Source organism: Mesorhizobium sp. WSM4829 (assembly GCF_055811475.1).
Genome location: NZ_JBVVQJ010000004.1, coordinates 160580 through 218017, shown reverse-complemented (window position 1 = coordinate 218017; position 57438 = coordinate 160580). Strand labels below are relative to the sequence as shown.

50 protein-coding genes, 1 tRNA gene and 1 pseudogene (1 of these 52 running past the window's edge) are annotated in these 57438 nt (G+C 63.1%); 30 read left to right on the top strand and 22 right to left on the bottom strand.

Annotation, left to right across the window (positions count from 1 at the left end):
- From AC0L17_RS06195 to AC0L17_RS06185, 3 genes are all read right to left on the bottom strand, one after another.
- A protein-coding gene (locus tag AC0L17_RS06195; RefSeq protein ID WP_473515167.1) for a TRAP transporter large permease crosses the window boundary here: on the bottom strand, positions 1-1548 show its 5' portion. It extends 225 nt beyond the left edge of the window; only the first 1548 of its 1773 coding nucleotides appear in the window; its start codon is at positions 1546-1548; its stop codon lies off the left edge, out of view.
- A complete protein-coding gene (locus AC0L17_RS06190; RefSeq protein ID WP_473515166.1) occupies positions 1545-2129 on the bottom strand; it encodes a TRAP transporter small permease subunit in 585 nt (194 codons plus the stop codon). Before AC0L17_RS06190 ends, AC0L17_RS06195 begins: the two co-directional genes overlap by 4 nt.
- A gap of 274 nt (positions 2130-2403) precedes the next feature.
- Positions 2404-3309: a branched-chain amino acid ABC transporter permease gene (locus tag AC0L17_RS06185; protein ID WP_023796805.1), complete on the bottom strand. Its 906-nt coding sequence runs from the start codon at positions 3307-3309 to the stop codon at positions 2404-2406.
- Between the two features lie 100 nt (positions 3310-3409).
- Between AC0L17_RS06185 and AC0L17_RS06180 the strand changes: the two genes are divergently transcribed.
- The 10 genes from AC0L17_RS06180 (at position 3410) to AC0L17_RS06135 (ending at position 15515) form a co-directional block, all read left to right on the top strand.
- The gene (locus AC0L17_RS06180) at positions 3410-4018 is read left to right on the top strand and encodes a CGNR zinc finger domain-containing protein (RefSeq protein WP_473515165.1); all 609 of its coding nucleotides are present in this window, start codon (positions 3410-3412) and stop codon (positions 4016-4018) included.
- Positions 4011-4550: a hypothetical protein gene (locus AC0L17_RS06175; RefSeq protein ID WP_473515164.1), complete on the top strand. Its 540-nt coding sequence runs from the start codon at positions 4011-4013 to the stop codon at positions 4548-4550. The genes AC0L17_RS06180 and AC0L17_RS06175 overlap by 8 nt, the downstream gene beginning before the upstream one ends.
- Before the next feature lie 220 nt (positions 4551-4770).
- The gene (locus tag AC0L17_RS06170) at positions 4771-8250 is read left to right on the top strand and encodes an indolepyruvate ferredoxin oxidoreductase family protein (protein ID WP_473515163.1); all 3480 of its coding nucleotides are present in this window, start codon (positions 4771-4773) and stop codon (positions 8248-8250) included.
- 135 nt (positions 8251-8385) lie between these two features.
- The gene (locus AC0L17_RS06165) at positions 8386-10698 is read left to right on the top strand and encodes a putative bifunctional diguanylate cyclase/phosphodiesterase (protein ID WP_473515162.1); all 2313 of its coding nucleotides are present in this window, start codon (positions 8386-8388) and stop codon (positions 10696-10698) included.
- 147 nt (positions 10699-10845) lie between these two features.
- On the top strand, positions 10846-11625 hold the full coding sequence (locus AC0L17_RS06160) for an N-acyl amino acid synthase FeeM domain-containing protein (RefSeq protein ID WP_473515161.1): 780 nt from the start codon (positions 10846-10848) through the stop codon (positions 11623-11625).
- 128 nt (positions 11626-11753) lie between these two features.
- The gene (locus tag AC0L17_RS06155) at positions 11754-11903 is read left to right on the top strand and encodes a DUF3096 domain-containing protein (RefSeq protein ID WP_023796799.1); all 150 of its coding nucleotides are present in this window, start codon (positions 11754-11756) and stop codon (positions 11901-11903) included.
- 200 nt (positions 11904-12103) lie between these two features.
- Entirely contained in the window at positions 12104-12328 is a 225-nt protein-coding gene (locus tag AC0L17_RS06150; RefSeq protein ID WP_023796798.1) for an aa3-type cytochrome c oxidase subunit IV, read from the top strand.
- Between the two features lie 86 nt (positions 12329-12414).
- Positions 12415-13686: a Re/Si-specific NAD(P)(+) transhydrogenase subunit alpha gene (locus AC0L17_RS06145; RefSeq protein WP_473515160.1), complete on the top strand. Its 1272-nt coding sequence runs from the start codon at positions 12415-12417 to the stop codon at positions 13684-13686.
- A complete protein-coding gene (locus AC0L17_RS06140) occupies positions 13686-14111 on the top strand; it encodes an NAD(P) transhydrogenase subunit alpha part 2 (RefSeq protein WP_029347614.1) in 426 nt (141 codons plus the stop codon). The genes AC0L17_RS06145 and AC0L17_RS06140 overlap by 1 nt, the downstream gene beginning before the upstream one ends.
- A gap of 6 nt (positions 14112-14117) precedes the next feature.
- Positions 14118-15515 carry an NAD(P)(+) transhydrogenase (Re/Si-specific) subunit beta gene (locus AC0L17_RS06135; RefSeq protein WP_473515159.1) on the top strand — a complete coding sequence of 466 codons (1398 nt, stop codon included), beginning with the start codon at positions 14118-14120 and terminating at the stop codon, positions 15513-15515.
- 45 nt (positions 15516-15560) lie between these two features.
- On the opposite strand, the gene AC0L17_RS06130 is transcribed toward AC0L17_RS06135, so the two are convergent.
- Positions 15561-15980 carry a DUF1284 domain-containing protein gene (locus tag AC0L17_RS06130; protein ID WP_473515158.1) on the bottom strand — a complete coding sequence of 140 codons (420 nt, stop codon included), beginning with the start codon at positions 15978-15980 and terminating at the stop codon, positions 15561-15563.
- Complete coding sequence (locus tag AC0L17_RS06125; RefSeq protein ID WP_473515157.1) at positions 15977-16555, bottom strand: biotin transporter BioY; 579 nt, start codon at positions 16553-16555, stop codon at positions 15977-15979. The genes AC0L17_RS06130 and AC0L17_RS06125 overlap by 4 nt, the downstream gene beginning before the upstream one ends.
- A 2-nt stretch (positions 16556-16557) precedes the next feature.
- Between AC0L17_RS06125 and AC0L17_RS06120 the strand changes: the two genes are divergently transcribed.
- From AC0L17_RS06120 to AC0L17_RS06110, 3 genes are all read left to right on the top strand, one after another.
- Positions 16558-16914: a hypothetical protein gene (locus AC0L17_RS06120; protein ID WP_473515156.1), complete on the top strand. Its 357-nt coding sequence runs from the start codon at positions 16558-16560 to the stop codon at positions 16912-16914.
- The gene (locus tag AC0L17_RS06115) at positions 16907-18406 is read left to right on the top strand and encodes a hypothetical protein (RefSeq protein WP_473515154.1); all 1500 of its coding nucleotides are present in this window, start codon (positions 16907-16909) and stop codon (positions 18404-18406) included. Before AC0L17_RS06120 ends, AC0L17_RS06115 begins: the two co-directional genes overlap by 8 nt.
- Before the next feature lie 80 nt (positions 18407-18486).
- Entirely contained in the window at positions 18487-20142 is a 1656-nt protein-coding gene (locus AC0L17_RS06110; RefSeq protein ID WP_473515152.1) for a DUF4166 domain-containing protein, read from the top strand.
- A 304-nt stretch (positions 20143-20446) separates the two neighbouring features.
- On the opposite strand, the gene AC0L17_RS06105 is transcribed toward AC0L17_RS06110, so the two are convergent.
- Complete coding sequence (locus tag AC0L17_RS06105; protein ID WP_287329539.1) at positions 20447-21364, bottom strand: hypothetical protein; 918 nt, start codon at positions 21362-21364, stop codon at positions 20447-20449.
- A gap of 245 nt (positions 21365-21609) precedes the next feature.
- Positions 21610-24081: a DNA topoisomerase (ATP-hydrolyzing) subunit B gene (gene gyrB, locus AC0L17_RS06100; RefSeq protein ID WP_473515150.1), complete on the bottom strand. Its 2472-nt coding sequence runs from the start codon at positions 24079-24081 to the stop codon at positions 21610-21612.
- A gap of 346 nt (positions 24082-24427) precedes the next feature.
- On the opposite strand from gyrB, the gene AC0L17_RS06095 reads away from it, so the two are divergent.
- Positions 24428-25798, top strand: a complete 1371-nt coding sequence (locus AC0L17_RS06095) for a cytochrome P450 (protein WP_473515149.1) — start codon at positions 24428-24430, stop codon at positions 25796-25798.
- Between the two features lie 13 nt (positions 25799-25811).
- Here the strand turns inward: AC0L17_RS06095 and AC0L17_RS06090 are convergent, their stop codons facing one another.
- The 7 genes from AC0L17_RS06090 to AC0L17_RS06060 form a co-directional block, all read right to left on the bottom strand.
- The gene (locus AC0L17_RS06090) at positions 25812-26786 is read right to left on the bottom strand and encodes a complex I NDUFA9 subunit family protein (protein WP_473515148.1); all 975 of its coding nucleotides are present in this window, start codon (positions 26784-26786) and stop codon (positions 25812-25814) included.
- 117 nt (positions 26787-26903) lie between these two features.
- Positions 26904-27356, bottom strand: a complete 453-nt coding sequence (locus AC0L17_RS06085; protein ID WP_473515146.1) for a DoxX family protein — start codon at positions 27354-27356, stop codon at positions 26904-26906.
- A 218-nt stretch (positions 27357-27574) separates the two neighbouring features.
- Positions 27575-28576 carry an Ldh family oxidoreductase gene (locus tag AC0L17_RS06080; RefSeq protein WP_473515145.1) on the bottom strand — a complete coding sequence of 334 codons (1002 nt, stop codon included), beginning with the start codon at positions 28574-28576 and terminating at the stop codon, positions 27575-27577.
- Positions 28577-28701: 125 nt separating this feature from the next.
- The gene (locus AC0L17_RS06075; RefSeq protein ID WP_023796783.1) at positions 28702-29511 is read right to left on the bottom strand and encodes an ABC transporter permease; all 810 of its coding nucleotides are present in this window, start codon (positions 29509-29511) and stop codon (positions 28702-28704) included.
- A complete protein-coding gene (locus AC0L17_RS06070; RefSeq protein ID WP_473515143.1) occupies positions 29511-30182 on the bottom strand; it encodes an ABC transporter permease in 672 nt (223 codons plus the stop codon). Before AC0L17_RS06070 ends, AC0L17_RS06075 begins: the two co-directional genes overlap by 1 nt.
- 205 nt (positions 30183-30387) lie before the next feature.
- Positions 30388-31182 (bottom strand): transporter substrate-binding domain-containing protein, encoded by a 795-nt coding sequence (locus AC0L17_RS06065; protein ID WP_473515141.1) that lies wholly within the window; start codon positions 31180-31182, stop codon positions 30388-30390.
- Positions 31183-31231: 49 nt separating this feature from the next.
- The gene (locus tag AC0L17_RS06060) at positions 31232-32044 is read right to left on the bottom strand and encodes an ABC transporter ATP-binding protein (RefSeq protein ID WP_473495454.1); all 813 of its coding nucleotides are present in this window, start codon (positions 32042-32044) and stop codon (positions 31232-31234) included.
- Between the two features lie 218 nt (positions 32045-32262).
- On the opposite strand from AC0L17_RS06060, the gene AC0L17_RS06055 reads away from it, so the two are divergent.
- The 3 genes from AC0L17_RS06055 to AC0L17_RS06045 all read left to right on the top strand — a co-directional run bounded on the left by AC0L17_RS06055 (position 32263) and on the right by AC0L17_RS06045 (position 35561).
- Positions 32263-33111, top strand: a complete 849-nt coding sequence (locus AC0L17_RS06055) for a dimethylarginine dimethylaminohydrolase family protein (RefSeq protein ID WP_473515203.1) — start codon at positions 32263-32265, stop codon at positions 33109-33111.
- Positions 33108-34688: a 5-guanidino-2-oxopentanoate decarboxylase gene (locus AC0L17_RS06050; protein WP_473515140.1), complete on the top strand. Its 1581-nt coding sequence runs from the start codon at positions 33108-33110 to the stop codon at positions 34686-34688. Before AC0L17_RS06055 ends, AC0L17_RS06050 begins: the two co-directional genes overlap by 4 nt.
- A gap of 165 nt (positions 34689-34853) precedes the next feature.
- Positions 34854-35561 (top strand): SDR family NAD(P)-dependent oxidoreductase, encoded by a 708-nt coding sequence (locus AC0L17_RS06045; RefSeq protein ID WP_091592748.1) that lies wholly within the window; start codon positions 34854-34856, stop codon positions 35559-35561.
- Positions 35562-35700: 139 nt separating this feature from the next.
- On the opposite strand, the gene rpsA is transcribed toward AC0L17_RS06045, so the two are convergent.
- The 3 genes from rpsA to aroA all read right to left on the bottom strand — a co-directional run bounded on the left by rpsA (position 35701) and on the right by aroA (position 39901).
- Positions 35701-37398 (bottom strand): 30S ribosomal protein S1, encoded by a 1698-nt coding sequence (rpsA, locus tag AC0L17_RS06040; protein WP_027151507.1) that lies wholly within the window; start codon positions 37396-37398, stop codon positions 35701-35703.
- 203 nt (positions 37399-37601) lie between these two features.
- Positions 37602-38252, bottom strand: a complete 651-nt coding sequence (cmk, locus tag AC0L17_RS06035) for a (d)CMP kinase (RefSeq protein ID WP_473515139.1) — start codon at positions 38250-38252, stop codon at positions 37602-37604.
- Positions 38253-38542: 290 nt separating this feature from the next.
- On the bottom strand, positions 38543-39901 hold the full coding sequence (aroA, locus tag AC0L17_RS06030; protein ID WP_473515138.1) for a 3-phosphoshikimate 1-carboxyvinyltransferase: 1359 nt from the start codon (positions 39899-39901) through the stop codon (positions 38543-38545).
- Positions 39902-40097: 196 nt separating this feature from the next.
- Between aroA and AC0L17_RS06025 the strand changes: the two genes are divergently transcribed.
- The 3 genes from AC0L17_RS06025 (at position 40098) to AC0L17_RS06015 (ending at position 42448) form a co-directional block, all read left to right on the top strand.
- Positions 40098-40484: a TIGR02300 family protein gene (locus tag AC0L17_RS06025; protein WP_027151510.1), complete on the top strand. Its 387-nt coding sequence runs from the start codon at positions 40098-40100 to the stop codon at positions 40482-40484.
- A gap of 169 nt (positions 40485-40653) precedes the next feature.
- A tRNA-Ala gene (locus tag AC0L17_RS06020) sits at positions 40654-40729 on the top strand.
- Positions 40730-41770: 1041 nt separating this feature from the next.
- Entirely contained in the window at positions 41771-42448 is a 678-nt protein-coding gene (locus AC0L17_RS06015; protein WP_473515137.1) for a hypothetical protein, read from the top strand.
- Positions 42449-42597: 149 nt separating this feature from the next.
- On the opposite strand, the gene AC0L17_RS06010 is transcribed toward AC0L17_RS06015, so the two are convergent.
- The 5 genes from AC0L17_RS06010 to AC0L17_RS05990 all read right to left on the bottom strand — a co-directional run bounded on the left by AC0L17_RS06010 (position 42598) and on the right by AC0L17_RS05990 (position 44959).
- The gene (locus AC0L17_RS06010) at positions 42598-42849 is read right to left on the bottom strand and encodes a hypothetical protein (RefSeq protein ID WP_473515136.1); all 252 of its coding nucleotides are present in this window, start codon (positions 42847-42849) and stop codon (positions 42598-42600) included.
- A gap of 158 nt (positions 42850-43007) precedes the next feature.
- Positions 43008-43301, bottom strand: a complete 294-nt coding sequence (locus tag AC0L17_RS06005) for a hypothetical protein (protein WP_473515134.1) — start codon at positions 43299-43301, stop codon at positions 43008-43010.
- Between the two features lie 71 nt (positions 43302-43372).
- Entirely contained in the window at positions 43373-43612 is a 240-nt protein-coding gene (locus AC0L17_RS06000) for a hypothetical protein (protein ID WP_473515132.1), read from the bottom strand.
- 154 nt (positions 43613-43766) lie between these two features.
- Positions 43767-44003: a hypothetical protein gene (locus tag AC0L17_RS05995; RefSeq protein WP_473515131.1), complete on the bottom strand. Its 237-nt coding sequence runs from the start codon at positions 44001-44003 to the stop codon at positions 43767-43769.
- A 770-nt stretch (positions 44004-44773) separates the two neighbouring features.
- Positions 44774-44959 carry a hypothetical protein gene (locus AC0L17_RS05990; RefSeq protein WP_128244494.1) on the bottom strand — a complete coding sequence of 62 codons (186 nt, stop codon included), beginning with the start codon at positions 44957-44959 and terminating at the stop codon, positions 44774-44776.
- Between the two features lie 699 nt (positions 44960-45658).
- Between AC0L17_RS05990 and AC0L17_RS05985 the strand changes: the two genes are divergently transcribed.
- The 10 genes and pseudogenes from AC0L17_RS05985 to AC0L17_RS05940 form a co-directional block, all read left to right on the top strand.
- A complete protein-coding gene (locus AC0L17_RS05985; protein ID WP_023796771.1) occupies positions 45659-46258 on the top strand; it encodes an ANTAR domain-containing response regulator in 600 nt (199 codons plus the stop codon).
- A 2-nt stretch (positions 46259-46260) separates the two neighbouring features.
- The gene (locus AC0L17_RS05980) at positions 46261-47499 is read left to right on the top strand and encodes a CmpA/NrtA family ABC transporter substrate-binding protein (protein ID WP_473515130.1); all 1239 of its coding nucleotides are present in this window, start codon (positions 46261-46263) and stop codon (positions 47497-47499) included.
- A 360-nt stretch (positions 47500-47859) separates the two neighbouring features.
- The gene (locus AC0L17_RS05975) at positions 47860-49176 is read left to right on the top strand and encodes a CmpA/NrtA family ABC transporter substrate-binding protein (RefSeq protein ID WP_287226764.1); all 1317 of its coding nucleotides are present in this window, start codon (positions 47860-47862) and stop codon (positions 49174-49176) included.
- A gap of 56 nt (positions 49177-49232) precedes the next feature.
- A complete protein-coding gene (ntrB, locus tag AC0L17_RS05970) occupies positions 49233-50129 on the top strand; it encodes a nitrate ABC transporter permease (protein ID WP_128172929.1) in 897 nt (298 codons plus the stop codon).
- A gap of 11 nt (positions 50130-50140) precedes the next feature.
- Positions 50141-50938, top strand: coding sequence for an ABC transporter ATP-binding protein (locus AC0L17_RS05965; protein ID WP_023796767.1), 798 nt, complete (start codon positions 50141-50143; stop codon positions 50936-50938).
- Positions 50939-51335: 397 nt separating this feature from the next.
- On the top strand, positions 51336-51527 hold the full coding sequence (locus tag AC0L17_RS05960) for a hypothetical protein (protein WP_236392143.1): 192 nt from the start codon (positions 51336-51338) through the stop codon (positions 51525-51527).
- A gap of 115 nt (positions 51528-51642) precedes the next feature.
- Entirely contained in the window at positions 51643-52884 is a 1242-nt protein-coding gene (locus AC0L17_RS05955; RefSeq protein WP_473515202.1) for an MFS transporter, read from the top strand.
- 19 nt (positions 52885-52903) lie between these two features.
- Positions 52904-55354, top strand: a complete 2451-nt coding sequence (gene nirB, locus AC0L17_RS05950) for a nitrite reductase large subunit NirB (RefSeq protein ID WP_473515129.1) — start codon at positions 52904-52906, stop codon at positions 55352-55354.
- Positions 55354-55689, top strand: a complete 336-nt coding sequence (gene nirD, locus AC0L17_RS05945; RefSeq protein WP_208602492.1) for a nitrite reductase small subunit NirD — start codon at positions 55354-55356, stop codon at positions 55687-55689. Before nirB ends, nirD begins: the two co-directional genes overlap by 1 nt.
- Before the next feature lie 3 nt (positions 55690-55692).
- Positions 55693-57438: pseudogene (locus AC0L17_RS05940) on the top strand (molybdopterin-dependent oxidoreductase); the annotation flags it as partial.

The window sequence follows — 57438 nt, the reverse complement described above, 5'->3', positions numbered from 1 at the left end:
TTGCGGGAAGGCGATGGTCAAGCCGATCATGATCACCTGGATGCAAACGAAGGGCACCGCCCCCCAATAGATCTGGCCGGTGGTTACCGGCGCGATCTTTTTGCCGGTGAGGCGATCGAGATAGGGCACCCGGGCGGCGACCGAACGCAGGTAGAACAGCGCGAAGCCGAATGGCGGGTGCATGAAGCTGGTCTGCATGTTGACGCCGAGCAGCACGCCGAACCAGATCAGGTCGATACCGAGCTTGTCGGCGGCCGGCGCCAAGAGCGGCACGATGATGAAGGCGAGCTCGAAGAAATCGAGGAAGAAGGCGAGCAGGAAGACGAGGATGTTGACGCCGATCAGGAAGCCGATCTCGCCGCCCGGCAGCGATGTCAGGAGGTGTTCGACCCAGATATGGCCGTTGACGCCGTAGAAAGTGAGCGAGAACACGCGCGCGCCGATCAGGATGAACAGCACGAAGGAGGATAGCCGCGTCGTCGACGCCAGCGCCTGCTTGATCACGTCCAGCGACAGCCGCCCCTTCATCGCCGCCATGATCAGCGCGCCGACAGCGCCCATGGCGCCGCCTTCGGTCGGCGTCGCGATGCCGAGGAAGATGGTGCCCAACACCAGGAAGATGAGCGCCAGTGGCGGGATCAGCACGATGATCACCTGCTGCGCCAGCCGCGACATCATGTTGATCTTCAGGCGCTGGTCGGCGATTGCCACGACATAGATGAGGATCACGCCGATGGTGGCGCCGAGGATGTCGGCGTTTTGGCCCTGCGAGGGCGCCAGATAGCGATAGGCCGCGTAGGAAACCACGACTGCCGCCAGCACCGCGACCAGCAGCGACAGGACACCGTGGCCGAGGGTGCGGGCCTCCAGCGGCAGGGCCGGCATCGAGTTCGGCCTGACGATCGACATGATCACGATATACGTCGTGTAAAGGCCGGTCAGAACCATCCCCGGGATCAGCGCACCCGCATACATGTCGCCGACCGAGCGACCGAGCTGGTCGGCCAGAACGATCAGCACCAGCGACGGCGGAATGATCTGGGCGAGCGTGCCCGACGCGGCAATGACGCCGGACGCCACTCGGCGGTCATAGCCGTAGCGCAGCATGATCGGCAGCGAGATCAGGCCCATGGCGATGACGGAGGCGGCCACCACGCCCGTGGTTGCGGCAAGCAGCGCGCCGACGAAGATCACGGCATAGGCGAGGCCACCGCGGATCGGTCCGAACAATTGGCCGATCGTGTCGAGAAGGTCCTCGGCCATGCCCGATCGTTCGAGCACGATGCCCATGAAAGTGAAGAACGGGATGGCCAGCAGCGTGTCGTTCGACATTACCCGGCTGCCGTAGAAATTATCCGGCAGCGCGTGCAGCAGCGGCCAGGCGAGATTGATCGATCCGCCCGAATAGGGCGACAGCACAACACCGATGAAGAAGAACAGCAGGCCGTTGGCGGCGAGTGAGAAGGCGACCGGGTAGCCGATCAGCAGGAAGATGACCAGCGAGGCGAACATGATCGGCGCCATGTTCTGGGCGATGAACTCGATCACGAGCGCACCTCTTCGGCGAGCGCCTTCGCTTCGAGCTCGGCCTGTTCATGCACCGATATGAACGGTGTGGGATCGTCCATGTCGCCGCGCATGATGGCGATCTTCTTGATGATCTCCGAGATGCCCTGCAGCGCGAGCAGGAAAAAGCCGGCCAGCAGGATCGCCTTCGCCGGCCAGATGATCAGCCCGCCGGAATTGTTCGACATTTCGCCGCTGTGAAACGACAGTGACACATAGGGGACGAAATAGATCACCATCAGCGTCACGAACGGCATCAGGAAGAAGACATGGCCGAAAAGGTCGATCCAGTGCTGCACGCGGCGCGAGAACATGCCGTAGACGATGTCAATGCGGATATGGTCGTTCTGCTTAAGCGTGTAGGCAGCGGCCAGCATGAAGGCGGCGCCGAACAAATACCACTGCAATTCCAGCCACGCGTTCGACGACATGTCGAACGTCTTTCGGATGACTGCATTGGCGGCACTGACCAGGATTGCCAGCAGGATCAGCCACGACACCCATTTGCCGATGAACTCGTTCACACGGTCAATCGTTCTGGATAGAGTGAGAAGCCCTGCCATACATTCCTCCCTTTACGCTTCGGCCCGAAAATCGGTGTCGATTTTCGGAAAGCACGATGCGTGACTCAAAGTATTAGCGCCGCGCCGATTCCCGCTTGTTTTCCGCGGCTTCGATGTGGCCCAACGGTATGCCGTGCGTGGACCGGCGGGTCAACACAGGGCAGACCGAGTAAAACAATCTTGTGGCATGGGGAAGGGGCGAAACAGCCGCGGGAGGGATCATGCGCAAAAATCAAAGTGGCGTCTGCGGCCAGCGCTACCCAGGTTGGCGCAGTCAGACGATCTTGCTCTGGTCTCGCCCGGCGCCGATCAGCACCAGCATGGCGACGAGGAACAGATACATCCAGGCGTCGCGCCACTCGACCGGAAAATAGCCGGCCCACAGCGATTCGGCCATGCCGAAAGCGGCAGCGCCAAGTGCTGCCCGCAACGGCGAGAGATAGCCGCCCACCGCCGTCACGAACAGGATTTTCAGCCCGTAGACCAGGCCGGAGCCGAAGCTGATGTTGCCATAGTAGAGGCCGGCGAGGACACCGGCCAGCGCCGCGCAAAGGCCGCCGGCGAGCACCGCGTGCCGAAACACCGCGCGCACGTCGACGCCGCACATGGCGGCGGCTTTGGGGTCGTCGGACACGGCGCGCCAGCGCCGGCCGAAGCTCGAGCGGGCGAACGCCCAGGAGGCGAGCACAATGGTTGCCACGACGATCCCGCAGTCGAGCAATTGGATAAGCGTCAGGGTGGCATTGAAGTTGGCCCCGTTCGCAAAAATGATGGGCTGGGCCAGCATTGGCGGCAGCCACAGATCATGCGTGTCAGCGGCGATGCGGCTTGCCTCCGACAGCAGCAGCAATATGCCCAGCGTCGTCACCACGATCGCATTGGGCGTGCGGTCGGCCAGCGGCTCGAAGATGCTGCGCGACAGGACATGGCTGATCAGCCCCGCATACAGGAACGCCGCGACAATACCGAGCGCGACGGCCGCGAACAGGGTCAGCCACAGGGCCTGATAGCCGAAGGCCGCGGTTAGGATCATCGTCTGTCCGCAAAAGGCGAACAGCGCCCCATAGGCGAGGTTCGTCCGGTGCAGGATGCCGTTGGTCAGCACATAGCCGAAGGCGAGCAGGGCATAGAGCGCGCCGGAATGCAGCCCGTTCAGCACCTGCTGGAAGAAATAGAGCATGCCAATGTCCTTGGATCGCGGAGAACCGCGTCCGTGCGGAGCAGATTTGCATCGGCAATCTAACTTGTCAAATGCAGCTTATCGGTTAGAAATGGCGCCCATGACGGTTTCCTGGACCCCGCACCGCTTCACTGGCGGCCTTCTTGCGCTCGATACGGCGAACACCGTCGTGCTGCGCGGCGATCCCCGGAAAACCTTCGACCGGTTCAAAGATCCGGCGGAGATCGCCCGTTTCGCCGACGCGGCGAGCGTCTTTCGCGCCGCCGAGCTTGGCGGCAGGCGGCTCGAAGCGCCGTTCCCGGACAGGATCGCGCCGGTCGTGCTGGCGATCCGCGAGACGACCGACCGGCTGTTTCGTCGTGCAGTGTCGAGGGGCGCGGTCACCACAGGCGATCTGCCTGGCTTCCTGAAGGCCTGCGCCGAAGGCCTCGCAGACAGCCGCACCGAGATCGGTGCGCCGGGACGGCCGTTCGGCGATCCGGCGACGCCCATCGCCTTCGAGGCGGCACTGGCGGTTTCCGCACTGTCGCTGCTGCCGGCGGACACCGTCGCAAGGCTGAGGATCTGCCCCAATTGCAGCTGGTTGTTTCTTGACCGAAGCCGCAATTCCAGCCGCCGTTGGTGCGACATGGCGGTGTGCGGCAACCGCCAGAAGGCAAGTCGCCACTATCGCCGCCGAACGGCAGCCAGAGGGACCGCCAATGTCTAGGAAAATCTTGCGCCTGGCCGTTGTCGGCGCCTTTCTCGTGGCAGCGGCAACGCTCGGCGCCTGCCGAGATACCGGCAAGGACGGCGAAGGCAGATTGTTCGAGATTTCCGGCAAGCTGGTCGTCTTCAATTATCGCCTCGCAAGGGCGACCTTTGTCGTCACGTTGAGGCCGCTGCAGCCTATGGAGGAAGGACAGGTTGCCGTCGCCAGCTTCCAGAATCCGGCAGGCGGCGAGCCGCTGATCATCGAACAGAAAGTCTGGCCGAAGCTCGGCAAGGTGTCGCTGGAGAGTCCGGCGCTTTCCTGCATCGCTAGGGACAGGCCCTATGCGATATCGATCAGCATCAAGGATACCCAAGGTGCAGTCCTCCAGAAGATCGACACCACGCTGATGTCGACTCAGGACCAATCGGTCCTGCCCGACCGGCCGCTGGTCATCGATCAGCTCTATACGCCCAATCCAGAGCTTGCCGGTCATCCGGACGGTAAGCTGCCGGGCGCGCCCAAGCCCGACTGCTCGAAGGCCGGCTGACGCAACATCGCCGGTATCGGTCGCGGCCGGAATTTTCTTGGCGCTGACGAACCAATTGGTGAGCGTTTCTTACAGCATCGGGCGTGGACCGGATCGTTTGTTGCGCTTCGCCTGGCATCTTCGATTTTGTTTGACCTGCCCGGCAAGGGGAGAAACACTGCAGCCTCCAACTCAGACGTTGGCTGCGCTCGAACTGCGGCCTCCGCAGAGGAAATGCCTGATGACGCTGCATGATGTCGCGCTCGACGACAAGTTCGACCTGAGAAAGGAGCGCATCTTCCTTTCCGGCGCGCAGGCGGTCATTCGCATGCTTTTGATGCAGCGCGAGCGCGACCGCCGGGCTGGCCTGAACACCGCTGGCTTCGTCTCCGGCTATCGCGGCTCGCCGCTCGGCGGCCTCGACATGCAGCTTTGGAAGGCCAGGAAGCAGGTCGCCCAGTCGGACATCGTCTTCCAGCCCGGCCTCAACGAGGAACTCGCGGCCACCGCCTGCTGGGGATCGCAGCAGGCCGAATTGCTGGGCGAGGGCACGCATGACGGCGTCTTTTCGGTCTGGTACGGCAAGGGACCGGGCGTCGACCGCTCCGGCGACGTCTTCCGCCATGCCAATCTTGCCGGCTCGTCAAGACATGGCGGCGTGCTCGCCCTGATGGGCGACGACCACATGGCCGAATCCTCGACCAACGCGCACGCGACCGAGTTCCTGTTTGTCGACACCATGGTGCCGATCCTCAATCCGGCCGGGGTCCAGGAGATCATCGACTATGGGCTCTATGGCATTGCCATGTCGCGCTTCGCCGGCACCTGGGCGGCGATCAAATGCGTCAAGGACAACATCGAATCGACGGCTTCGGTCGATGCCGCGCTCGAACGGCTTGATATCGTCGTCCCGGACTTCGACATGCCGCCCGGCGGCCTCAACATCCGCAACGAGATCGACATGCTCGGCCAGGAGGAGCGACTGCATGAATACAAGCGCGCCGCCGCTTCGGCCTTTATCCACGCCAACGGGCTGAATCGGATCGTCTATTCCGGCGGCAGTGGCCCGAAGCTTGGCATCGTCACCGTCGGCAAGAGCTATCTCGACGTTCGCCAGGCGCTGGAAGACATCGGCGTCGACGAAGCCGCCGCCAACCGCATCGGCATCAGGCTGTTCAAGGTTGGCTGCCCGTGGCCGCTCGACCTGCAGCACATCACCGACTTCGCTCGCGGCCTCGACACCATCGTCGTCGTCGAGGAGAAACGCTCGCTGATCGAGGTGCAACTGCGCGAGAACCTTTACGGCACCGCCATGCAGCCGGTCATCGTCGGCAAGAAGGACGAGCGCGGCGACGGGCTGTTCCCGGCCAAGGGCGCGCTCGATCCCAACGACATCGCCATCGCGCTCGGCGAGAGAATCTTGCGGACGATCGGTCCATCGGACGAGATCGCCGCGCGGGTGGCGAAACTTCGCCAGTTCCAGGCGATGCTTGCCGAGACAACAGACATTGCCTCGCGCACGCCCTTCTTCTGCTCCGGCTGTCCGCACAATTCCTCGACCAAGGTGCCCGACGGCTCGCTCGCCGCCGCTGGCATCGGCTGCCATTTCATGGCGCTGTGGATGGATCGCGACACCGTAGGTTTCACCGCCATGGGCGGTGAGGGCGCGCAATGGGTCGGCCAGGCGCCGTTCTCGAAGCGCGACCACATCTTCCAGAATCTCGGCGACGGCACCTACAACCACTCCGGCGCGCTGGCGATCCGCTTCGCGCTGTCGACCGACGCCAACATCACCTACAAGATCCTCTACAACGACGCCGTCGCCATGACCGGCGGCCAGCCGCACGAGGGTGGCCTGACCGTGGACATGATTGCCAGGCAGGTGCGGGCCGAGGGCGTCGGGCGGATCGCCATCGTCACCGACGAACCGGCCAAATATACCGGCAAGGTCGAATTCCCCGCCGGCGCCACCATCCATCACCGCGACGACCTCGACCTCGTGCAGCGCGAATTGCGCGCGGTCAGGGGCACATCCGTGCTGATCTACGACCAGACCTGCGCCGCCGAAAAGCGCCGCCGCCGCAAGCGCGGCACCTTCCCCGATCCCGACAAGCGCGTCTTCATCAACGAACTGGTCTGCGAAGGCTGCGGCGATTGTGGGGTGCAGTCGAATTGTGTGTCGATCCAGCCGGTCGAGACCGAATTCGGCCGCAAGCGCAAGATCGATCAGTCGAGCTGCAACAAGGATTTCTCCTGCATCAACGGCTTCTGTCCGTCCTTCGTCACCGTGCATGGCGCCAAGATCAGGAAGGCCGAGGGTATGGCAGGCACCACCGATCCGCTCGACGGCGTGCCCGCGCCCGCGGAATTCCCGCTCGGCGACCAAGGCTGGGCGGCGATCATCGACGGCGTCGGCGGCACCGGCGTCGTCACCATCGGCGCGGTGCTTGGCATGGCGGCTCATCTCGAAGACAAGGGCTGCGGCATGATCGACATGGCCGGCCTTGCCCAGAAGGGCGGCTCGGTGTTCACCCATGTCCGTATCGCGCGCAGCCCGGACGATATCCATGCCATCCGCGTTTCGGCCGGCAAGGCAGACCTTGTGCTTGGCTGCGACCTCGTCGTGTCGGGCGCCCAAAAGGTGCTCGCCGCGGTGCGCGAAGGCCACACGATCTTCCTCGCCAACACCGCGGAGATCATGCCCGGCGAGTTTACCCGGTCGGCCGATTTCTCGCTGCCCGTCGAGCGGCTGAAAAAGGCGATCCGCACTGCCGCCGGCGACGACAAGGCGCATTTTTTCGATGCCACCCGCACCGCCACCGCGCTGTTCGGCAGCTCGCTCGGCGCCAACATGTTCATGCTCGGCTTCGCCTTCCAGCATGGCGGCTTGCCGCTGTCTGCCGAGGCAGTCGAAAAGGCGATCGAGCTCAACGGCCAGTCGGTGGCGATGAACGTCTCAGCCTTCCGCTGGGGCCGCCGCGCCGCCCACCAGCCGGATTTCGTGCGCGCCCGCGTCGTCCAGCCGGGCACGGCTGCACAGAACACCGCTGTTGCCGAAACGCTCGATGACGTCATCGCCCGCCGCGTCGCCTTCCTCACCGCCTATCAGAACGCCGCCTATGGCAAGCGCTATGCCGACAGAGTGGCCGTGCTGCGCAAGGCCGAAGCCAGCGTGGCGCCCGGTTCGACTGATGTGACCGAGGCCGCCGCGAGGAACCTGTTCAAGCTGATGGCGATCAAGGACGAGTACGAGGTGGCAAGGCTCTACACCGATGGCTCCTTTGCCGCTGAACTGGGCAAGCAGTTCCAGAGCTACGACAAACTCGAATTCCATCTCGCGCCGCCGATCATGGCCAGGCGCGGCAAGGACGGCAAGCCGAGGAAGTCGAGCTTCGGTCCCTGGATGATGAAGGGATTCCGCCTGCTGGCAGCGATGAAAGGCTTGCGCGGCACGGTCTTTGATGTGTTCGGCTACAGCTCCGAAAGGCGCATGGAACGGCAGCTTCTTGCCCAGTACGAGGCCGACCTGGAGCTTGTCGCCGGCGCGCTGGCGCCAGGCAAGGTCGAGGCCGCGGCAGCGCTTGCCTCGGTGCCGGCACTCATTCGCGGCTATGGTCACGTCAGGCGGGCCAGCGCCGAAAAGGCCGCCGGCGAGCGCCTGAGGCTGCTCGATCGCCTGGCGAAGACAGCGGCTCGGCCGGAACTCCAGGCCGCCGAGTGATCGATATGTCTTATTTACCTGAAGGGTCGCTTCCCCTGGCGTTAGCCGACCTGATGGTGAGGCCCGGAACCGCCTCTCTAAATCTTTCTTAAGGCTGATGTGACACAGCTTGGCTCCCCAGGGTGGGACTCAGGCGTGAATCCGAAAAGAAAAAACGAGATCCCGGTCGACGTCTACATTCCGTTCGTGGAAACTCTGTTCCGCGACAGCCTGACGCTTTCGATTGGATTCTTTGCCCAAACCCTGCTGGTCGCCCTGGTCTACTGGAAGACCAGGGATCCGATCTACATTGCGGTGGTCGCCGGATTTCTGATCGTCGCATTTCTGCGCCTGCGTAACATCAGAAAATACCGCCACGCCCCGTCACCCAGGAATTGGGAGGAGGCGCGCCGCCGCGAAAATGATTACATTTTCTACGGCTCCATGCATGGTTTCATGCTGGGCGCCTTCTGTTTCGCCGGCATCTACTTGGCGCATGACAACTATGCCGAAATCGCCGCTGTCTGCGTTACGCTGGCGTCCGCCACGGCGATCGCCGGCCGCAATTACGGCTCCCCGAGGATGGTCATGATCTTCATCATGACCATGACGTGGTCGATCTCGCTGGGCTTTATCCTGCGTGGCGATGTCTACCATGTGATCCTCGGTCTGATGTCGGCTCCCTTCCTATTCGCGATCAAACGCTTCGCCGATGTGGTCAGGGAGGTGCTTTTCGCCGCCTTGTCCGAAGAGAAGAAGGCGAACCGCCTCGCCCAGCGCTTCAATCGGGCGCTGAACACCATGTCGCACGGGCTTGTCATGCTCGGCCCTGACGGCCGGGTGGTGGTGGCCAACGCCGAAGCCGCGCATCTGATGTCGCTCAAGTCGCCCGACGCGCTGCTCGGGCGATCGATCCACGGCCTGCTGATGCGCGGCGTTGCCGGCGGCATGCTGGCGCCGAAGGACTGCCGCTACATCGAAGCCCAGCTTACGCGCGCCCTGCGCGAGGGCCGCGACCGCAAGGTTCTCGTCTCGCTCGCGAACGGGCAGCACTATGAGTTCTCGGCGCGTGAGGGCAGCCAGGAACTGGGCGTCATCACCTTCGAGGATGTGACGGCCCGCGTCGAGGCAGAAGGCAAGATCCGCTTCATGGCGCGCTACGACAGCCTCACCGGCCTGCCCAACCGCGCCTATTTTCACGAGCTGATCGGAGAGGCCATGGCATCCGGTGACCTCGAGCGTCTCTGCGGGCTCGCCGTGCTCGACCTCGACGACTTCAAGAGCGTCAACGACACGCTTGGCCACCCGGTCGGCGACGGATTGATCTACGCCGTCGCGGAGCGGCTGGCAGCGATCGCCGGACCAGGCATCACCATCAGCCGTTTCGGCGGCGACGAGTTCATGGCCTTCTTCGACCGCGTTGAGGACGAGAGCCACCTGACCAGCCAAATCGACGGGATTTTCATTGAACTGCAGGGCGAGGTCGACGTCGCCGGCCACGGACTGCGTATCCAGGCCAGCGGTGGCGCGGTGCTGTCGCGGGTCAGGGATACCGATGTCGACGCCATGATCGTCAAGGCGGACCTGGCGCTCTACAAAGCCAAGGAACTCGGCAAGAACACCTGGCGGCTGTTCGAGGCATCGATGGATGCCGCTTTCCGCAATCGTCAGCTGATGAAGGCGGATCTGCGCACTGCGGTGGAAAGCAAGGGGTTGCGGGTGGTTTACCAGCCGATCGTGGCGATGAGCACGATGCGCATAGCCAGCTGCGAGGCGCTGTGCCGTTGGGACCACCCCGATCTCGGACCGATCTCGCCCAGCATCTTCATTCCGCTGGCGGAGGAAATGGGCATCATCTCCGAGATCAGCACCTTCGTCCTGCATGCGGCGTGCGTCGAATGCGCCAAATGGCCAGCACGGACCAGTGTCTCGGTCAATCTCTCGGCCAAGGACTTTCGCAACCGCGACGTTGTGCAAAAGGTTCGCGATGCGCTCGCCAGCTCCGGCCTCGCCGCCGGCCGCCTGGAGATCGAGGTCACCGAGACGGCGCTGCTCGACGACAAGTCGCTGACGCGTCAGTATATCGAGGAATTGAAGCGGCTTGGCGTGCGCATCGCGCTCGACGATTTCGGCACCGGCTATTCGAGCCTGAGTTATCTCCACAAACTGCCGCTCGACAAGATCAAGATCGACCGTTCATTCCTGATGGACGTCACCCAGAACAGCCGTTCGCTCGAACTGCTCAAGGGCATCGTCAATCTGTCACGGCCGCTGGGGCTTTCGGTGACTGTCGAGGGCGTCGAGACTTTCGAGCAGCTCAAGATCCTGGCCTTGCAGGTCAAGCCGGACCTGGTTCAGGGATTCCTGTTCGGCTCGGCGCTCAGCGCATCCGGCATCGAAACGATGGCGAGCACGGTCTGGCCCTTCGCCAAGGACATCAAGACGGCCAGCAAGGCGACGCATCGCTGAATTCTACCGAAAAAACTGGTACTTTAGTATAATTACGCCAATTATTAACCTTAATAGCTGGTAAATGATCTCTATCTTTTTTTCATCTTTACATCATACGGCCCTGCCGTAGTGTTGATCGCGGCGGCAGTTGCGGGGAACGAGTTGATGATTGTCGAGTTGACTTTGCCTCGCCAGGCGGCGGGTGCGGGCGGGACTAATGCGTCTGACGATATGTCAGGCTTTGCCAAGAACGTCTCGGCGATGCTTGAGCGGACGGAATATCGCCGCTGCGACAAGGGCGAAGATCTCGAAGACATTTACAGGTTGCGCTACAAATCTTACCGTCTGAGCGATATGGTCCCGGAGAATCCCGACCATATTGTGCATGACGAGCTCGACGAAGCGGCCAATTGCTCCAAGTTCGGAATCTATATCGACGGCGTTCTGGTCAGTACGCTGCGTATTCACCATGCCTGCAGCGCCACGCCGCAGTCGCCTTCCACGACGGTTTATGGCGACATATTGCGCCCCATGCTGGCGTCTGGTCTGCATTTTGCCGATCCTAGCCGCTTTGCCGCCGATCCGGACTGGTCGCGGGTCTATCCGCAAATTCCGTATCTGACGCTGCGCCTCGCTGGCATGGCATGCTTCTACTTCGACGCGCCTTATTGTCTCTCCACCATCCGCCCGGAACATGCAGGCTTCTATCGTCGCATTTACTGTTCCGAGCAAATTGGCGAGTTGCGCAATTATCCGGGCCTGAATTACAAGGTCGTGCTCTACCGCGCCGACGTCAGCGCCATTCGCGAACGGTCTTTCTCCCGGTTCCCATTCTTTCGGTCGACGCCGATGGAGCAGCGCATGCTGTTTGAGACACCTGGTGCCGGTGAACTCGCGCCGCTGACCATTCTGCCGACCGCCAAATACTACCGCGAAGCCGCCTGACAGTTGGCAAATTTAAAGCGCGGCTGGAGCTTTCAGGCCGCTTCGGCGTTCTGGGAGGCGCGCCGGTGGTGCGTGGGCGACGTCAATCTGCGTCGCTTCGGCGGAAATTCTATAGAGAGGAACCCGACATGACCATTCCCACGCTCGCGCTCACTCCGTTGATCTCGCTGATTGCCGGCGTGCTGATCCTGGTGATGCCGCGACTCCTCAACTACATCGTCGCGCTCTACCTGATCGTCGTCGGCCTGCTTGGGCTGTTTCCGCAGCTCGCCGGCTGAAAATGTCGGCAGGCGCGGCGCGTTAGCCGGAAAGCAAGCGCGAGGGCGGCAGCCGCGAGCGCCTCCGAAACGACATCCTGCATCTGGCGGCTCCAATTTTCTTTTGAGGCTGTTGTCTCCAGCGATGCGGCAATAGCGCCATTGCCCTCGGCCTGGCTTTTCGCTATGTGCCTGAAAGATGTCTTCGAAGGGGTATTCCTATGGCTGATCACTCGCCGACCGGTCCTGTCGAACTAGGCGCGAAGATGGACTATGCCGAGCACGACCGCACCTATGCCGGCTTTATCATGCTCGCCAAATACGGGTCGCTGTTTTGCGCCGCCGTGCTTCTGGCAATGGCGTTCGGTTTCTTTGCGGGCGGCTTCTTCTCGGGCTTTGTCCTGTTCGTTCTGATCCTCGCCGTCGGCGCTTTCATTCTCCGGTAAATTCTTCAAAACCCCCTTGCCCGCGACATCGCCGGAAGTTCGGTCGGCGTCCTGCGCAGACAGGTTCCAGCCGAAAGGATCATGCGGTGGGACAGACGGTTTTCATCCCTCGTGAGCTCGATGCGAACGAGCCGCGTGTTGCTGCCTCGCCCGACACGGTGAAGCGGCTGGCGGGGCTGGGGTTTGACGTCATCGTCGAAAGCGGCGCCGGCACGGCATCGCGCATTCCCGACGAGGAGTTCGCCAAGGCCGGCGCTGTGATCGGTAAGGCCGGCGATGTCGCCAAGGCTGATGTGGTGCTGAAGGTGCGCCGGCCTGATGAGACGGAGCTGAAGGCCTATCGCCCGGGCACCGCCGTCATCGCCATCATCGATCCCTACGGCAACGATGCTGCCGTCGATGCTCTGGCAAGCGCCGGCGTCACCGCCTTCTCGATGGAGTTCATGCCGCGCATCACGCGCGCCCAATCGATGGACGTCCTGTCCAGCCAGGCCAACCTCGCCGGCTATCAGGCGGTGATCGACGCGGCTGCCGAATATGACCGGGCGCTGCCGATGATGATGACCGCGGCCGGCACGGTGCCGGCGGCGAAAGCTTTCGTCATGGGCGTCGGCGTCGCCGGCCTGCAGGCGATCGCTACTGCGCGTCGTCTCGGTGCCGTCGTCACCGCCACCGACGTGCGTCCCGCCGCCAAGGAACAGGTTGCCTCGCTGGGGGCAAAGTTCCTGGCGGTCGAGGACGAGGAGTTCAAGGCGGCCGAGACGGCTGGCGGCTACGCCAAGGAAATGTCGAAGGAGTATCAGGCCAAGCAAGCCACGCTGACCGCCGAGCACATCGCCAAGCAGGACATCGTCATCACCACGGCGCTGATTCCCGGCCGTCCGGCGCCGAAGCTCGTTTCGGCCGCGATGGTCGCCTCGATGAAGCCGGGCTCGGTGATCGTCGACCTGGCGGTCGAGCGCGGCGGCAATGTCGAGGGCGCCGTGCCCGGGCAGGTGGTGACCACGGCCAACGGCGTGAAAATCGTCGGCCATCTCAACGTGCCGGGCCGCGTCGCTGCCTCCGCCTCGCTGCTCTATGCCAGGAACCTCTTTGCGTTCCTCGAGACGCTGGTCGACAAGACCGCGAAGACGCTCGCCATCAACCGCGACGATGAACTGGTCAAGGCGACGATGCTGACCGATGGTGGCCAGGTCGTGCATCCGGCTTTCGCCGGCAAGCCGGCGGTGATGATCGCCTCGGCTGAGCCTGCGAAGCCCGCCGCTGCAAAAGATCCAGCCCAGCCAAAGAAAGCTGCCGCATCCAGGAAAGCTGCCGCACCCAAATCGCCCGCTAATAAGTCGAAAGGGATCGCGTGATGGACCAGACCTTGCAGAAAGCCCTCGACCAGCTCGACCAGGCTACCGCCGCCGTCCGGCTCGCTGTGCAGGATCTGGCCACAGCTCCAGGCGGCACCGATGCGGCGGGCGACGCCGCGCACGCGCTGTCCGGCGGGGCAATCGATCCGTTCGTCTTCCGCTTCGCCATTTTCGTGCTGGCGATCTTTGTCGGCTATTACGTCGTCTGGTCGGTGACGCCGGCGCTGCACACGCCGCTGATGGCCGTCACCAACGCCATTTCCTCGGTCATCGTCGTCGGCGCGCTGCTTGCCGTCGGAATCTCGGCGTCCGGCATCGCCACCGGCTTCGGTTTCGTCGCGCTGATGCTGGTCTCGGTCAACATCTTCGGCGGCTTCCTCGTCACCCAGCGCATGCTGGCGATGTACAAGAAGAAGGACAAGTAGAGGGCCATGAACGCCAACTTCGCCTCCTTCCTCTATCTGGTCTCCGGCATCCTGTTCATCCTGGCATTGCGCGGCCTGTCGCACCCGACGACGAGCCGCCAGGGCAATATGTACGGCATGATCGGCATGGGCATCGCCATTGTCACCACGCTGGCGCTGGCGACCCCTTCGGCGGGAGGCTTCGGCCTCATCGTGCTCGGTCTTTTGATCGGCGGCTCGGTCGGCGCGGTCACGGCACGGCGCATCGCCATGACCTCGATGCCGCAGCTGGTCGCCGCCTTCCATTCGCTGGTTGGGCTTGCTGCCGTCATGGTGGCGGCTGCCGCCGTCTATGCGCCGGAAAGTTTTGACATCGGCACGGTCGCCGACATCCACGCCCAGGCGCTGATCGAGATGAGCATCGGCGTCGCCATCGGCGCCATCACTTTCACCGGCTCGGTCATCGCCTTCCTAAAACTCGACGGCCGCATGTCGGGCAAGCCGATCATGATCGGCGGCCGTCATTTCATCAACGCCGCCCTCGGCATTGGACTGATCGTGCTGATCGTGCTGCTCGTCACCACCGAGTCCAAGCTGGTGTTCTGGTTGATCGTGGCGGCATCGCTTGTCCTTGGCGTCCTGCTCATCATCCCGATCGGCGGCGCCGACATGCCAGTGGTCGTCTCGATGCTGAATTCCTATTCGGGCTGGGCGGCTGCGGCACTCGGCTTCACGCTCGGCAATCTGGCGCTGATCATCACCGGCGCGCTGGTCGGCTCGTCCGGCGCGATCCTGTCCTACATCATGTGCAAGGGCATGAATCGGTCGTTCGTCTCGGTCATCCTCGGCGGCTTCGGCGGCGAGACGTCCGTCACTGCCGACGACGGCATCGAGCGCACGGTCAAGCAGGGTTCGGCCGACGATGCCGCCTATCTGATGATGAACGCGCAGAAGGTCATCATCGTGCCGGGCTACGGCATGGCGGTCGCCCAGGCGCAGCATGCGTTGCGCGAGATGGCCGACAAGCTTAAGGCCAATGGCGTCGACGTGAAGTACGCCATTCATCCGGTCGCCGGCCGCATGCCCGGCCACATGAACGTGCTCCTGGCCGAAGCCAACGTGCCTTACGACGAAGTGTTCGAGCTCGAGGACATCAACTCCGAATTCGCGCAGGCCGACGTCGCCTATGTCATCGGCGCCAACGATGTCACCAACCCGTCCGCCCGCGACGACAAGGCGTCGCCGATCTACGGCATGCCGATCCTCGACGTCGACAAGGCTCGCACCTGTCTGTTCGTCAAGCGCTCGCTCGGCTCCGGCTATGCCGGCATCGACAACACGCTGTTCTACAAGGACGGCACGATGATGCTGCTCGGCGACGCCAAGAAGATGACCGAAGAGATCGTCAAGGCGATGGATCACTGATCCGGGTTGGCGAACCCGACAATCGTCCCACCGCGAGCGTTGCCTTCACCGGAGTGCCACCGTTCCATAGTCTGAAGCGGCGATTGAACTGCAAAGGTCAAACCACTCGCACCCGCCGCAAGCACCCCGGGTACGGCCCGAAGAGAACGCATCGCGCATAGTTCGCAGAACCGAGGGATGGAGCTGAAGTTCCATGTCCTCGGCAATCGAGTACCCTAGAAGCGTACCAACACTGGCCGCCGCCTGACGGTCGCGCTCCGTCACGCTGTCGCGAAGGCAGTGCGGCTCCGCCTCACCGAGCAGGGGCGCGCAAATATCGTCAGGCCCGGAGACGATCAGGATGTCTTCGCTTGCGGACAGCCGAGCCGCGATCGCGTCGAAATTGGCGACGAACGCAGCGCTGTAACCCTTGCCTGCGTAAGTCAGCAGGCAAAGGAGATGGTGCGGCCGCAGCCGGATGGTCATTTTTGCGCGCGTGTCATGAGCTTGAGCGTCATCGCGGCCAATGCCGACTTGAGCGCCCCGCCGATCAGGAACGGCGCGACGCCGTGGACAATTGCCTGTTCGATGCCAATGGCTACGGAAAGCCATGCCGCGCCCAGCACGAGGCAAAGCGCGTTGCCCAGGAGCATGGAGCCGAACGCCAGCCAGCGGCGGTTGCCGTTCCAGCCGCGCTCCGCCAGCCATCCCGTGAGCGCGCCGACCACGGGGAAGGCAAAGAGGTATCCGGCGGTCGGGCCGACAAAGTGATGCGCACCGGCAGCGCCCCCAGATAAAACCGGCAACCCGATCGCGCCTTCGACCAACCATGCAACGATCGTGGCCGCGCCGAGTCTCCAGCCGTAGACTGCACCGATCAGGGTGACCGCAAAGGTCTGCATGGTCACGGGCACCGGAACCATAGGCACTTCGATGTAAGACGCCAGCGCCAGAAATACGGTTCCCAGGACGACCGCCCCGATCTGCCAGGACAGCGACCAGTCGCGGATGCGCGGCGCGCTTGAAGCCGCGTGGCTGTCGGAGGTGGGGTTATGAGGCATATGTGTTCTCTTTCGTACTGGCTGTGAAGCAGGCGCTATGCCTGACTTGCGGGATTGAACGACGTGCTGCCCGGGAGGACGGAGTAGCGGATCAGGCGGCTGTCGGCAACGGCGGCTTGCCGATGCTTCATGGCGGCGCGACAAACGGCGCCGGAAGTCACAGTCCTAAGTTTCGCGACAAAATCGCCGGCGTTGAACTCTTCAACGAATTCCTGTCGCAAAACCCACTGCGCAAAAAGTCGGCGATTTGCGACAGATATCTGCGATGCTTTTTGCACTTGCTTTGGATTCAGCACTACGATGGGCAAGTTCTGTTCCGATGGACGGGATTTGTCACCAACGGAGGCGCCGGTGTCTGAACGCCAGCCTGTCGCTTCGCCGACCAAGACCGGCTCGCCCGCGAAGGCTAGCCTGCCGGCCCCCGGAAAGGCGCCGCGCAAGCTCAGCCAGGCCGTGGTGATCGTGCATGGCATGGGTGAACAGCGGCCGATGGGCACGCTGAGGGAATTTGTCCAAGCTGTTTGGAGCCATGATCCCGCACGCGCGCCGTTTTATGCCCAGGTCGCCGATCCGGACGGTCCCGCCGGCGCGAAGATCAACCAGAGCTGGATCACGCCCGACAGCCGGACGAACTCGCACGAACTTCGCCGGATCACCACCCCTTATGATGTCGATGGCCGGCGCACCGATTTCTACGAGCTTTACTGGGCCGACATCACGCAAGGCACGACACGGGGCCGGCTTGCGGCCTGGGTGACAAATCTGCTCTGGCGCAAGCCCGCCGACATTCCGCGCGACGCCCGCGGGCTCTATGTCGTCACCCTTCTGGCCGTCATAGCAGTCCTGGGCGCGGCATTCGTGCTCGCGACCTCGACCTTGCGAGGGCATATTTACTGGACCACGGGCATGCTCGTCACGATCCTGGCCTCGTTCGTCGTCTGGTCGGTGGAGCGGTTCGGTCTTCCTTATTTCGGTGATGTGGCCGCCTATGTGCGGGCTGAGGCGGCAACGGTCGAGAAGCGCGCGCTTGTCCGCGACCGTGGCCTGACGCTGTTGAGGCGCCTCATGACGGACGATGGCTACGACCGGATCGTGCTGGTCTCGCACAGCCTGGGATCGATCATCGCCTATGATCTGCTGCAGATATTGTGGGCCGATTTCAGGCCACGAAAGCTGGAAGCCGCCCGCGACAAGGCGAGACTGAAAGCGATCCGCGCCGTCGACAAGGCTACGCTCAAGTCAGATGGTTCTGCGTGGCCCGACAAATTGGATGATTTTTCCGGATTCCGGCGTGCCCAATGGGAGCTCTACCGCCACCTCCGCGCCAGCGACGCCGATCATCCATTGCCTTGGAAGATCAGCGATTTCGTCACGCTCGGCAGTCCGCTGACCCACAGCGAATTTTTGGTGACCTACAATCTCGCCGAATTCAGGCGCGGCATCGCTGAGCGGCTGTTCTCGGCATGTCCGCCGATCGCCGAGACGGCGGCCGGTGGAACCGTCCTCTATCAGGAAGGGCGCAGCCGTTCGGGCAAGCCGCAGCGGGCGGTGCATCACGGTGCGGTGTTTGCCGCGACGCGCTGGACCAATATCTTCGACAGAGGCAATGGCTGGCTGACCGGCGACCCGATCTCAGGACCGATGGCGGATAATTTCGGCCCCGGCGTGGAGAACATTCAGGTCGAACTGCGCAGTTCGCTTGGCCGCATCTTCACCCACAGGCTCTACTGGTCGCTGAAGGCGACCGGCGTCGAGGTCGCGGCAGCCGCCGGCACCCCGCCGCGCTCGCATATCGGCGTGCTGCGTGACGCCGTCGATCTCGGCCGAAAACTGGAACGACCCGAAGCATAAAGCGGATTGGCGCGCCGGAGCATGCCAATACCGCCGGAACATGGAGACAGACTTCTGTGAGCCAAGAGAGCGCAGCACGCATGAGAATCCTGATCCTGGGCGGATACGGCGTTTTCGGCGGGCGCCTGGTGGAACTCCTATCCGACATACCGGAAATTGAACTCATCATCTGCGGCCGCGACTTCTCTCGCGCCGAGGCGTTCTACGCGCGCTACAGAGGGCAGGCCCGGGTTCGGCCGCTTGCGCTTGATCGCGTAGAAATTGTGGCCGGCCTGCGCGCGCAACGGCCCAATCTGGTCGTCGACGCGTCCGGGCCGTTCCAAGATTATGGGACCAATCGCTATCGTGTGATTTCGGCCTGCATCGACGCTGGAATCGACTATCTCGACTTTGCCGACGCCGCCGACTTTGTGTTCGGCGTGCCTCAGTTCGACGCGCAAGCAAAGGATGCAGGCATATTCATTCTATCGGGCATCAGCAGCTTTCCTGTGCTGACCGCCGCCGTCCTGCGCGAGATGGCGAAGACGATGGACATCGTCTCTGTGAAAGGCGGCATCGCTCCTTCGCCCTATGCCGGAATCGGCCTCAACGTCATGCGTGCGGTGGTGGGCTATGCTGGCGCTCCGGTGAAGCTGCGACGACATGGGGTGCAATCGCATGGCATCGGTCTGGCTGAAAGCATGCGCTTCACCATCGCGGTGCCGGGCCGGCTGCCGCTCCGGAACATCCGTTTCTCGCTGGTGGACGTGCCGGACTTGCAGGTCATCCCGCCCGAGCATCCCTCAATGACCGATATCTGGATGGGAGCCGGGCCAGTCCCGGAAATCTTGCACCGGACACTCAACCTCCTGGCGAAGGCGCGCGCGAGGCTCAGGCTCTCGTCGCTGGAACCTTTCTCGCGTCTCTTCTACGCGGTGCTCAACCGAATGCGTTTTGGCGAGCATCGCGGCGGTATGTTCGTCAGCGCGTACGGCACCACGGATGGGCAGGACGCCGAACGGAGCTGGCATCTTTTGGCCGAAGGGGATGACGGGCCATACATTCCATCGATGGCCATCGAAGCGATCATCCGCAAATTGCTGACGGGCACCCGTCCGGAGGCCGGAGCACGGTCCGGGGTCCGCGCCCTTGAGCTTGCCGACTATGAGGCGCTGTTCCAAAGCCGGAAGATATTCACCGGGTTTCGGGGACACGAGAACGTTGCGCCCCTGTACTGCGGGATTCTCGGATCCGCCTTCTCCTCACTTGCTCCGCGACTTCAGGATCTGCATGGCAGCACCGCCATCCGCCAATGGACGGGCTTCGCCGAGGTACGACGCGGTCGCGGCCCGGCGGCCGCGTTCGTGGCGGCGCTTGTCGGCTTCCCGAAAGCTGCGCCACGGGTGCCGGTCACGGTGACATTTTCGCCCGAGAACGGCTCTGAACACTGGATGCGTAGTTTCGACGGCAAGTGTTTTTCTTCGATTCAGTCGGCCGGCACTGGGAGGGACCAGCATCTTCTGATGGAACGGTTTGGGATCGCGTCCTTCGCGTTGGCTCTGGTGGTGGACGACGATCGTCTGACCCTGGTTCCGAGACGATGGTCGCTGCTGGGTATTCCAATGCCCGGCTTCCTCCTTCCCAAAGGCTCGAGCTTCGAAACGGAACGGGACGGGCAATTCTGCTTCGATGTGGAAATTTCGATGCCGCTGATCGGCCTGATCGTGGCGTATCGGGGGACGCTCAGCCCAACCTGAATAGGTTGAGCCCAAAGTCAGTAACGGTACGCGGTGTGCCACCCGCACCTGGGCAAAAAATCCTGGATTCGGTGTGGAGGACCAGCAGCCTGCCGCCGGCGCCCGCCGCGCTCGGCGTGCTGCGTGACGCCGTCGATCTCGGCCGCAAACTGGAGCCAAGCCAGCCGGCACCGACGACTTCTGCCGGAAGATAGGGCACGCTCGTTTGGGCGAATTCAGCGCGCAGTTCATGGCGATGACGTCGTCAAAACAACCGGTCGATGCCGGGGAAAGTCTCGGCGTCGATAGAACCCTCAAGCACCGATCAACGGTCGGTCAGGAAGACCGCCTCCTCGTCGTCGCGCTGCCTGCCCCCAAGTGCTGCCGCGGCGCTTGCGATGAAAGCGCCGACGACCAGGGACAGAGCGCCAAGCAGCGCGAAGGTGGCACCGGCTTTCCTGGCGGTATCGGCAGCCTGCTGGGCTTGGACCTTCGCCTCTTCGACCCTGGCAAGCACGGCATCGACACGGGCCCTGGCATCGGGTTCCGACAGCCCGGTGCGGGCGGCTACCAACTGCGACAGATAGGTCTTGTCGTCGGCTGACACTTCCCCTGCTGCTGCGCTCGCGATCAAGATGCGCGAGGCCTGCGCCGTCGCCGCCGCGTCGCTCTCCGGGTTGGCGGCAGCAAGCCTGGCCGCATCGGCCGGGCGGAACAACGCATCGACGAAGTACGACGTTGCGTTGTCGGTCGCGGCGCCTCCGGCGTTTGCGGTAGCACCTGCCGAAGCGCCCATTGCCGCGCCCGACGCGACTGTCGAAGCGGCGTGGACGCCGGTTCCGACAGCTGCGGAGAGCGCCGAGCCGAGCACACCGGCGACAAGCAACGTTGCAAGCGCCCAGGCGAGGAAGCCGTGTGCGGTATCGCGGAAAAAGACCTCATCGGTGTGGACGCCGACCCATTTGGTGCGTAGGCGCCCGGCAAGATAACCGCCTACGGCCGACGACAGCCACTGCACGATGATCAGCCACGCAGCCGTGGAGGCCGCGAAAGTTGTGACTGAGGTGCTCAAGCCGGACCACGGCGAAACCATCGTCAGCCCGAGCCCGGAGCCGAGCAGCATCAGGATCAATGTTAGCGTCGAGGCAGCAAAGGCGCCGGCCACGATTGGCCCCCAGCTGACAGCGGTAGAAGAGGATTCCGTCGGTGCGGAAACGTCTACAGCCGTTAGGGTTGACTGCATGTCAGCCCCCTAACGTGCGAAAAGCATGATGAGAATAATGATCGGAATCGGGACTCCGAGAAGCCAGAGCAAAATGCCACGTCCCATGAGTGCCTCCTGCGGCGATTGTGATCGATTACAATGCCTTGGATGCTCTTCCGTTCCGACCGGCCCTCATGATCCTTTGTTGCGACGCAGCAGGGATCGTTGGTGGGCCTGGGCCTACCAATACCTTAAGTGTCCGAAGCTGAGCAGCTGCTTGGGCTTTAAATATCCAGGTTGGCGACCGACAGCGCGTTTTCTTGGATGAACTCGCGCCTGGGCTCGACTTCGTCGCCCATCAGCCGCGAGAACAGACTGTCCGCATCGGTGGCGTCATTGACCTTGACTTGTAAAAGCGAGCGCACATTCGGGTCGAGCGTGGTCTCCCAGAGCTGCTCGGCGTTCATTTCGCCGAGGCCCTTGTACCGCTGCATGGTCAGGCCCTTGCGGCCGGTGGCAAACACGGCATTGAGCAGCGCCAGCGGTCCCGAGATGGTTTCGGATACATCCTTGCGGCGCAGCACCGGCGGCTCGCCATAGACCTCTGCGAGGCGCGGCGCATAGCGGTCGAGTTGGCGGGCGTCGGCCGAATTGATCAGCGCCAGATCGAGATGCGCGAACTCCTTGACGCTGCGCACCGTGCGCTCGAACACATAGCCGCCGACCCCTTCGTTTGAGGTCGACATGCGGCCGGTCCAGCCGCGTTCGGTGTCCTCGGCGATGATGTCGAGGCGCCGGGCGACACGCTCGGCCATAGCGTTGGCCCGGCCGAGATCGACGAAGACGTCCGGATTGAGCGCGCCGGCGATCGCCGCCTGCTCGACCACGCCTCTGTTATAGCGGGTGTGCAGCCCGTTGATGAGCTGGCGCACTGCCAGCGCATCGTCGATGGCGCTGCGCAGGTCCTGCCCGGCCCGCACCTCGCCGGTGCTGAGCGCAAGCGACGCCTCTTCCAGTCCTGAGCCGATCAGGAATTCCTCGAAGGCGCTTTCGTCCTTGATGTATTGCGAGCTCTTGCCGCGCGTCACTTTGTAGAGCGGCGGCTGGGCGATGTAGAGATGCCCGCGCTCGATCAGCTCCGGCATCTGCCGGAAGAAGAAGGTCAGCAGCAAGGTGCGGATGTGGGCGCCGTCGACGTCGGCGTCGGTCATCAGGATGATCTTGTGGTAGCGCAATTTGTCTGCGTTGAACTCGTCCTTGCCGATCGAGGTGCCGAGCGCGGTGATCAGCGTGCCGATCATGTCGGAGCCGAGCATACGGTCGAATCGGGCCCGCTCGACGTTGAGGATCTTGCCGCGCAGCGGAAGAATGGCCTGGTTCTGGCGCGAACGGCCGCCCTTGGCCGAGCCGCCGGCGCTGTCGCCCTCGACGATGAAGATTTCGGACTTCGCCGGGTCGCGTTCCTGGCAGTCGGCCAGCTTGCCCGGCAGCGAAGTGACGCCGAGCGAGCTCTTGCGGGTGATGTCGCGCGCCTTGCGCGCGGCTTCGCGCGCCGCTGCCGCCTGGATGACCTTCTCGATGACCACCTTGCCCTCGGTCGGGTGCTCTTCGAGCCAGGTGCCGAGCGCCTCGTTGACGAGCCCTTCCACCACCGGACGCACTTCGGACGAGACCAGCTTGTCCTTGGTCTGCGAGGAGAATTTCGGGTCGGGAACCTTGACCGACAGCACGGCCGTCAGTCCTTCGCGGCAATCGTCGCCGATCAGCGCCACCTTCTCCTTTTTGGTGAGGCCCGTGGATTCGCCATAGCCGGTAATCTGGCGCGTCAGCGCGCCGCGGAAACCGGCAAGATGCGTTCCGCCGTCGCGCTGCGGAATGTTGTTGGTGAAGGCCAGCACGTTCTCGTGGTAGCTGTCGTTCCACCACATGGCGACTTCGACGGTGATACCGTCGCGCTCGGCCTTGATAGCAATCGGCTTGTCGATCAGCGGCTTCTTGACGCGGTCGAGATATCTGACGAACTCCTCGAGCCCGCCATCATAATGCAGCTCATGGCGCACGACGTCGGCATGACGGGCATCGGTCAAAATGATGCGCACGCCGGAATTCAGGAAGGCGAGTTCGCGCAGCCGGTGCTCCAGCGTGCCGAAGTCGAACTCGACCATGGTGAAGGTCTCGGTCGACGGAAAGAAGGTGATCTCGCTGCCGCTGCGCCCCTCATAGGTGCCGGCAACCTTGCGCTGCTCATAGCTGCCGGTGACCCTCAGCGGTCCGTCGGCATTGCCATGCGAGAAGCTCATCTCGTAGATCTGGCCGTTGCGGCGGATTTTCAGCTTCAGCCAGGCCGACAGCGCGTTGACGACCGAGACGCCGACGCCGTGGAGGCCACCGGACACCTTGTAGGAGTTCTGGTCGAACTTGCCGCCGGCATGCAGCTGCGTCATGATCACTTCGGCCGCCGAAATACCTTCGCCGGTGTGGATATCGGTCGGAATGCCGCGGCCATTGTCGATGACCGTCACCGAACCGTCGGGATTGAGCGTCACCGTGACGAGGTCGGCATGGCCGGCCAGCGCCTCGTCGATAGCGTTGTCGACGACCTCATAGATCATGTGATGCAGGCCCGAGCCGTCGTCGGTATCGCCGATATACATGCCGGGCCGCTTGCGGACGGCGTCCAAGCCCTTCAAAACCTTGATGGAATCGGCGCCGTACTCGGCCTCAGCGCCGTTGGCGTTGTCGATCTGATCGCTCATGAAAACCTGTCTGATTGATGCCGCACATCCAGCGCAAAAAATCGGCTCCGAATCGCGCGTCCTTGATGGCCCAGATATAGGTGCAAAAGGCGGTTTTTCCAAGGTTTGCAAGCATTTCCGAATGGAAGAAGAGCACGCCTGGCGGGCCACGGCATCGGACCCAAAAGTGGAACCGGTTTTGGGAACAGAGCGGCCGCACAAAAGCGGGCCGACCTGTTCCCGACGATCATCTACTCTCCGGTGCCCCGGTGACATTTCCGGAGAGCGGGCGCTTCGCCCTTGCCGTTCAGCAACATGGACGCTTGGCTTGCCAGCCACTACATTGAGTTCACCAGCGGAGCACGCCATGGACAGTCAGCCCGCCCCCTTTGTCCCGCCGGCGCCGAAGCCGCGCACGTCGCCGCCTTCGACGCTGGAGATGATCCGCATCGTCTATCGCAATCCGCTCGAACTGTGGGGCGAGCCGACTTATAACGAACCCTGGATTTCGGTGACCGGCATCGGCGGGCCGCTGGTCATCGCCAACGACCCCGGCCTCATTCGCCACGTGCTGGTCGACAACGCCAAAAACTACAAGATGGCGACGGTGCGCCAGATGATCCTGCGGCCGATCCTGCGCGACGGCCTGCTGACCGCTGAGGGTGAGGTCTGGAGGCGTTCACGCAAGGCGATGGCGCCGGTGTTCACGCCGCGCCACATCTTCGGCTTTGCCGAGCCGATGCTGAGGCGTACGCGGGAGTTCGTCACTCGCTACGAGGGCGGCGGCACGTCGGACATCGCCCACGACATGACGCTGCTTACCTTTGACATCCTGGCCGAGACACTGTTTTCCGGTGAGATATCGGGTGAGCCGGGCAGCTTCGCCAAGGAGATCGACCGGCTGTTCGAAACCATGGGCCGCGTCGATCCGCTCGACCTGTTGCGGGCGCCAGACTGGCTGCCGCGCCTGACCCGCATCCGCGGCCGCAAAACCATGGCCTATTTCCGCAAGATCGTCACCGACACCGTCAAGATGCGCGAAGAGCGGCTCAAGCGCGATCCGGACAAGGTGCCGCAGGATTTCCTCACGCTTTTGCTCAAGGCGGAGGGACCGGACGGGCTGACGCGCGCCGAGGTCGAGGACAACATCATCACCTTCATCGGCGCCGGTCACGAGACCACGGCGCGTGCGCTCGGCTGGACGCTCTATTGCCTGGCCGAAGCGCCTTGGGAGCGCGAAAAGGTCGAGCGCGAGATCGACGCCGTGCTGGCGCGCGAGCCCGACCCGACAAAGTGGCTCGACGCCATGCCGTTCACCCGCGCCGCCTTCGACGAGGCGCTCAGGCTCTATCCGCCGGCGCCGTCGATCAACCGCGAGCCGATCGAGCCCGAAACCTGGAACGGCCTCTACATACCGAGGCGTGCCGCGGTGCTGGTCATGCCCTGGGTCGTCCACCGCCATCGCAAGCTGTGGGACAGGCCCGACGCCTTCATGCCAGAACGTTTCCATCCGGGAAATCGCGAGAAGATCGACCGTTTTCAGTATTTGCCGTTCGGCGCCGGTCCTCGCGTCTGCATCGGCGCCAGCTTTGCCATGCAGGAGGCGATCATTGCTCTGGCGATCATGCTGTCGCGCTTCCGCTTCGATACCACCGCCGAAACCAAACCGTGGCCGGTGCAGAAACTGACGACGCAACCGCAGGGCGGCCTGCCGATGCAGGTCACGCGCCGCCTTTGAGCCGCCTGATTGGCTATTCCGCCGTCTTGCGCTGGAACTGGCCGGCGGGCCGGTAGCGCCAGAGATAGCTCGGCAGGATGCTGCCGATCGACTGTGGCTGGATATCGAGACCGGCGAGCGTCCGGTTTTCCCTGATGGCCGCTTCCGAGACGATGTTGTCCCCGCGCAGCTGCAGGACCTGATCCTTGGTCAGCAGCGGATTGGGCAAAAGCCCGAGGATCGATGCCTGCATGTTCGCCACCCACCACGGCACCGACACCAGCAACCGCTTGCGGTCGATCATGGCAAGCATTTCCTGCATGCATTGCTTGAAGGTGAGCACCTGAGGTCCGCCAAGCTCGTAGATCCGGCCACCCTGGACTTTGCCGTCGACCGAGCGCGCCACCGCTTCGGCGACATCGCCGACATAGACCGGCTGGAATTTGGTCCGCCCGCCGCCGATCAGTGGCAGGACCGGCGAATAGCGCGCCATGCTGGCGAAGCGGTTGAAGAAGCTGTCCTCGGGGCCGAAATTGATCGAGGGCCGCAAGATGACCGCATCCTCGATCGTCTCCAGGACCGCTTTTTCACCGAGCGCCTTGGTGCGCGCATACTCGGATTGCGCGTTCAGATCGGTGCCGAGCGCCGAGATATGGGTGAGCCCGGCGCCGACGGCGTGCGCCGCTTCGGCGACCGCGCGTGCGCCGAACTCGTGGACGGGCGTGAATTTCTGCCGGCCGCTCTCATGCAGGATGGCTACCAAATTGACGACATGGTCGGCGCCCTGCACGGCGCGGTCGACCGACCAGCGCACGCGAATATTGGCCTGCACCGGCTGGATCTGGCCGACATTGCCGAGCGGCTGCAGATGGCCGGCGAGATCGGGCCGGCGGCAGGCGACCCTGATGCGATAGCCACGCCGGGCCAGCGCCCGCACCACATGGCGGCCGACAAAGCCGGAGCCGCCGAACACGACGACGAGCTTTGGGGTCTGCAGGATTTCGGTCATGGCTGGCTCCGGCGCGCTTTCCAGATTTACTGGGCTTGGCTGAAGCCGTTCATAATCCGTTTCGCGCCGAAGGCAAAGGGCGATCCTTTGTCGCCGTTTGCCGCGGTGTCGGCTGGTTCAGAACGCCCTGCCGATGCGCGCGTCGACCGATTGGCGGTTGCCGCCGCGGATGACGAAAAAGAACAGTATCGCCGCCCACAGCAGCGATTTTTCGGCACCCGAAAAGCCCTCGCCCAGGGTGACCCAGTGGAACCAGACGGTGACCAGGAGCACGAACATTCCGGCGAAGGCGGCCGGGCGGGTCAAGAGACCGATGGCGATGAAAATGCCGCCGAAGAACTCGGTGCAGGCCAGCAGCACCGACCAGAACGCGCCAGGATAGAAGCCGAGGCCTTCGACCATCGCGGCGGCGCCAAGCGGGTCGATGATCTTGCCAGAGCCATGGATGGTGAGGAAGATGCCGGCCACGGCGCGCAGGATGGTTTCAGAGGTGGTGTTCAGCGCAGCATAGAGGCTGCCAAGGGCCGGAACGACAAGATTGGTGCTGGGATTGTGGGTGCTTGCGGCCATTAGGGTTCCTCTTTTGCTGCTCCGCGCAAACAGCTGCCACCCCAGTCAAAGTCAAATGAACAAAAGTTGACCGGGAAATGCATGTTACGAGTCAGTTGCGGAGAGCCCGGAAAACCCGGCCGACGCGAGGGTTTCCGGCTGTTTCCGAAACGTGGCTCGACGAGGCAGACTGGGCGTAACGGCAAGTACGCCCGCTGTCGACTATCCGAAGGCCGCCTTCAGGAAGAATACCGGGCGGCGAATTCGGAGATGCGCTGCACCACGGCTTTCGAAGCCGTTATGCCCCGTGCCGCTGCCTTCTCCGCCGCTTCGGCCCGGGCACGGCCGGGGACATGCACGCCGTAGCGGCGGCGCAACCGGTCGAGTTGATCTTTCATGCGCTTCTCGAAATTTGGATCGAGCAGCTTGGGCTCGACGGCCAGCACGAAGAGGCCGGTTCCGGGACTGTCCGGTCCGTCGGTGAACCATGGCGCATCGAGTGACCAGTTGGCGCCCGACAGGCCCGCCGCCAGCACTTCGACCATCAGCGCGATGTTGGCGCCACGCTGGCCGCCGAATGCAAGCATCGCGCCTTTCATGGCGGCGGCGGGATCGGTGGTCGGGTTGCCGCTCGCGTCCAGTGCCCAGCCTTCTGGAATTCTCTTGCCGTCGTCAGCCGCCTTGCGGATGTTGACAAAGGCGGTGGCGCTCGACGACTGGTCGATCACCAGCGGCGCACCGTCGGCGGCGGGCGCAGCGAAGGACATCGGGTTGGTGCAATAGACCGGCTTGACCGAGCCGGAGCCGGCAAGCACGGCCGGTCCATTGGTCGCGGCGAAGGACACCAGCCCCTGCGCGGCCAGCCGTCCTGTGAAATAGCCGAGCGCGCCGCATGTATAGGCGTTCTTCTGAGAAAAGATGGCAACGCCGAACAGGCGCGCCGCCTTGGCGAGATCGTCGATGGTGCGGTCGAAGCCGGTATGCGCCAGACCGCCGCGCGCGTCGGAGAGATAGATCGCCAAAGCCGGCCTGGTGACGACCGGCTCGGCCTTGCCATCGATGCGGCCGGCCTCCAGCGCTTCGAGATAGTCGATGAAATGCGACAGTCCGACCGTCGACAGACCTTCTGCCTCGGCCGCCACGACGGAGGCTGCAAGCGACTGCGCCGCTTCCTCATTGGCGCCGGCGCCGAGCGCCGCCATCCGGCACAGCCCTGTCGCCTGGTCGAGACTGAGTTGCATCGTAGCGATCCTAGGGGAGTAGGGGAGTAAGGGAATAGGGGAATAGTGAGCAGTGAATGCGAATAGGATGGAAATGTGTATGTGACTAGTGGCTGACCCTACTCCCCTACTCCCCTACTCCCCTATCAGCCAATCTTGTTCGGGATCCGCGCCTCGATCTTGCCGAGGGCGAAGACCAGGATGCCGGTGATCGCCATATAGATCAACGCCAGGAGCAGCAAGGGTTCATAGGTGAGGAAAGTGCTCTGCCGCACCTTTGACGAGACGGCGAATATGTCGATCACGCTGATGGTCGCCACCAGCGGCGTCGATTTCAGTTGCAGCACGGTTTCGCCGGTCAGCGTCGGCAGCGCCCGGTAGAAGGCTTGTGGCAGCCAGATCCGCCGCAGGATCTTCCAGCGGCTCATGCCGAAGGCGCGCGCCGCTTCCAACTGTCCTTTCGGCACGCCGGCGAAGGCACCCCGCATGACTTCCCCCTCGTACCCGGCGAAGGACAAGGTCAGCGCCAGGACGCCATAGGGCCATGCTTGCCTGAGATACGGCCACATCCAGGACTCGCGTACCCATGGGTACTGTGGAAACAGCGAGCCGAGCCCATAGTAGAGCAGCCAGAGCTGAAGCAGCAGTGGCGTTCCCCTGATGACGGTGCAGAAGGCCTTTGCAGGCGCCGCGAGCCAGAACGGGCCGGCAGCCTGCGCCAATCCGAGCGGCACGGCGAGCAGGAAGCCCAGTGTGCAGGTGACGGCGAGGATCCAGAGCGTGCGCCAGAGGCCGACAAGCGCCATTTCGTAATATTGCGGCAGCCAGTCCCAGCGCATGAAAAAAGCGGCCGCGAAAACCAGCGCCAGTCCAGTCACAATCAGCACGATGCGGTGCGGCTGCAACCACAGCGACGCGCGGGCGGCTACGTTGACGATGGTTGTTTCGACAGCCATCAACGCGCCTCCTTGAGCGAGGGCATGCCGCGCCGAGCCCAGACCTCGATGCGGCCGATGATCAGATTGGAGACCAGCGTCAACAGAAGATAGATTACGCCCGCGGCGAGGAAGAAGGTAAGATAGGCTTTGGTTACGCCCGCCGCTTGCCGCGTCGCCAATGTCAGTTCGAAGAAGCCGACGACCGCCAGCAGGGCGGTGTCCTTGGTGGCGATCAGCCAGAGATTGGCAAGGCCGGGTATGGCGAAAGGCAGCATCGCCGGCAGCGTGATGCGTCGCAGCAGCAGGCCGGGAGACATGCCATAGGCGCGCGCGGCTTCGATCTGTCCCTGCGGAATGGCAAGGATCGCGCCGCGCATCACTTCTGTCGAATAAGCGCCCTGGACGAAGCCGAGCACGGCAATGCCGGCCACCAGCCCGCTGATATCGATGCGCTGATATCCCATTGCCGTCAGCAACTGGTTGATCAGATCGGTGCCGGCATAATAGAGCAGCAGGATCAGCACCAGCTCCGGCACGGCGCGGACGATCGTCGTATAGACCGCCAGCAGATCGCGCACCACGGGCCCGCCATAGAGCTTGCCATACGCACCGCAAATGCCAATGACGAGGCCGAGACCGAACGCACCGGCAGCGATCTCGACCGAGTGGAGCAGTCCGACTAGAAGCATTCCGCCCCAGCCGGGTGGCGTCGGCGAAAGCAGTTCGATGATGCGGGCCACAGAGGCCGGAAGAAATGCGTCGATCAGCGTCGCCCCGAATTGCTGGCACCAAAACCGTCGGCAATGCCGTCAGCGGAAAGCTTGCGTGGGTGGATTTCGACGAAGCCACACGGCGCGCTGTCCGCGCCGCATGGTTATTCGCTCAGGGATGCCGTCAATTCGCCTGCGGATCGTCGCCGTAGATGTCGAAATCGAAATATTTCTTGCTGATTTCGTCATATTTGCCGTTGGCCCGGATAGCCTTGATGCCGGCATTGATCTTCTCCTTCAACTCGGTATCTTCCTTGCGGACACCAGCGCCGATGCCGGGCCCGAGAACGGCCAAATCCGGCGCGACCATGCCCTTCAGGTCGCAGCATTGCTTGCCCTGATCCGATTTCAGGAATGCGTCGAGCGCGATGGAATCAGCCTGCACCGCATCGAGGCGACCGGCGGCAAGATCCTGATTGGCTTCGTCCTGCGTCTGGTATTCCTTGATTTCCGCTGCTTCGGTGAAGTGCTTCTTGACGTAGTCGGCATGCACGGTCGAAACCTGGACGCCGATGATCTTGCCCTTGAGATCTTCCGGTGTAGCGCCGAACTTCTGGTCCGTTGGACCGATGATGGCGGTCGGGGTGTTGTAATATTTGTCGGAGAAATCGATCGTCTTCTTGCGTTCGTCGGTGATCGTCATCGAACTGGCGATGACGTCGATCTTCTTGGTCGTCAGCGCCGGGATGATACCGTCCCAGGCGACGGGGGTGATGACGCAATCGAGTTTCTGCTCGGCGCAGACGGCGTCGATGAATTCGATCTCCCAGCCAACCCATTTGCCGGAAGCATCCGGCGAGGTGAACGGCGGATAGGGTTCGGCAGCGACGCCGATCTTGACCGGCTCGGCCTTTGCCATGCCCATCGCGGCGACGCCGAGCAGAAGTGCTGCGGCAAATGTTTTCAGAACGGTCTTCATGCCAAAAACTCCCAGTTTGTTGTTGTTCCCGTTTTTCGTCCGCCTCGGCTTAACCGATGTTGCGGATGAATTGCTTCAGCCTTTCGGATTTCGGCGCGCCAAAAATCTGCTCCGGCGGCCCTTCTTCCTCGACCAGTCCGTTGTAGAGATAGACGACATGTGTCGCGACCTCGCGAGCGAACTTCATCTCATGGGTGACCAGCACCATGGTGCGGCCTTCGCGTGCCAGGTCGCCGATCACCTTCAGCACCTCGCCGATCAGTTCCGGGTCGAGCGCCGAGGTCGGCTCGTCGAACAGCATGACGCGCGGATTGATGGCCAGCGCCCGGGCGATGGCCGCACGCTGCTGCTGGCCGCCTGACAGATAGGCCGGATAGACATCGCGCTTTTCGGCCAGGCCGACGCGGGCAAGCAGCTTTTCCGCATCGGCGATGGCCACATCGCGCTTGACGCCCAGAACATGCACCGGAACCTCGATGACGTTCTCGATGAGCGTCATGTGGCTCCACAGATTGAAATTCTGGAAGACCATGCCGAGCTTGGAGCGGATGCGCTCGATCTGCTTGCGGTCGGCGGGAACGGTGTGGCCGTGGCTGTCGGCCTTCATCCGGATCTCTTCGCCATTGACGCGAACGATGCCGCTGGTCGGGTTCTCCAGGCAATTGATGCAGCGCAGCAGCGTCGATTTGCCCGAGCCGCTGCCGCCGATGATGGCGATGACCTCACCGTCGCGCGCCGACAGCGAAACACCCTTCAGCACATGCAGTTCGCCGAATCTTTTATGCAGGTTCTCGACATGGATGGCTTCGGCAGCGTCGTTCTGCGCCGTGTGCTTCAGGGCGGGGGCCGTGCCTTGCGCTATCACCTTTGGGGTGCCTCACGAAGTGGCTGGACCCGTCGCTGCTGGAATTTTTTACCCATTACCATCACTGGACAGACTTCTCATTTTCAAGATGTACCGTTCCGCTTGCCTCCGTCAACCATGCTTTTTGGACCATTGATCACGGCTCGCTGAGTGGCTATTGGCTGGGATGGGCGTTTAAGGAGCACTTGTTGGCAAAAGAATACGGGTCGCAGTCCATGGCCGGGCCCCTGCAGCGCGTGCTGATGCGGTCCGCCGCAAGCGCTATGGCCCGCGCCAAAGCATCGGAATGGCACTATGGTGCGGGCTTCGATCCGCAAAAGGCCGCCGCCCAGCATGAGGCGCTGACGACGCTGGTTCTTGCGTCCGGCGCCGCGATCGAATGGCTGACCGACGCCGATGACGGGCTTGCCGATTCGGTCTTCACGCATGATCCATCGTTGATGACCGACCACGGCGCCATCATCCTCGCCATGGGCAAGGCGCTGCGCCGTGCCGAGCCCGGTCTGCACGAGGCGGCCTACAAGCGCATGGGCGTACCAATCCTCGGCCGCATCGAGCCTCCCGGACAGGTCGAGGGCGGTGATTGCGTCTGGGTGGATTCAGGGACCCTGGCCGTCGGCCGCGGTGTGCGCACCAACCAGGACGGCATCCAGCAACTCGCCAACCTGCTCACCCCCAAGGGTATCCAGGTCTATGGCTACGACCTGCCGCTCTGGCATGGCGAGGACGCCTGCCTGCATCTGATGTCGGTGATCAGTCCGCTCGACGACGATCTGGCGCTGGTCTATGCACCGCTTTTGCCGGCTGCCTTCTACCAGATGCTGCGGGCGCGAGGCATTCGCCTGGTCGAAGGCGACGCCGGGGAGTTCTTCGCCTCCAACGGCCTCAGCCTCAATGTGCTGCCGACCGCGCCGCGCGAGGTGATCGCCGTTGCCGGCTTCCCGAAGACGGCGGCGGCCATAACGGCCGCCGGCTGCAGGGTTTCAACCTTCGAGGCGGACGCACTGTGCATCGCCTGCGAGGGCGGGCCGACCTGCCTCACACGCCCGGTGCTCAGGCAATGACGACAGTCGGCGAAGCGCTCATCACTTTGCTCGAAGCCCATGATGTCGATACGGTCTTCGGCATTCCGGGTGTGCATACGGTCGAACTCTATCGCGGCCTGGCGCGCTCGAAGATTCGCCACGTCACCCCGCGTCATGAACAGGGCGCCGGGTTCATGGCCGACGGCTATGCGCGCGCCGGCGGCAGGCCCGGCATCGCCTTCGTCATCACCGGACCGGGGCTGACCAACACCATCACCGCCATGGGCCAGGCCCGTGCCGATTCGGTTCCGATGCTGGTGATCTCGGGCGTCAACGCCACGCCGACACTGGGCAAGGGCCTTGGCCATCTGCACGAACTGCCCGACCAGCGCGGCATGATGGAAAAGGTCGCGCTGTTTTCGCACCGTGTCACCGACGCCGACGAACTGCCGGGCGTTCTTGCCCGCGCCTTCGCCCTGTTTTCGTCGTCGCGTCCGGGCCCGGTGCACATCGAGATCCCGACCGATATCATGGTCAAGCCGGCCGGCGGCATCGCCGCTTTGCTGACGAATGTCGCGCCGCCCGAGCCGAATCCGGCTGATATAGCAGAGGCGGCAAAACTTTGCGCGGCTGCCCGCCGCCCGCTGGTCCTTGCCGGCGGCGGCGCCAAGAGAGCCGAAGCGCCGTTGCAGCGCCTTGCCGAAAGGCTGGGAGCGCCGGTTGTCCAGACGGCCAATGCCCGCGGCCTGCTGCACCGCCATCCGCTCGGCGTGCCGGCCAGCCCCAGTCTGAAGGCGGTGCGTGCATTGATGGCCGAGGCCGATCTGGTCATTGCCGCCGGCACCGAATTCGGCCCGACCGACTACGACGGATATAGCGACGGTGGCTTTGTCCTGCCGTCCAATCTGATCCGCATCGACATCGGCGCCGACCAGCTTGCCCGCCGGCCCGCCCGGATTTCGATCCATGCCGATTGCGGCGCAGCACTCGAGGCGCTGGTTGTCGAGATTGGTACGGACCAGCCGCCATCGGGCGACGGCCAGTCTCGCGCCGCTGCGACAAGGCAAGCAGCCTTTGCCGAAATGGCCCCGGCCCTCCAGGCGCAAACCCGCGCCGTCGAGATGATCCGCGATGCATTGCCGGGTTCGATCATCGTCGGCGATTCGACCCAGCCGGTCTATGCCGCCAACCTCTATTACGATCACGACCGTCCGGGCGGCTGGTTCAACGCCGCCACCGGCTTCGGCGCGCTGGGCTATGGTCCGCCGGCGGCGATCGGCGCAGCCCTTGCCGTGCCTGATGCGCCGGTCGTTTGTCTCACCGGCGACGGTGGTTTCCAGTTCACGCTGCCGGAACTGGGCGCCGCGCTCGACGCTGCGGCGCCGGTGATCTTCGTCGTCTGGAACAATCTCGGCTATCGCGAAATCGAAACCTCGATGCTCGATGTCGGCGTCGAGCCGGTCGGCGTCTCGCCGGCGCCGCCTGATTTCTGCAAGTTGGCCGAGGCCTATGGCATTGCCGCCGAGCGGCTCGCCGGCATCGGTCATCTGGCAGACGCACTCAAGCGCGGGCGGGCGACCGGACTGCCGTATGTCATCGAGATCACCATCGATTGAGTGCTGTGGCAGCGTCTGCCTGGGATGCGATCCGCGTCGGATGGCCGACGTTCTGACGCACACAAGCGGCGCTGCGTCATCAAGATTTCGGTTGAGTGATCGCGCGAAAGGCGCGACCTTCGGCGGCGGCGAGCAGCGGCATATGAGTGACAGGAGCGGTCGTAGATGACGGATACACTGGACGGCAGGCATGTTGTGGTGACCGGCGGCACCGGAGCGCTCGGTGGCGCGGTTGTCGGCAAACTGCTGGAGCAGGGCGCGATCTGCCATGTGCCGAACGCCCATGCCGCCGCGCCCGCGCATTTTCCCTTCCCGGCACATGAGCGTGTCAGGCTGGCGCACAATGTCGATCTCGCCGATCCCGCCAAGGTCGATGCGTTCTTCGCCAGTGTTACGGATTTGTGGGCATCCATCCATCTGGCCGGCGGCTTCACCGCCGCGCCGGTCGAGAAGATCGAGCCCGCGTCTTTTGCCGAAATGATGGACACCAACGCCCGCACCACCTTCCTGTGCTGCCGCGCGGCGATCCGCTCAATGCTGGAATCTTCCGTGTCGGGCCGCATCGTCAATATCACGGCGCGTGCCGGCCTCGACCTGCGGCGCGGTTCCGGCATGATCGCCTATGCCGCCAGCAAGGCAGCGGTCGCGGCAATGACGGTGGCGATGGCGGAAGAACTCAAGGGCAAGGGCATCCTGGTCAATGCGGTCGCGCCCTCGACCCTCGATACGCCGGCCAACCGGGCTGACATGCCGGCCGCCGATTTCGGCAAATGGGTCAGCCTCGAAGCGGCGGCGGAAGCGATCGCCTACCTCGCATCGCCGGCCAATCTGGCGATGAGCGGCACACTGGTGCCGCTTTACGGCAGGGCCTGATCTATCTCTTTGTTTGAGCGCGGATTTCCGGTTTGCCAAGTTTGGGGTTACGATGCTCTGACCATGGTCAAACAAAACCCCGCCGGATCGCTCCGGCGGGGTTTTTTAACAGGCCGCGCGAGGCGCGGCGTTAGTGGACCTAGCTACCCTGCTTCTTCAGCGCGGCGCCCAGGATGTCGCCCAGCGAAGCGCCGGAGTCGGTCGAGCCGTACTGGGCGACCGCTTCCTTCTCTTCGGCGATTTCCAGCGCCTTGATCGAGACCTGCAGCTTGCGGGTCTTCTTGTCGAAGGCGATGACGCGGGCATCGACCTTCTGGCCGACCGTGAAGCGCTCGGGGCGCTGCTCGTCGCGGTCACGGCTGAGGTCGGAGCGCTTGATGAAGGTCTCGATGCCGCTGTCGACCAGCCGCACTTCCAGACCGCCATCCTTGACGCCGGTAACCTCGCAGGTGACGACCGCGTTCTTGCGCAGTTCGCCTGAAGTCGCCGCCTCGCCGGCCGTATCCTTGGCCAGCTGCTTGATGCCGAGCGAGATGCGCTCCTTGTCGATGTCGACGTCGAGCACCTGCGCCTTGACGATGTCGCCGCGATTGTACTCCTCGATCACCTGCTCGCCCGGACGGGTCCAGTCGAGGTCGGAAAGATGGACCATGCCGTCGACATCGCCTTCGAGGCCGATGAACAGGCCGAACTCGGTCTTGTTCTTGACCTCGCCCTCGACCTGGCTGCCGACCGGATGGCTGCTGGCGAAAGCCTGCCACGGGTTCTCGAGCGTCTGCTTGAGGCCGAGCGAGATGCGGCGCTTGGCCGGATCGACCTCGAGCACCACCACGTCGACTTCCTGCGTCGTCGACAGGATCTTGCCGGGATGTACATTCTTCTTCGTCCACGACATTTCCGAAACGTGGATGAGACCCTCGATGCCCGGCTCCAGCTCGACGAACGCGCCGTAGTCGGTGATGTTGGTGACGGTGCCCTTGATCTTCTTGCCGATCGGGAATTTCGTTCCGATCTCGGACCACGGATCGCTCTCGAGCTGCTTCATGCCGAGCGAGATGCGGTGGGTTTCCTGGTTGATGCGGATGATCTGCACCTTGACCGTCTGGCCGATGTTGAGGATTTCGGTCGGATGGTTGACGCGGCGCCATGCCATATCGGTGACATGCAGCAGGCCGTCGATGCCGCCGAGGTCGACGAACGCACCATAGTCGGTGATGTTCTTGACGACGCCTTCGACCACCTGGCCCTCTTCGAGGTTCTGCACGATTTCCGAACGCTGTTCGGCGCGGCTCTCCTCGAGCACGGTGCGGCGCGACACCACGATGTTGCCGCGGCGGCGATCCATCTTGAGGATCTCGAAAGGCTGCGGATTGTGCATCAGCGGCGAGACGTCGCGGATCGGACGGATGTCGACCTGGCTGCGCGGCAGGAAGGCCACGGCGCCGTCGAGATCGACGGTGAAGCCGCCCTTGACCTGATTGAAGATGACGCCTTCGACGCGCTCGCCCTTGGTGAACTTCTCTTCGAGACGGACCCAGCTCTCTTCGCGGCGGGCCTTCTCACGCGAAAGCATCGCTTCGCCAAGCGCGTTCTCGATGCGCTCGACATAGACCTCGACCGTGTCGCCGACCTTAAGCGTCGAATCCTTGCCCTTGACGCCGAATTCCTTCAGCGGCACGCGACCTTCGACCTTGAGGCCGACGTCGATGATTGCCATGTCCTTTTCGATCGCAGTGATCGTGCCCTTGACGACTTGGCCTTCGCCGGAATGGCCGGCGGAAAAAGATTCTTCGAGCAGGCTCGCGAAATCATCGCGAGTGGGATTTGCAACTGACATAGTTTCTCCTGGAATGCCCCGCATCTCAAGCGGGGCGGGCGCCGTGGGTTAGCGTTGCGTTGGCCTGCCGGCGTTCCGGGCTTAAAAAGCCCTTGGCCGCCTAAGCGGCAATTCCGGCGCATGAAGAATGCTGGCAGGCTGGTTCGTGCCCGATATGGGTATCTTTTCGCCGCCGGCAATCGGCAACGGGACCAAAACCCGGCTCAGGCTTTGTTTCTCTTGGTCAGAACGTCGTCGATGATCGCCTTGGCCGCCAGGAACGCGGCTTCTATAGCCATTTCCGACGTATCGAGCAAGTGCGCGTCGGCGGCCGGCTTCAGCGGCGAGGAGGCTCTGCCCATGTCGCGCTCGTCGCGGCGCAGGATATCGGCGAGGATATCGTTGAAATCGGCGGTACCGCCGATGCTCTCGATCTCGGCCAGCCTGCGTTGTGCCCGCACCTCGGCGCTCGCCGTCACATAGAGTTTTATGTCGGCGTCGGGACAGACGACGGTGCCGATGTCGCGGCCGTCGAGCACGGCGCCCGGCGGCGTTTTGGCGAATTCGCGCTGCTTTTCAACCAGTATGCGCCGCACCGAAGGGAAAACAGCCACTTTCGAAGCCGCTTCGCCGACCGCATGCGCCGACAGCACCGTCCGATCGAGTTTTGCCAGGTCGACCTGGCGGGCAGCGGTCTCGGCGGCCGAGACATTGTCGAGCGGCAGGCCGAGCCGAAGCAGCGCGTGCGCCACCGCGCGATAGGTGAGGCCGGTGTCGAGCAGGTTCAGCCGGTAATGGTCGGCCAGTCGGCGGGCAAGGGTGCCTTTGCCCGCGCCTGCTGGGCCGTCGATGGCGATGGTGAAGGTTGGGGTCATTCGCCGCCCACCGTAACCGAAAATTGCAATGATCCAGACAGGCGTGGCGATCCTTCGCGCCCCCCTCTGTCCTGCCGGACATCTCCCCCACTTGGGGGGAGATCGGCCGTCATCGCGGCTTTCGCCAATTGTCTAAGTTGCAGGTGTCTAAGTTGCAGGGTTGAGCGGAGCGGCCAAGCCGCCAATCTCCCCCCTTGTGGGGGAGATGTCCGGCAGGACAGAGGGGGGCGCTGTCCCGCCGACGTTCCAATTTGGTCCCACGCTCCAAGGCTATTGATTGCCATCAACTGTCACTCGATCTCCGCCCCCAGCCCCTTCATAAGCCCCATGAATTCCGGAAAGCTGGTCGCGATCATCGCCTGGTCGTCGATGGTGACAGGCTTTTCCGTTGCCAGTCCCATGACGAGAAAGCTCATGGCAATGCGGTGGTCGAGATGGGTCTGGACGATGGTGCTCTTTCCGTTCGGATGTTGGCCAAGCCCCTTGCCGCCGGGTTTTCCACGCACGGCCAGTGTGGCCTCGCCTTCGGTACAGTCGACGCCGTTGAGCTTCAGCCCTTCGGCCACTGCCGACAGCCGATCAGATTCCTTCACCCGCAACTCTTCCAGCCCCTGCATCAGCGTCTCGCCCTCGGCAAAGCTCGCCGCGACAGCAAGCACCGGATATTCGTCGATCATCGTCGGCGCCCGTTCGGGCGGCACGGTGACGCCCTTCAGCTCGGAATAGCGTACCCGCAGATCGGCGACATCCTCGCCGCCTTCGTTGCGCGGGTCGAGAACGTCGATCCGGGCGCCCATTTCCTGTAGCGTCAACAAAAGACCGGTGCGGGTCGGGTTCATCAGCACGTTTTCGATTTTAATGTCCGAGCCCGGCACGATCAGCGCCGCCACCAGCGGGAAACCGGCCGATGACGGGTCGCCCGGCACAGCGATTGTCTGGCCGGTGAGCTTGCCCTGGCCCTCGATGAAGATGTGGCGCACGCCGCGCTCGTCGGTCTCGACCGACAGATTGGCGCCGAATCCCTGCAGCATCTTTTCGGTGTGGTCGCGCGTCATCACCGGCTCGATGACGGTGGTGATGCCGGGCGTGTTCAGCCCGGCGAGCAGCACCGCCGACTTCACCTGGGCCGAGGCCATCGGCACGCGGTAGGTGATCGGCGCGGCGTGTTTGGGGCCGCGCAGCGTGATCGGCATGCGGTCGCCGGGCGTCGCCTTCAGCACCTGCACGCCCATCTGGCGCAGCGGCTCGAGCACGCGGCCCATCGGCCGGCCGGACAGCGAGGCGTCGCCGATGAAGGTCGTCTCCATGTCGTAGGTCCCGACCAGGCCCATGGTGAGGCGCGAGCCGGTGCCGGCGTTGCCGAAATCGAGCGGGCCTTCCGGCTGCAGCAGTGCGCCGTTGCCGGTGCCGCGGATCACCCATTCAGCGCCGCGCTTCTCTATATGCGCGCCCATTGCCTTCATCGCGGCGCCCGTGCGCATCACGTCCTCGCCTTCCAGCAGGCCGGTGATGCGGGTTTCGCCGGAGGCGAGGCCGCCGAACATGAACGAGCGGTGCGAGATCGACTTGTCGCCGGGCACCCGTGCTGTGCCTGAAAGCGCTGGCGATTTGCGGGCGGTGGCCGGTTTCGGGGCGGCAGTATGCGACATGGGTTTTCCTTGGGTGAAAAACGCCGGTGGCCGGCCTTTTTCTTCTGGTTTGCGCGGTCTCGTATCACGGCGGACGGAAATGGTCATCCCCTTGCAAGAGGTCGCTCAACGCGGGGATTTGTGACCTTGGCTTTAGGCTTTGACAGCGCCGTAAACTGTGGTTATGGGGACCAAACTTTCATCGACGAGGCTTGCTGTGGCAAAACCCGAACTTGGCACCAAACGTATCGACCCCGAGACGGGTCAAAAATTCTATGATCTGAACAAGGATCCGATCGTCTCGCCCTATACCGGCAAGAACTATCCCCGCTCTTATTTCGAGGAAGGCAAGATTGCCGCCCTTGAGGAGGAAGAGGAAGTTGCCGAGAAGGAAGTCGACGCCGAGGAGGAAGAGGGCGTCGAGGTCGTCTCGCTCGAAGAGGCGGACGAGGATGCGAAGCCCGACGATCTTCCCGATCTCGGCGATGACGAGGACGATGTGGACCTCGGCGACGACGACGATACCTTCCTCGCCGACGAAGAGGAAGAGGACGACGATGTCGCCGACATGATCGGCGTCGGCGACGACGACGACGAAGTCTGATCCGGCCTCTCCTACAGTACCCACCGACTTTCGCGGGGTGTTAATAAAAAGCGGCTCTTAAAGGCTTGATATTGACGGAAGGCGGGGTTAGAAGCCGCCTGCACTAACGGCGCGGTCTCAACCCGCGCCGATCTCTTCGCCGGCAACGGCGCCGGTTGACTGCCGGAGTGGGGCCATAGCTCAGTTGGGAGAGCGCTTGAATGGCATTCAAGAGGTCGTCGGTTCGATTCCGATTGGCTCCACCAAAATTTCTATAATGATTTCAGTTGATTAGCATTCTCCCCCTCGGGGGCCTGTTGCCCTGAAATCGTTCGGGGCACCGCCGCGGCACCCCGAGGCGCTTTTTGGGGGTCGCAAAATTTGCCTAGTCTCCGTTTTCCGCCAGATTTGCCGAAAGGCGAGGGGATGGGAAATGTTCGGACTTTTTAGCGCAGGCCTAGGTCCCTCGAAGTTAGATTGGCTTGAGGCACGATACGCTTGCATGTTCCGTATGCCGACGAGCGCAGGCCGTTGTGTCGCCGTAGCGTCAACCGGCTGAAGCCCGGCGGTGCTTCCTCAGCCGAGTGATTGCCGACCTGGCGACCGTAATCACGCCGCCGCAGTCAATCCGCACGGTGAGTTTGTCTGCTCCGCGATCGATGCGGGTGACGTCCCCAACAAGAACTACTCGGTCGCCGGCCCGGGCTTTGGGTGGCGGCTCTAGCGTGTAAGGATGGTCATAGGATGGAATGCTCACTCTGGCTCGGCCGCTAGGGAGAATGGAGATGACGGTACCTGCTAGCGCAACCTCATCGCCGACCTCAAATTCGCCAGGCATGTTAAGGTGCAGCATGGTCTTCCTCCCGATGCTTTCCTATTTGATGCTTTGCTAAATTAATGCCCGGCCACCGCGTTGGTTGCCGTGCAATCCGCTTCGTACGGTTCCGCACATTTCCAAGCTGGGACTGTCCGCCCCAGCAAAAAGCCCGCCACCGTGAGGCAGCGGGCTATCGCAGTTTGCCGGGGTTCAGTGATGGTCGCCCAACCCGCGTTTTCTACGGGGTTGCTTCGTGATCGGATGCGCTGCAAGAAACGCCTCGTCCGCCGCAATGAGCTTGGCGACTTCGTCCCCGCCGATCGGCAGATATCGGTCCTTTGCGGCTTCTCGCTTCCATTTGGACGGCCATTAGATCGGGCGCTGGAACTCGGATTTGATCGGCCACAGCCTGCCGGCTCCTGTCGACGCTGATCATCCGTTTGTCAGAATAGGCGCTAGATTTGTCCTCGTCCTCCAGGACGTACATCGCGTGAATGCTTTTCTCTTGCCAGTAAGCCGTTTCCGCTCTTGCCAGGCTGGTGACAGCATCAGCCTTGCGCCAAGGAAGTCGGCGCGCCTGACGCATGAGCTGATTGTGGTGCGTGTCGATGAGGACGGCATCGGGCAGCGGATCAAGGCACTGCCGCACGAATGCAGCCAGCGCCTTTGTCTTGACGCCGGCGCTCATGCTGATGCGTCCCCTGCGGAAGCCAGCTGGAGAACCGACGCCGCCAGCTGCGCTGCCCAAAGTTCGGCTTCGAAGGGATATTTGCGCGCCGCGCCGGCCCTTGCGGGGCCGAAGCTTTTGAAGTTCAGTGCATGCGCAGGGGGCAGCATGCGCAAATACCATACTTTCGCGGCGGCAGGGGCCGCGACCATCCTTTTAAGCGGCTGCTCCGGTTCGGGCCTAGGTATGCCTGGCTCACCTGCTTGGTTTGCCACCACACCGCAGGCGGAACAGGCAACCTATTTCCGCAACCGATGCGTTTCCTACGGCTTCGAGCCAGGGACCCCGGCCATGGCCCAATGCATCCAAAACGAGTCCATTTCGTCTCGCGGCAGGGCATCTGCCAGGGCGAATGCGGCATTTGCCAACATGCAAAACAGTCAGCCGAAAACGACGACTTGCAACCGCTTCGGCAACACCGTGAACTGCACGACGTTTTGAGCCGACACCGAGAGGCGGAATGAGCGCCCGCCTCTCTCATTGCGAACGCTCGACGGCGAATGTTTGCGCGTCATCACCCTCCGGCCTAGAGAATGGTGGCGGCGCCGGCGTGAGGTTGAGGATTGACGCGCCGCCGTGTCCCCGCCCGATCAGGACGCTTCCTGCACTTCCTCGACTTGTGGCGTCACGGGTGCAGAATTAATGACGTAGGTGTTCGAGGTTAGGTCGCTAGTAGATCGGATGATGATGCCGTCGTCTCTTAATCGGGCAAACGTCGCCCGTGCGATCCGCATTGGCTTGCCTTTGGAATCTGCGGCGGTGACTTTGTTCGACCAGGGAACGTGAGTGATGGTGTCAACGCGCTTGAGAAAGCGCTTTTCCTTCTCAGTCAAGTCGATCACGCCGTTCCTCCATATCATCGCAGCGTTTGGTTGGCCGGTAACGCCGATGATGCGACTCCGTTCCCAGACAGGCGCATGGTTGCTGCCTATGTCGAGAAAACCTTGAGGCTAAGGGCTACGTGCCGAAAGGCGCAGCAGAATAGCTATGCTCGTCACCGTCAGCCGGGAGGAGTGTAGAGCGGCTCTCTGCATCGATGAACCAAGCACTGGCCATCGAGCGTCGGCACAAACCCTACCGCTGGGATTTCCGACCAGTCGCACGCATTGCTGTACCGGCGGACGTAGAGGGCATAGGTGTTCGGGCCGGTGGTCAGCACCGCCGAGCCATGGCTCTGGATTAGCGCCTGCGTCTGTTGGCAGGTCATGGCGCGGGTGTCCGGCCTGGCCTGGGCGAGGTTGGTGAAGGCAAGCATGACCGCTGCCGAGGTCAACGCAATTCGGCGAATGGACATGACGAGACTCCCATGATGAGCCATTTGGTTGACAAACTCGCATGTCGCAGGGCAGCTGTGCAATGGCGGCCTTACCCTCCCGCACCGCGCTCAACATTGCCTGGGGCGGCCATGACGGCTACTGTGTCGCCAGAAACCGGGTTCATCCGGGGAATGTCGGTCTCCATAAGTTTCTGAACGGGCCTCGCTTTCGGTCGGCGGCCAGGCACCAGCATGACATCCGTACCAAGTGCCCCCAATTCGGAGGGAAAGATGCGACTATTTTTATTTTTGGTGTTGATTTTGATGGCGCTGAGCGGCTGCGTATCCAATGTATCCCCGGATAGTGATGGTATACCACGCCGCGCGTCCTTTGCTGGAAACCATTAGTCCGCTTAATTTGGCTGATTGCCAACGCCTATTTGCCGGTGCCTCAGCACTTGACGAGGAAAGCGAGACAAGCGGCAGCGCATAGAACGCGGAAAGCTAGCTTTCATCCCAGAAGTCCTGAAGCGAAGCGTGGCGAAGGTCGTCCTCGCCCCTGAGGTGCTTCACGCGGGCTTTGATGCCCGGCTTGACCCACTGCGTTGCCGGTCGCTTTGGCATGTCCTTGGGCGGTGACCCGGCATGCTCCTGGACCCTTTTCCAAAGTCGTTCCCGCATCTCGCGATTGACGCTCACGAACGCGCTGCCGACATATTTGCGGGTGGCTGGGTCAGCCATCAGAGCAAACGCGGGCTTGCCCCTCTCGCGTTCGACGCCGAGTAGCCTTGGTCGCCCTGTCAGACTTACACCGGCTAGTGCCGGCCCCAAAGGCCACCCGGGCGGGTGTCTCAAGAGTGCGGCCGGGGACGGGCCTTCAAAGATTGCGACTTCCGTACCCCAGCCTACACTCCGGCCTGACGCGTGCCCACCCAACCCAGCGTCAAGCGACAGGTCATTAGTAGCCGATAAAGATCGCCCCAAATGGGCCGCTTGAGCTAGCTCGGATAGATTCGGGTGAGCGGGTTCAACGGGTCAAAAGGAGGGGTCGGAATATCCGGGCCAAATTTTCTTACGACCCGTCGGATAACAGGCTCATGCGAGCTAAAGTGAGAGCTTCATGGGCCATAGTACCCCCTCCTCCTCGGCAGCAGCCTCCAAGTCCTTGCGTACTTCCTTAGGGTCAACCTCCTCACCCCCAGGGCTTGAAGGCAGAGGGCCGACGCACGTTTCCACTTGGGCCCTCTTGGACCACTTCAGGAACTGCTCGGATGCACCTCGGACATTGTTACAGGCATAGCTGACACCGACCATTTCGGTCTTCACGAACACCGGAGGGGAGAACCAGTAGGTTGCCATGGAGGGTAATTTAGAGCGGGAAGAGGAACGATGTAGGCCCGCGCGGGTTTAGAATTGCGGCGGCCAGTTCTCCGTGGAAGCACAGCCGTTGTGGGCCCGTCGCTTGTTCCTCAACGGCGGCGGGCTTCCCTTAGCAGGACCCGTCAGGGCAGCTATGGAGTTTCGTCCCGACCGGCCTTGCCGATCGCCTCAAGCAATGATGCCAGCGTTGGCGTCAATTCCTGTTCGACCTCCAGCCCAAGCAGCTTGTGTACGTGATGGCGATTGTCTTCAGCGCTGATGAACTGCCGAATGGCCTCGGCAAGTGGGGGGTAGCCCAGCCTTTCACGCTTTGCCATGTCTGCATGTCCCTACCCCGCCCTGCCGCAACTCGCAGGTCACGGAATGGTGCATTAGGGGTCAGGAATGTTTGGTAGAAATTTCTGAGCGCGAAGGACTGGCTGATCCGTATTCGGCTAGTCTGAGGCTGAAAACCCCGGCAACCACGGGGTTTTCAGCACACTAACTGCTAATAATACCAGTCCCAGACCCAAACACGCCTGCGAAAGCACCGTCTGCGCAGACGGCCATACCGCCAGGCACGACGACAGACCCTTCTCCAATGCCGCCGCCGGCGCCGCCGCCTGCGGTGCCAGCTCCGATGTCGGACCGGCTCCGCCTGAGTATCTTCATCTTCGAAGGGCTCTGTCTCCAGCGCGTCGAGTTCATCGAGAATGCCACTTCTGGCCCCCGGCACGCCGGCTACTGCGTTGATAGGTCGAACTGCGCTTGCAAGGGCTGCTGCCCCTGCAATGCCAAACATTCCTGTCAAAAATGATCGCCGATCCATGGAAACCTCCAATCTTCTAGCCAGCGAGACAAGGGTCGCAAAACTGAAAAATAGCGCAGTCGAAACAAAAGCAAAGCAGACGCCATGAATGGTATTTCAGAAGCTTAGCGGGTCAACTCCGCGAACATAGGGCAGTTCCCGAAGCGGTAACTGGGTCAATTCTCATCATGCCGCATTGCACAATCGCGCGCCGTGCGCAAAATGCGGCATGATCCGGAAATCCCTCACCGTCCTGGTGATCGACGAAAACCACATCCGCGCCTCCATCATCGAGGCGGGATTGCGGGAGGCCGGGCATGAGCAGGTCACGGTCGTTCACGATGTTGCGGGAATAGCGCGGCGCATTGCCGAGATCGAACCGGACGTAATCGTCATCGATCTCGAAAATCCCAACCGCGATATGCTTGAAAACATGTTCCAGCTTTCGCGCGTGGTGAAGCGGCCGATCGCCATGTTCGTGGACCGGTCGGATCAGGCTTCGATCGAAGCTGCGGTGGAAGCGGGGGTCTCCGCCTATGTCGTCGACGGGCTGCGCCAGGAGCGCGTCAAGCCGATCCTCGACATGGCGATCAGCCGCTTCAACGCGTTCTCGCGGATGGCGCGCGAACTTGAGGAAGCCCGCAGTGAATTGGAGGACCGCAAGGTCATCGACCGCGCCAAGGGCATCCTGATGCGATCACGCGGCCTGTCGGAGGACGCGGCCTATACGCTTCTGCGCAAGACCGCCATGAACCAGAACCGCAAGATCAGCGAAATCGCGCAGAGCCTGGTGACGGCGGCAGGCCTTCTGGATCCCGGAGAGAGTTGAGCATGGCGGCCAAACACCAGATCAATGCCGGTTTCATGCCGCTCTTCGACAGCGCCGTTCTTGTCGCAGCGAAGGAGATCGGCTTTGCCGCGCGCGAAGGCGTCGACCTGACGCTTAGTCGCGAAACGTCCTGGGCCAACATCCGCGACCGCATCGCGATCGGACATTTCGACCTGGCGCATATGCTGGGGCCGATGCCGATCGCATGCAATCTGGGGCTCACCCCACTCGCCTCCGACACGATCGTGCCGTTCTCGCTGGGGCTGGGCGGCAACTGCGTAACGGTTTCGAACACGCTCTGGGCGGGCATGGCCGCGCACGGCGCCTTGCCCGATCTCAATCCGGCGCGGGCCGGCAAGGCCTTGGGAGCGCTGATCCGTGAACGGGCAAATGCCGGTCGCGACCCCCTGCGCTTTGCGGTCGTGCATCCGCACTCCGGACACAATTACGAACTGCGCTACTGGCTCGCCGCCTGCGGCATCGATCCGTCGCGCGAAATAGAAATCGTCATCGTGCCGCCGCCCTTCATGGCCGACGCACTCGCCGCCGGCAGGATCGACGGCTACTGCGCCGGCGAACCGTGGAACAGCGCCTCGGTCGTCGCCGGCACCGGCCATATCGCCACGGTCAAGGCCACCATCTGGAAGACCAGCCCCGAGAAAGTCGTCGGCGTGCGCAAGGCCTGGGCCGAGAAACACCCGGAAGCGCTTTCGGCGCTGCTGCGCGCGCTCCATCACGCCGCGCGCTGGTGCCAGGATCCGGCAAACCGCGGCGAACTGGCCGCCCTGATGGCGCAGCCTTCCTTCCTCGGCCTTTCGCCGGCGCTACAGATGCCGATCCTGACCGGACATCTTGCGCTGGGCGGCGGCGCGGAACTGACCGTCGAGGACTTCTTTCTGGCTTTCGGCAAGGCGGCAAATTTTCCGTGGAAAAGCCACGCGCTGTGGTTCTACACGCAGATGGTCCGTTGGGGGCAGGTCAAGCACAGCGCTGCCCACATGGCGCTCGCGCGGGACACCTACCGGCCCGACCTCTATCGCGCAGCGCTGAAGCCGCTCGGCGTCGCACTTCCCGGCGCCAATTCTAAGGTGGAGGGCGCGCTGGCGTCTGCCACACCTGTCGGCTCCGCCGGCGCCAGTCTGGTGCTCGGCCCCGATGGTTTCTTCGATGGCCAGATATTCGATCCCGACGAGGTCGACGCCTACATTGCCGGGCAGAAATTGGCGCGCGCCGAAGCCTGATCATTTTCGCGCCATTCTTGTGCATTGCACAAAAATTATGCGTGCAACTGCGCTAATGAACAATCTTTGGCTTGCTCGCCCAACGGGCCAGCGCGCCGATGATTGTGGCATGCCGTTGATCTCATTGATGTTTGTCATCCAGTCCGAAACTGGCACGGTTCCTGCATTGCAATAAGCAGACTCTTTTCGGGTCACGGAACAGGCGTCCAATGGCGGGCGCTACAGGCAAAGCTGCCGCTCAGGTCAACACGCGATCCCGGATGGACGGACGCGCGCGGCCTGGCCGGCGGCTTTTTTTGTTTTGACCGAGCACGGCAATCGACGGCGCTGATCCCAAGCAGTGCCCAACGGGAGACGACGATGACGAAACGCATCAAGACTGAAGCCCCTCTCGAGGGCATGACCCGCCGCAATTTTCTGATGGCAAGTGCTGCCACCGCGGCAACCCTGGCAGCGGCACGCGCGCTGCTGCCGTCTGGCGCCTATGCGGCGCCCGCGGCACCGGAAGTCACCGGCGCCAAGCTCGGCTTCATCGCGCTGACCGACGCGGCGCCGCTGATGATCGCCAAGGAGAAGGGCCTGTTCGAGAAATTCGGCATGCCCGATGTCGAGGTGCTCAAGCAGGCCTCCTGGGGCGCGACGCGCGACAATCTGATGCTCGGCGGCGAAGCCAACGGCATCGACGGCGCCCATATCCTGACGCCGATGCCTTACCTGATGCATACCGGCAAGGTGACGCAGAACAACCAGCCGATGCCGATGGCGATCGTCGCGCGGCTGAATTACGACTGCCAGGCGATTTCCGTCGCGCAGGAATATGCCGGCACCGGCGTCGGCCTCGACGCCTCCAAACTGAAGGACGCCTTCGCGGCCAAGAAGGCCGAAGGCAAGGAGGTGAAGGCCGCCATGACCTTCCCGGGCGGCACTCATGATCTCTGGTTGCGCTATTGGCTGGCCGCTGGCGGCATCGATCCCGACAAGGATGTCTCGACCATCGTCGTGCCGCCACCGCAGATGGTCGCCAACATGAAGGTCGGCAACATGGACGTGTTCTGCGTCGGCGAGCCATGGAACGAGCAACTCGTCCATCAGGGCGTCGGCTTTACCGCCGCTACCACGGGCGAGTTGTGGAAAGGCCATCCGGAAAAGGCGCTCGGCCTGCGCGCCGCCTTCATCGACAAGAACCCGAACGCCACCAAGGCGATCCTGATGGCCGTCATGGAAGCCCAGCAATGGTGCGAAGCCATGGAAAACAAGGACGAGATGGCGGCCATCATCGGCAAGCGGCAATGGATGAACGTGCCGACAGCCGACATCATCGGCCGCCTCAAGGGCGACATCAATTACGGCAATGACCGCGTCGCCACCGGCACCGACCTCTACATGAAGTTCTGGAAGGGCGGTGTGTCCTATCCGTTCAAGAGCCACGACAGCTGGTTCCTCGCCGAAAACATCCGCTGGGGCAAATTCGCGGCGACCACCGACATCAAGGCGCTGGTCGATCAAGTCAACCGCGAAGATCTGTGGCGCGAGGCGGCCAAGGATCTTGGCGTTGCTGCGGCCGATATCCCGGCGTCTCCATCGCGCGGCGTCGAGACCTTCTTTGACGGCAAGATTTTCGATCCGGCCAACCCGTCCGCCTATCTCGACAGCCTCAAGATCAAGGCATCGGCCTGACGTGGACGGCAAGCGCCGCCGCTGCGCCGCTTGCCAGTGCTCAAGGAGCTTTTTGAATGTCTATTCAAGCCATCGAGGACACCAAGGTGAAGGCGTTCCCCGCGCCTGCCAAGCCTGCAGAGGTCATAGCTTTCACCGCCAAGGTGAGGCGCCGCTTCGATCCCGCCGCGATCGCCGGCAAGCTGGCGAGCACGCTGGTGCCGCCGGCCGTAGTCATCATCGTCATGCTCGTCGTCTGGCAGGTCGCCTGCTCGTCGCCCAATGCCAGCTTGCCGCCACCTAGCCAGGTATGGAACGAGGCCTACGATCTGATCGCACATCCGTTCTTCGACTATGGTCCGCAGGATATCGGACTGGCCTGGCGGGTGCTGATCTCGCTGCAGCGGGTCGCCATCGGCTTCGGCCTGGCTGCCATCGTCGGCGTCGCGCTCGGTGCGCTGGTCGGCCAGTCGATCTGGGCGATGCGCGGCCTCGATCCTGTGTTCCAGATTCTGCGCACCGTGCCGCCGCTCGCCTGGCTGCCGCTGTCGCTGGCTGCCTTCCGCGATTCCAGCCCGTCGGCGATCTTCGTCATCTTCATCACCTCGATCTGGCCGGTGATCATCAACACTGCCGTCGGCGTCCGCAACATTCCAGAGGATTATCGAAACGTCTCCCGCATCCTCAGGCTCAACCAGCTCGAATTCTTCGTAAAGATCATGGTGCCGGCCGCGGCACCTTACATCTTCACCGGCCTGCGCATCGGCATCGGCCTGTCCTGGCTCGCCATCGTCGCCGCCGAAATGCTGACAGGCGGCGTCGGCATCGGCTTCTTCATCTGGGACGCCTGGAACTCGTCGCGGCTGCCCGACATCATCGTCGCGCTCGCCTATATCGGCGTCACCGGCTTCTGCCTCGACCGCCTGGTCGCGGCGGTCGGCGCCTTCGTCACCCGCGGCACAACGGCAAAGTGAGGAGAGGGGCGATGACGGCCTACCTGAAACTCGACCATATCGACAAATCCTTTGCCCGCGGCGGCCAGGTCAGCGAGGTGCTGAAAGACATCCGGCTGACCATCGACAAAGGCGAATTCGTCTCCATCATTGGCCATTCCGGCTGCGGCAAGTCGACCTTGCTCAACCTGATCGCCGGGCTGACCAGAGTCTCCGCCGGCGCGGTCCTGCTCGAGGACAAGGAGGTCGACAGCCCCGGACCCGAGCGCGCCGTGGTATTCCAGAACCACAGCCTTTTGCCGTGGCTCACCGTCTACGAGAACATCAATCTGGCGGTGTCGAAGGTGTTCGGTTCGACCAGGACCAAGGCCGAGCGGCATGACTGGATCATGCGCAATCTCGACCTCGTGCAGATGGCGCATGCCAGGGACAAGCGGCCCGCCGAGATATCGGGCGGCATGAAGCAGCGCGTCGGCATCGCCCGCGCGCTGGCCATGGAGCCGAAGATCCTGCTGCTCGACGAGCCCTTCGGTGCGCTGGACGCTCTGACGCGCGCCCATCTGCAGGATGCGGTGATGGATATCCATTCGAGGCTTGGCTCGACGACGATCATGATCACGCACGATGTCGACGAGGCGGTGCTGTTGTCCGATCGCATCGTCATGATGACCAACGGTCCAGCGGCGACCATCGGCGAGGTGCTTGCGGTGCCGCTGGCCCGGCCGCGCCGGCGCATCGAGCTTTCCTCCGACCGGACCTTCCTGCGCTGCCGCGAGGCGGTGCTGAAGTTCCTCTACGAACGCCACCGCTTCGTGGAAGCCGCGGAGTAAGGCCATGACCGAAAAACGCGTCATCATCTACAATTGGCAATCTGCATCGGCAATGGGCAATCTACCGCATTGCACAAATATTATGCTGCTGTGCAAGGCATTCTGACTAATCTTTGATCCGCTGCCGGGCTTGGTCAAAAATCGCGCGGCTGCGGTTCACATTGATTTAATTCGATAATCTGGAGCGCTGTCGAATTGGCACGCTTCCTGCTTTTCAGATTGTAGGTCCGAAAGGGCCAAGTGACACGGCGTCCAATGGCGGGCGCCACAGGCAAAGCTGCCGCTCAGGTCAATACGCGATCCCGGATGGACGGACGCGCAAAGACCTGACCGGCGGCTTTTTTGTTTTACGCGATCGACGGCGCTGGTCCCAAGCGGCGCCCAACCGGAGACGACGATGACGAAACGGATCGGAACTGGCGCGTCCCTCGCGGACTTCACGCGCCGCGATTTTCTGGCCAGCAGCGCGCTGACGGCGGCACTGTTCACCGCAGCGCTCCTGCTGTTTCCCGTCGGCGCCAAGACGGAAAGCAAGGACCTGACCGTGGCGAGCCCGGTCTCGTTGCACGCACCGATGCCGCGCCGCTGATCATTCACCCACAAACATCCGCGGTGCCTCCCACGCCGCAAACCGGAGCCAGACGTTGACCGCAAATCTCCCAGCCGCGCCCAGCCAGGACAATGCTCCCCGCCAGGCGCTTGTGATGTCCACCATCGCCTTCACCGTCTGCTTCGCGGTGTGGACGATATTTTCAATCATCGGCGTGCGCATAAAGCAGGACCTTGGGCTGAACGAGACGGAGTTCGGCCTGCTGGTCGGCACGCCGATCCTCACCGGTTCGCTCGTGCGCATGGTGCTCGGTGTCTGGACCGACCGTTTTGGCGGACGGCTGGTATATACCGCGACCATGCTTGCGGCGGCGGTCGCGACCTTCCTGCTCGCTTTTGCGCAAACCTACGGACAGATGCTGGTCGCCGCGTTAGGCGTTGGGCTCGCTGGTGGTTCCTTCGCCGTCGGTGTCGCCTATGTCTCGCGCTTCTTCCCGGCCGGCAAGCAGGGCACGGCGCTTGGCATTTTCGGTGTCGGCAATGTCGGCGCCGCGGTCACCAAGTTCCTGGCACCATTCGTGCTTCTCTCCTGGGGCTGGCAGTCGGTCGCGCTGATCTGGGCGGCAGCACTCGTGGTCATGGCCGCCGTCTTCTGGTTCACCACCGACAACGATCCGGTCATCCGCGAGCGCCGCGCCGGCAAGGCAGCGCCCGCGAGAAGCTTCTTGCAGGAATTCGCGCCACTCAAGAACCTGCAGGTCTGGCGCTTCGCCTTTTATTATTTCTTCGCCTTCGGAGCATTCGTGGCGCTGTCGCTGTGGTTGCCGCGCTACCTGATCGGCGTCTACGGATTCGGCATCGCGACCGCCGGCATGATCGGCGCGGCCTATTCGATCCCGGCGAGTATCTTTCGCGCCTACGGCGGCGTGCTATCCGACCGGATCGGCGCCCGCACCGTGCTCTACTGGACCTTCGCGGTCAGTGCCGTCGCGACTCTCGTTCTGTCTCTCCCCTCGGCAGACTACGTCGTGCACGGCATCAGCGGGCCGATCGCCTTCCATTTCGAGATCGGCCCGTTCGCCTTCATAGCCGTTGCCTGCGTGCTCGGCTTCTTCATGAGCCTTGGCAAGGCCGCCGTCTACAAGCACATCCCGGTTTACTACCCGCAGAGTGTCGGCGCGGTCGGCGGCGTTGTCGGCATGATTGGCGGGCTCGGCGGCTTTATCCTGCCAATCGCCTTCGGCGCACTCAACGACCTCACCGGCGTCTGGTCGAGTTGCTTCATGCTGCTCTTCGTCATCGTCGCCACCTGCTTTGCCTGGATGCACTTCAGCATCCGGCGGATGGAGCGCGCGGCCGCCGCCGAAGCTTCAGGCCTTTCCTACGCGGCTGAATGAGACAGGAGTGGATCAGGACATGACCGAAAAACTCGTCATCATCGGCAACGGCATGGCCCCCGGGCGCATGCTGGAGCACCTGCTGGAAAAGGCGCCGGACCTCTACCAGGTCACCATCTTCAATGCCGAGCCGCGCGTGAACTACGACCGCATCATGCTGTCGCCGGTTCTGTCAGGCGAAAAGGACTATGAGGAGATCATCATCCATGGCGATGGCTGGTACATCAAGCACGGGATCACCCTCTACAAGGGCCACAAGATCGTCGCCATCGACAGGCAGGCAAAGACCGTCACCTCCGATCATGGCGTGACCGAGCCCTACGACAAGCTCGTCATCGCCACCGGCTCGGTGCCGTTTATCATCCCGGTGCCCGGCCATGATCTGCCGGGCGTCCTGACCTATCGCGATCTCGACGATGTTCGGGCGATGATGCTGGCCGCGCAGTCACGGGCCAAGGCCGTGGTCATCGGCGGCGGCTTGCTCGGGCTGGAGGCGGCAGCGGGCTTGAACGCGCAAGGCATGGACGTCACCGTGCTGCATGTCATGCCGACGCTGATGGAGCGTCAGCTCGATCCGGCCGCCGGCTATCTGCTGCAGCGCGCTGTCGAGCAACGCGGCATCAAGGTCATCACCAAGGCCAACACCCAGGCGATCACAGGCAAGGGTAAGGTCGAGCAGGTGGAACTCGCCGACGGCACCGTCATCCCGGCGACGCTGGTCGTCATGGCGGTCGGCATCAGGCCGAATGCGACGCTGGCGAAAGACGCCGGCATTGCCTTCAATCGCGGCATCGTCGTCGACGCCGGCATGCGCAGCAACGATCCCGACATCTTCGCGCTCGGCGAATGCGCCGAGGTCAACGGCATGGTCTACGGCCTGGTCGCACCGCTCTATGAGATGGCGCGTGTCGCCGCCAGCCAGTTGGCCGGCGACGAGGCCGCCGCCTTCGTCCATTCGGACACGCCGACCAAGCTCAAGGTCACCGGCATCGAGCTGTTCTCGCTCGGCGACTTTGCCGAGGGCGAGGACCGCCAGGAGATCGTGCTGCGCGACGCCGCCGCCGGCGTCTACAAACGGCTGGTGCTCAGGGATGACCGCATCATCGGCACCGTGCTTTACGGCGAGACGGCGGACGGCGCCTGGTTCAACGACCTCAAGAAGAAGCAGACCGACATATCGGAAATGCGCGACACGCTTATCTTCGGCCAGTCATACCAGGGAGGCGCCTCCCTGGACCCTATGGCGGCCGTTGCAGCCTTGCCGGATGATGCGGAAATCTGCGGCTGCAACGGCGTTTGCAAGGGAAAGATCACTGGCGCGATCACGGCCAAAAGCCTGACCTCGCTCGACGACGTGCGCGCTCACACCAAGGCGTCTGCCTCCTGCGGCTCCTGCACCGGGCTGGTCGAGAAGCTGATGGTACTTACCATCGGCGACAAATATAATCCGGCGGCGGTGCAGCCGATGTGCGGCTGCACCACGCTCGGCCATGATGAGGTCCGCCGGCTGATCAAGGCCAAGGGCCTGAAGACCATTCCCGCCGTCATGCAGGAACTGGAATGGACCACCTCCTGCGGCTGCGCCAAATGCCGGCCGGCGCTCAATTACTATCTCGTCTGCGACTGGCCAGACGAGTATGCAGACGACTACCAGTCGCGCTTCATCAACGAACGCGTCCACGCCAACATCCAGAAGGACGGCACCTATTCGGTGGTGCCGCGCATGTGGGGCGGCGTCACCAATGCCGCCGAATTGCGCGCCATTGCCGACGTCGTCGACAAATTCGAAATTCCAATGGTCAAGGTCACCGGTGGCCAGCGCATCGACATGCTCGGCATCCGCAAGGAGGATCTGCCGGCGGTGTGGGCCGATCTCGGCCAGGCCGGCTTCGTCTCCGGCCACGCCTATGCCAAAGGACTGCGCACCGTAAAGACCTGCGTCGGTTCGGACTGGTGCCGCTTCGGCACGCAGGATTCGACGGGGTTCGGCGTCCGCATCGAGAAATTCATGTGGGGCTCGTGGACGCCGGCCAAGGTCAAGATGGCGGTGTCGGGCTGCCCGAGGAACTGCGCCGAGGCAACCTGCAAGGATGTCGGCGTGATCTGCGTCGATTCAGGCTACGAGATCCATTTCGCCGGGGCAGCCGGTCTCGACATCAAGGGCACCGAGGTGCTCGGCCTGGTCAAGACCGAGGATGAGGCGTTGGAGCATATCGTGGCGCTGACGCAGATGTATCGCGAGCAGGGCCGCTATCTCGAGCGCATCTACAAATGGGCCAAGCGCATCGGCATCGCCGAGATCAAGCGCCAGATCATGGACGATGGCGAGAAGCGCAAGGCCTATTTCGACCGCTTCGTCTTTTCGCAGAGATTCGCTCAGGTCGACCCGTGGTCGGAACGCGTTTCCGGCAAGGACAAGCACGAATTCCGGCCGATGGCTTCGGTCGGCTTCGCGCAGGCGGCGGAGTGATGATGATGAACTGGATTGCTGTCGGCACGCTCTCAGACATTCCGCGCCGCGGCGCGCGCTGCGTCGCCACGCCTCAAGGCAAGATCGCCGTCTTCCGCACCGCTGACGATCAGGTCTTCGCCATCGAGGACCATTGCCCGCACAAGGGCGGGCCGCTCTCGCAGGGGATCGTCCATGGCGCGGCGGTGACCTGTCCTCTGCACAATTGGGTGATCTCGCTGGAAACCGGCAAGGCGCTCGGCGCCGACGAAGGTGCGGTGCGCACCATTCCGGTGCGGATCGAGGGCGAGCGCCTGTTCATTGCGCTGGAAGCGCTGGCCAGTCGCGCGGCTTGAATTATGAAGATCGACGAAGCGCGCGAGGTGAGGACCACCTGCCCCTATTGCGGGGTGGGCTGCGGCGTGCTGGCGAAGGTCGCCGCGAACGGAGAGGTAACCGTTCGCGGCGACCCTGACCATCCGGCGAATTTCGGCCGGCTCTGTTCCAAGGGCTCGGCGCTGGCCGAGACGATCGACCTAGACGGACGGCTGCTCTATCCGGAGATCCACGGTCGCCGCACGGACTGGGACGAAGCGCTCGACCTCGTCGCCTCGACTTTCTCGCGGACCATCGCCGAGCACGGTCGCGACGCGGTCGCCTTCTACGTCTCCGGTCAGTTGCTGACCGAGGATTATTATGTCGTCAACAAGCTGATGAAAGGCTTCATCGGCTCGGCCAATATCGATACCAATTCGCGCCTGTGCATGGCCTCGTCGGTTGCCGGCCACCGCCGCGCCTTCGGCTCTGACACGGTGCCGGGCAGCTACGAGGATCTGGAACTCGCCGATCTGATCGTGCTGGTCGGCTCCAATCTCGCCTGGTGCCATCCGGTGCTCTACCAGCGCATTGCCGCTGCCCGGGAAAAACGGCCCGACATGAAGGTGGTACTGGTCGACCCGCGCCGCACGATGACATCAGATATTGCCGACATGCATCTGGCGATCGCGCCGGATGGCGACGTCGCGCTGTTCACAGGGCTGCTCGCCTATCTCGGCCAGCACAACGCGTTGGACCGCACCTATATCACAGCGCACACAACCGGCTTCGGGCAAGCCCTTTTTGCCGCTTCCGCGCTCGACCTTGCCGGCGTTGCCGCTGCCACGGGCCTCGGCGAGGCCGAGCTTGTCCGCTTCTACAGCCTGTTCTCCGCGACGGCGAATACGGTGACCGTCTACAGCCAGGGCGTGAACCAGTCGTCCTCGGGCACCGACAAGGTCAACGCCATCATCAACTGTCATCTCGCCACCGGCCGCATCGGCAAGCCCGGCGCCGGACCGTTTTCGGTGACCGGCCAGCCCAACGCCATGGGCGGTCGCGAGGTCGGCGGCCTGGCCAACATGCTGGCCGCCCATATGGAGATCGAAAACCCCGAGCACCGCGACCGCGTGCAGCGGTTCTGGAGTGCGCCGGCCGTCGCCGAAAAGCCCGGCCTGAAGGCGGTCGAGATGTTTCAGGCTGTAGCCGACGGGCGCATCAAGGCGCTGTGGATCATGGCGACCAACCCGGTCGACTCGATGCCGGACGCCGATGCCGTCGAGGCGGCGATCAAGGCCTGCCCGTTTGTCGTGGTGTCGGACGTGCTGGCCAAGACCGACACGGTCCGCCACGCCCACGTCCGGCTGCCCGCCGCCGCATGGGGCGAGAAGGACGGCTCGGTCACCAATTCGGAGCGCCGCATCTCGCGCCAGCGCGCCTTTTTGGCCACGCCCGGAGAGGCAAGGGCCGACTGGTGGATCGTCGCCGAAGTCGCCAAGCGGATGGGTTTTGACGAAGCGTTTTCGCATCCGTCGCCAGCCGATATCTTCGCCGAGCACGCCGCGCTGTCGGCGTTCGAGAATGACGGCGCCCGCGATTTCGACATCGGTGCGTATGCCGGGGTCGATGCAGAGACCTATGAGGAGTTGGCGCCATTCCAATGGCCGGCGCCGAGCCAAGGCACCCCCCTCGGGGGGGGGGGGGCCCCCCCCCCGGCCCCGCGGGGGGGGGGGGGGGGGGCAAGACGAGCCCCCCCCCCCCGGATGGCCCCCCGCCGCAGATAAAAACCC

Excerpts from the sequence above, each read along its gene's own strand:
- AC0L17_RS06190 (WP_473515166.1), bottom strand. The coding sequence starts at position 2,129 with ATGGCAGGGCTTCTCACTCTATCCAGAACGATTGACCGTGTGAACGAG.
- AC0L17_RS06185 (WP_023796805.1), bottom strand. The coding sequence starts at position 3,309 with ATGCTCTATTTCTTCCAGCAGGTGCTGAACGGGCTGCATTCCGGCGCG.
- AC0L17_RS06180 (WP_473515165.1), top strand. The coding sequence starts at position 3,410 with ATGACGGTTTCCTGGACCCCGCACCGCTTCACTGGCGGCCTTCTTGCG.
- AC0L17_RS06175 (WP_473515164.1), top strand. The coding sequence starts at position 4,011 with ATGTCTAGGAAAATCTTGCGCCTGGCCGTTGTCGGCGCCTTTCTCGTG.
- AC0L17_RS06170 (WP_473515163.1), top strand. The coding sequence starts at position 4,771 with ATGACGCTGCATGATGTCGCGCTCGACGACAAGTTCGACCTGAGAAAG.
- AC0L17_RS06160 (WP_473515161.1), top strand. The coding sequence starts at position 10,846 with ATGATTGTCGAGTTGACTTTGCCTCGCCAGGCGGCGGGTGCGGGCGGG.
- AC0L17_RS06155 (WP_023796799.1), top strand. The coding sequence starts at position 11,754 with ATGACCATTCCCACGCTCGCGCTCACTCCGTTGATCTCGCTGATTGCC.
- AC0L17_RS06150 (WP_023796798.1), top strand. The coding sequence starts at position 12,104 with ATGGCTGATCACTCGCCGACCGGTCCTGTCGAACTAGGCGCGAAGATG.
- AC0L17_RS06140 (WP_029347614.1), top strand. The coding sequence starts at position 13,686 with ATGGACCAGACCTTGCAGAAAGCCCTCGACCAGCTCGACCAGGCTACC.
- AC0L17_RS06135 (WP_473515159.1), top strand. The coding sequence starts at position 14,118 with ATGAACGCCAACTTCGCCTCCTTCCTCTATCTGGTCTCCGGCATCCTG.
- AC0L17_RS06130 (WP_473515158.1), bottom strand. The coding sequence starts at position 15,980 with ATGACCATCCGGCTGCGGCCGCACCATCTCCTTTGCCTGCTGACTTAC.
- AC0L17_RS06125 (WP_473515157.1), bottom strand. The coding sequence starts at position 16,555 with ATGCCTCATAACCCCACCTCCGACAGCCACGCGGCTTCAAGCGCGCCG.
- AC0L17_RS06110 (WP_473515152.1), top strand. The coding sequence starts at position 18,487 with ATGAGAATCCTGATCCTGGGCGGATACGGCGTTTTCGGCGGGCGCCTG.
- AC0L17_RS06105 (WP_287329539.1), bottom strand. The coding sequence starts at position 21,364 with ATGCAGTCAACCCTAACGGCTGTAGACGTTTCCGCACCGACGGAATCC.
- gyrB (WP_473515150.1), bottom strand. The coding sequence starts at position 24,081 with ATGAGCGATCAGATCGACAACGCCAACGGCGCTGAGGCCGAGTACGGC.
- AC0L17_RS06095 (WP_473515149.1), top strand. The coding sequence starts at position 24,428 with ATGGACAGTCAGCCCGCCCCCTTTGTCCCGCCGGCGCCGAAGCCGCGC.
- AC0L17_RS06090 (WP_473515148.1), bottom strand. The coding sequence starts at position 26,786 with ATGACCGAAATCCTGCAGACCCCAAAGCTCGTCGTCGTGTTCGGCGGC.
- AC0L17_RS06085 (WP_473515146.1), bottom strand. The coding sequence starts at position 27,356 with ATGGCCGCAAGCACCCACAATCCCAGCACCAATCTTGTCGTTCCGGCC.
- AC0L17_RS06080 (WP_473515145.1), bottom strand. The coding sequence starts at position 28,576 with ATGCAACTCAGTCTCGACCAGGCGACAGGGCTGTGCCGGATGGCGGCG.
- AC0L17_RS06075 (WP_023796783.1), bottom strand. The coding sequence starts at position 29,511 with ATGGCTGTCGAAACAACCATCGTCAACGTAGCCGCCCGCGCGTCGCTG.
- AC0L17_RS06070 (WP_473515143.1), bottom strand. The coding sequence starts at position 30,182 with ATGCTTCTAGTCGGACTGCTCCACTCGGTCGAGATCGCTGCCGGTGCG.
- AC0L17_RS06065 (WP_473515141.1), bottom strand. The coding sequence starts at position 31,182 with ATGAAGACCGTTCTGAAAACATTTGCCGCAGCACTTCTGCTCGGCGTC.
- AC0L17_RS06055 (WP_473515203.1), top strand. The coding sequence starts at position 32,263 with ATGGCCGGGCCCCTGCAGCGCGTGCTGATGCGGTCCGCCGCAAGCGCT.
- AC0L17_RS06050 (WP_473515140.1), top strand. The coding sequence starts at position 33,108 with ATGACGACAGTCGGCGAAGCGCTCATCACTTTGCTCGAAGCCCATGAT.
- AC0L17_RS06045 (WP_091592748.1), top strand. The coding sequence starts at position 34,854 with ATGACGGATACACTGGACGGCAGGCATGTTGTGGTGACCGGCGGCACC.
- rpsA (WP_027151507.1), bottom strand. The coding sequence starts at position 37,398 with ATGTCAGTTGCAAATCCCACTCGCGATGATTTCGCGAGCCTGCTCGAA.
- cmk (WP_473515139.1), bottom strand. The coding sequence starts at position 38,252 with ATGACCCCAACCTTCACCATCGCCATCGACGGCCCAGCAGGCGCGGGC.
- aroA (WP_473515138.1), bottom strand. The coding sequence starts at position 39,901 with ATGTCGCATACTGCCGCCCCGAAACCGGCCACCGCCCGCAAATCGCCA.
- AC0L17_RS06005 (WP_473515134.1), bottom strand. The coding sequence starts at position 43,301 with ATGTCCATTCGCCGAATTGCGTTGACCTCGGCAGCGGTCATGCTTGCC.
- AC0L17_RS05995 (WP_473515131.1), bottom strand. The coding sequence starts at position 44,003 with ATGGCTGACCCAGCCACCCGCAAATATGTCGGCAGCGCGTTCGTGAGC.
- AC0L17_RS05990 (WP_128244494.1), bottom strand. The coding sequence starts at position 44,959 with ATGGCAAAGCGTGAAAGGCTGGGCTACCCCCCACTTGCCGAGGCCATT.
- AC0L17_RS05985 (WP_023796771.1), top strand. The coding sequence starts at position 45,659 with ATGATCCGGAAATCCCTCACCGTCCTGGTGATCGACGAAAACCACATC.
- AC0L17_RS05980 (WP_473515130.1), top strand. The coding sequence starts at position 46,261 with ATGGCGGCCAAACACCAGATCAATGCCGGTTTCATGCCGCTCTTCGAC.
- AC0L17_RS05975 (WP_287226764.1), top strand. The coding sequence starts at position 47,860 with ATGACGAAACGCATCAAGACTGAAGCCCCTCTCGAGGGCATGACCCGC.
- ntrB (WP_128172929.1), top strand. The coding sequence starts at position 49,233 with ATGTCTATTCAAGCCATCGAGGACACCAAGGTGAAGGCGTTCCCCGCG.
- AC0L17_RS05965 (WP_023796767.1), top strand. The coding sequence starts at position 50,141 with ATGACGGCCTACCTGAAACTCGACCATATCGACAAATCCTTTGCCCGC.
- AC0L17_RS05960 (WP_236392143.1), top strand. The coding sequence starts at position 51,336 with ATGACGAAACGGATCGGAACTGGCGCGTCCCTCGCGGACTTCACGCGC.
- AC0L17_RS05955 (WP_473515202.1), top strand. The coding sequence starts at position 51,643 with ATGTCCACCATCGCCTTCACCGTCTGCTTCGCGGTGTGGACGATATTT.
- nirB (WP_473515129.1), top strand. The coding sequence starts at position 52,904 with ATGACCGAAAAACTCGTCATCATCGGCAACGGCATGGCCCCCGGGCGC.
- nirD (WP_208602492.1), top strand. The coding sequence starts at position 55,354 with ATGATGATGAACTGGATTGCTGTCGGCACGCTCTCAGACATTCCGCGC.